The following is a 56,867-nucleotide window of genomic DNA, read 5'->3' as shown; positions in this document are numbered from 1 at the left end:
GAACTTGTCTATCTGCGGGCTGCCTTATGCAATCAGTGGTGATGTCGCTGATTGGCACGACTTAGCGCATCGCAAACTAGCAGAGCTAACTGCGACTGGCATTCATTTTTTTATGAACACGACCGTCGATAAAATCAATCCCCGCCAGCATGAAATTCTGCTGCATGCTCGCAAGGGCGAAACACAAACCTGTCATTATGACTTTCTGCTGGTTGCAACTGGCGCAAAACCTCGTTTATCCGGTATGGCTGGGATTAACCAGGCCGATAGCCGCGTTCACGTCATGCACACGATGGCTGATTATTTTGCGATTGAAAAATCCTTATCTTCACCTGATCAACACAAAGCCGCTATTATTGGCGCAGGTTATATTGGCATCGAAATGGCTGAAGCCCTGCGCAAACGACAGCTGGAAGTAACGCTTTTTCAGCGTTCTTCAGAAATTTTAGCTACGGTCAATGCCAATTTAGGGCATATCGTCCAAGAGAAGCTCACGGAAAATCAAGTTCGTGTCATCACGAATACGGCGATCAAAAAGATCCAGTCAACAGCCGCTGGTGTTTCCCTGACAGGACAAAAAGCTACTGAAATAACGCATTACGATGATTTTGATCTGGTCCTGATTGTGACTGGTGTCCAGCCTAATTCGCAGCTGTTGGCGGATGCAGGCGCACAACTCAATCCCAACAATCATGCCGTTGCCGTAGACGAATTTATGCACACGACCTTGCCGGATATCTGGGCCGCGGGTGATCTAGTCCAGACTTACCACCAGCTGCTTGGCATGACGTATCTGCCGCTAGGGACCACTGCCCACAAGCAAGGGCGCGTGGCCGGCAGCGTGATTGCGGGTTATCCGAGATCATTCAAGGGCATCGTCGGAACGCAAGTCTTAAAAGCTTTTGATTTAATCGTTGCACGAACAGGCTTATTGGATAGGGAAGCGGTTGAAGCCGGTTTTTCGCCGCTAAGTGTCACGAGTAATGTCGATGATCATAAAGCTTATTTCCCAGGTGCACACAAAATCAAGATCCGCATCACGGGCGACCATCAGACGGGGCAGCTTTTAGGCGCACAATTAATTGGTCATTTCGGTAGCGAAGTGGCTAAACGCAACGATGTTTTTGCAACAGCCATCGCAAACAAGCTGACCGTTTCTCAGATTAGCGATTTGGATTTATCTTATTCACCGCCAGTCGGATCACCTTGGGACGCCATTCAAATTGCTGCACAAAATTGGGAAAAGGCTTCCTTAAAACAGGCTTAGCATAGTTGTTTGACTTTCGTGAAAAAGACCGATATCGTAATATCGTTGGTGGAAAATTTGCCAGTGCGGCAGATTGAAAGAGGCATAAAACTTCATGGAAGTATTTGATTACGAGAACGTGCAGCTGATTCCGAATAAATGTTTGATCAACTCGCGTTCAGAAGCTGACACGAGCGTTGAATTCGGCGGACATCGCTTTAAATTACCTGTTGTACCGGCTAATATGGCCTCGGTGATTGATGATGACCTGGCGATTTGGTTGGCGGAAAACGGCTATTTTTACATCATGCACCGTTTTGAACCGGAAAAAAGATTTCATTTTGTGTCTGAGATGAAGGAAAAGGGTTTGATTAGTTCTGTCAGTGTTGGCGTGAAAGAGGAAGAATACCGTTTCATTGATGAACTAGCTGACGCCGGACTGACGCCGGACTATATCACGATCGATATTGCCCACGGCTACGCCAATACGGTCATTGACATGATTCATTATATTAAACGGCATTTGCCCAAGGCCTTTGTGATTGCTGGTAACATCGCGACTCCTGATGCTGTCCGTGAGCTTGAAGACGCGGGTGCTGACGCGACAAAAGTCGGCATTGGCCCTGGACGAGCCTGCATCACGAAGCTGAAGACTGGTTTTGGTACAGCTGGCTGGCAGTTAGCAGCTGTCCGTTTGTGTGCAAAGGCAGCCAGAAAACCGATTATTGCTGACGGCGGGATTCGTCACAACGGCGACATCGCTAAATCCGTCCGTTTCGGTGCCAGCATGGTGATGATCGGTTCATTGTTTGCTGGGCATAAACAATCTCCTGGCAGCGATCTTGTGATTGACCATCGCCGTTACAAGCAGTATTACGGGTCGGCTTCAGCTAAACAAAAAGGCGTTTACAAGAACGTTGAAGGCAAGGACTTATTGGTTCCTTACCGTGGCGACATCGCAAACACCTTAAATGAAATGAAACAAGATCTTCAATCATCAATCTCTTATGCCGGCGGAAGTGATCTGCAGGCTTTGAGAACCGTCAATTATGTGATTGTGCAGAACACGATCATGAACGGCGATTACTAAATAATTTTTAACTTTCCTGCTGTTTAACACTTTCAGCAGGATTTTTTATTTTATCGGGCTGAATGATCAGGTTCAAAAGTACAGCACAGAGGCTGGCAACGACAACGCCGTTGCTGAAGATCAAACGGATTGTCTGTGGCAGGCCCTGGAAAATATTCGGCTCAACGCTGACACCGAGGCCGGCACCAATAGAAATGGCCGCCACGAGGATGTTTTTGTTGTTGGAAAAATCAACTTTTTCCAGCATCCGGATACCTTGAATGGCGATCATACCGAACATAATCACGGTTGCACCGCCAATGACAGGCGTGGGGATGATTGTTGCCAAAGCACCAATTTTAGGCAACAGACCCAACAGCATCAGGAAACCGGATGCATAATAAATGGGCTGCCGGCTTTTGATCCCGGATAGCTGGACGAGACTGACGTTTTGCGAAAAAGTCGTATAGGGGAAGGTGTTGAAAATACCACCAAGAATACCGGCCAAGGCTTCAGCACGATAGCCTTTTTTAAGATCTGTTTCACCAATTGATCTTTTCGTGATATCTCCGAGGGCGAAAAAGACACCTGTCGATTCTACGAGTGAGACGAGAGAAATCGCGATCATCGTGAGAATAGAAGAAAGTTCAAAACGCGGTGTACCAAAATAAAATGGCTGCGGGAAGTGGAACCAGCTGGCGTCGGCGACAGTTTGAAAAGAAACCATGCCCATAAAGGAAGCCAGGATAGTACCTAGAAGTAGGCCAATCAAAACGGCGATACGGCTGATGAAACCCTTGGCGTAGACACTGCAAACCAAGACAACTACAATCGTGAAGAGACCAACGATCAGATTATTGCTAGCACCAAAAGATTTTGCTGCTGCACTGCCGCCGCCAAGATTGACGAAACCGATCGGGATCAAAGTGAGGCCGATCACGGTAATGACAGTACCAGTGACCAAAGGCGGGAAAAACCTGCGGATTTTAGCAAAGACACCAGCGATCAAAAAGACAAAAATAGCTGAAGCGATGATGGCGCCATACATGGTGCCGATCGTAAAGTTTTGGCCAATCATCTGCAAAGGCGCAACTGCTTGGATGGCACAGCCTAGAACAACCGGTAGTCCAATGCCGAAGACGGGGTTCGTAAATAATTGTAGAAAAGTGGCTAATCCGCACATGAAAATATCAATTGATATCAAATAAGTCATCTGCGCAGGACTGAATTTTAGCGCGCCGCCGATCAGCAGGGGAACCAGCACGGCTCCGGAATACATAGCCAGCAAATGCTGGATGCCCAAAAGGGCTGAATGAGAATTGCTGACGAGATTATTTTGTGTTTCCTGATTAATCGACATGAGAAGCTGCTCCTTCATTGTTAAAAACGACTTGACCATCTTGGAAATGATCAATACTTGCTAGTGAAACAAGCGGAATATTTTTCGACAGGATCAAATCATGACCGGCTTGAAAACGTTTTTCGATCACAATCCCGACGCCGACTGCGGTCGCGCCGGCTTGGCTGGTGATATCAAGCAATCCTTGTACAGCTTGGCCGTTTGCCAGAAAATCATCAATGATTAACACACGATCGTCCGCATTGATGAACTTTTTGGAAATGGCAATCTTGTTTTCCGTCTGCTTTGTAAATGAATAAACACTAGCAGTGTAAAAATTGCCGCTTAAGGTGCGGCTTTTGTGCTTGCGGGCGAATACCATCGGTACTTGCAGCTGAAGGCTGGTCATGAGTGCTGGTGCAATACCGGACGCTTCGATTGTCAGCACTTTTGTGATACCTGCCTGACTGAATTTGTCAGCGAAGGCCTGTCCGATTTGAGACATCAAAAAAGGGTCGACTTGGTGGTTCAAAAAACTATCGACCTTTAAAATGTCCGATCCGAGGACAACACCTTCGGATTTGATTTTTTCTTCTAAAATTTTGATGACTAATCTCCCATCCAATTGAGATAGTAGAAAAAGCTCCTCGGAGATCACGGAAATCAGCATAAGTACATGATTGCTTATAGTCCTGAGTTTGCGGCTCCGGGTAGAAACGGTCGTCCCTATTACGACCATATATAAGCTTTTTCAACATTCTGAATTTGTTACGTGTATCCTATCACAGGGAAAAAAGCCGTGCAAGAAAAAGGGCAGGAATTTGCTTAATTGGAGAAGATCCTGTGATATTTGCTGGGTGCTAGTCATCAGCCGATGAGGACATTTCACCCTATTACATATTGCAAAACAACAAATACATATTGAAAAACGATAAATTTTAGGATAAAATGACTCCTATGATGATTTAAAAAAAGGAACTCGAATATATGAAAATTAAAAGTTTGATTCTTAAGTTAGCCTTATTGGGGATTGCGGCGATTGTTGTCATGGCTGGAACGTTAGTCTCAATTCAGGTTTTTACAGCTGAAGGTTTGCATTGGAATTTTGCCATCGTCACGCTGCTGGCTGCCATTTATTTAGCCGTGATTTTTGCTTTCAGAGTTCTTTATCTGTTGTTTCGAGTTGTCAGTCTCATTGGCAAAAATCAGGCTTTCTCATCAGCAACACTGCCGCTGGTCACAAAGATTAAGCACACTATTTTAGCTATCGCGATTGTCTTTTCGGGGATCATGCCTTTTGTCTATCAAGTCACACAGATGGCTGATGCACCGGGCCTCATGATTATGGGATTTTCACTGATTTCTTTGCCTTATGCGGTTTTTGTCTTTTCACAAATTGTTGAAGATCTTTTTAGGAGCGCGATCAGTTTAAAGGCTGAGCACGATTTGACTATATGACTAGAGGAGAAGAGCCATCAATTATTGTTAATTTAGATATTATGCTGGCCAAACGGAAAATGTCCGTCACAGAATTATCGGAAAAAGTCGGCATCACGATGTCTAACATTTCGATTTTAAAAAATGGCAAGGCCAAGGCGATCCGTTTTGAGACACTTGTGGCCATTTGCCGCGTGTTGGATTGCCAGCCAGGAGATCTTCTGAGCTACGGAAAAAAAAGAGAACTAAAACGTTAATTTCCTTGCAACAGAAGGAAATTAACGTTTTTTTGTCAAACTCTTTTAACCTTAATTGTTTGATTTGTTTTTTGAGCGGCTATTCTGTCTTGAACTTTCTCAAGAATAGCGGCTGAGGCTGATTTAATATTTTTGCTCATCACTAACTCCTCAGATTTAGATCTAGTCATTTTTAACTTACAAGCTCATGATAAAACGGAATCCTGACTGTGACAGTGCTTATGCATAATTGGTAAATACCAATAACCGATCAAACGAAATTTTGATAACAAAGCCGACATATTTTTGAGAATTGTGAAAAAAATGTTGTACAATATCCACTAACATTTTATAAGCGGAGCGTACAAATGGCGGATTATTTTTTTGTACCGGTTGGTGAACAATCGCTTAATTTAATTTTTCCCAATTTGATCGATGTGAAAAAGAATCAATTGATTCAGCACATCGCGAGATATTTGCTGCGGCCTGATACTGACCTGCCTGGCATTGTCGATGTCATTCCCGCTTATCACACTTTGACGGTTAATTTTGATCCGGCTTTGCTGCAAGCTGACGAGCTGCAGGATTATTTGGATCGATTAATTCAGTCAAAAAAATTAGAAGCAAGTGCGCCAGTGAAACACGTTTTGCTTTTGCCAGTCTGTTATGACGAAGAATTCGGCCCGGATTTAACTAGTGTCGCTGATTACGGTCATATGACTGTGCCTGAATTAATCGACCTGCATAGCAGCCTTGATTATTTTGTCTATATGCTGGGCTTTCTGCCTGGATTTGCCTATATGGGCACGGTGCCAGATCGGATTGCCATGCCGCGTTTGGACCAGCCACGGGCAGTCATTGCAGCTGGCAGTGTCGGCATTGCTGGTCAGCAGACCGGCATGTATCCTTTGCAGTCTCCTGGTGGCTGGCGTTTGTTGGGACGGACACCAGTCAGGCTTTATGATCCTAAACGTCCTGCGCCGCTTTATGAAGCGGGTGACTATATTCGCTTCCAGGCAATTTCACGAGCGGATTATAACAAGATTCAGCAGTTGGATCAAGCCGGGAAATTCCAGCTGGCGCAAAGAAAGGAGGCGGGCTCATGATCGGCGCGACAGTTATCGATAAGGGCCTTTCAGCGTCCATTCAGGATTTAGGTCGTTTCCGCCACCAGATCGAAGGATTTCCGACATCGGGTGCGATTGATCAAGCGGCTTTTTGCTTGGCTAACGACTTGGTGAACAATCCAGTTAATGCTGCGGCGATTGAATTTTGTCTTTTAGGCCCCAGCTTGAAATTTCATTTTCGGACTTTCATCGCGATCACAGGCGCTGTCTGCCCAGTCTTTGTTAATGCTCAGCGGGCCGAAGAAAATCAGGTTCTTGAGATTTTTGAAAACGATGTCTTGACTTTCGGCCCAGTCAAAAGGGGTCGATATGGTTACATTGCCTTTGCAGCTGGCGGCCTGTTAACAGTGCCTGTCTTAGATAGCCGTTCGACAACTTTACGAGCCGGTATTGGCGGATTAGACGGACGTTTGCTGCAAAAGGGGGATCAGCTGCCTTTGAATGAATGCTACCAAATGCCCAGTCTGCAGTCACGGCAATATGCAGTTGATGAGAAAAAGGTGGTAACGGGAATCAGAGTCGTCAAAGGGCCGCAGTGGTCCTTGTTTGATCCAGCAGCTCAGGAAAACTTGGTCAAGCAGACTTTTACCGTTTCCACACAAGCTGACCGTATGGGCTATCGGCTGACTGAAAAATTATTGCCGGCCGCACAAGTCAGCCTGCTTTCTGAAGGAACAGTTTTTGGCAATATTCAAATTACGCGAAACGGCCAGCCAATTGTGCTGCTGGCAGATCGTCAAACGACGGGCGGATATCCTGTGATTGCCACGATTATTGCTGCCGATTTTTCAGCTTTTGTGCAGATGCCGCTTGGTCAAAAATTTGCATTCACGCTCGTTGATCTACCAAAAGCGCAGCAGGAGTTATTGGTACGGAGGCAGCGATTTAAACGTTTGCTGGCATCATGGCAGCAGGCACGATATCAGTTTCCGATCGGCCCAGCCCGAAAAGCTGCAGTGAAAATTCAGGCTTTATTAGCATCGGAAAATGAGGGGGATTAGCAGTGAAAATTGCGCATTTGAAAAAAATCATTCAAGTATTCAATCAGTTCGGCCTCAACAGCCTGGAAATCAATGACTATCAGGGACAGATTCGTTTGACCAAAGAATTGGACACACATACTCAGACGCCGGTTGTGTCGGAAACGACCAATAAGTCGGTAACTCCGGATGATACCTTCACGATCAAGGCACCTTTCGTTGGCACATTCTATACTGCACCCGGTCCCGATCAAACAGCTTTTGTGAAAGTCGGCGATCAAGTGACTAAGGGACAGACTGTCGCGATCATTGAAGCGATGAAAATGATGAATGAGGTAAAAGCGTTGCAAGACGGGAGAATTAACGATATTTTAGTCGTTGATGGCAGTACTGTCGAGTACGATCAGCCTCTGTTTTCTTTGACAAAAACAGGTGCTGTCTCTTGAAAAAGGTACTGATTGCTAATCGAGGTGAAATCGCTGTCAGAATTATTCGCGCCTGCCGCCTACTGAATATCGCGACTGTCGCTGTCTATTCGACGGCTGATCGTAGTGCTTTGCATGTGCAGCTGGCTGATCAAGCAGTCTGCATCGGGCCGGCTGATGTTCAGCACAGTTATTTGAATCAGGCAAGCATTATCGCGGCCGCTGAAATGACTGGGGCTGACGCGATCCACCCTGGTTATGGTTTTCTCTCGGAAAATGCTGAATTTGCTCAAGCCTGCCAGGATGCCGGCATTAAATTTATCGGACCAGGTGCCAAAGTGATTGCGACCATGGGCGAGAAATCAGCTGCAAGAAAAATGATGATTGCGGCTGGTGTGCCTGTTGTCCCAGGCAGCGGCAATGAATTTACCACGTTAGCGCAGGGGACGGCTGCAGCTGAGCAGATCGGCTATCCGATTATGTTAAAAGCCAGCGCCGGTGGCGGCGGTAAAGGTATGCGCGTCGTTGACAGTCCTGAAGTGTTCGGCCGTTTGTTTTCCTTAACGCAAAGCGAAGCTGAACATGCCTTCGGCGATAATCATATGTATTTGGAAAAATATCTGGCCCATCCACGGCACATTGAAATTCAGATTGCGGCCGATCAATTCGGGAATGCGATTGCCGTTGGCGAGCGGGACTGTACGATTCAGCAGCATCACCAAAAAGTGTTAGAAGAAGCGCCGGCCATCACTCTTGATGAAGCCAGTCGACAAAAAATGTTTCAGATTTCGGTCACGGCAGCCAAGGCGATTCATTACGAAGGCGTTGGCACCCTGGAATTTCTCTTTGATGGTCCCGACCATTTCTACTTCATGGAAATGAATACGCGAATTCAGGTCGAACATCCAATTACAGAATTGACCAGCGGTCTTGATCTCGTGGATCTGCAGCTAAAAATTGCTGATGGGAAGCCGCTGGCTATCACACAGGCGGATGTTTCTCGACATGGTTTTGCATTAGAATGCCGCGTGACTGCCCGGACGGCTGGCAAGATAAAACTGCTGCATTTACCAGGCGGCCATGGCATTCGTGTCGATGACGCTTTGTACCAGGGTTATACGGTACCGGCTAATTATGATGCCATGATTGCTAAGATTATCACCTTCGGACCGGATCGCCAGAGCGTGATTCGGGAGATGCAGATGGCCATTGATGAGACAGTGATCGATGGTATTCAGACGAATTTAGATTTTTTAATGCAGCTTTTATCTGAAAAAGCCTTTCAAACTAATCAAACTGATATCAATTGGCTTGATCAGCTGACAGAAACAAGATAGTAGATCATTTAAAGGAGGAAATGAATGCAATCAATCGACCTTAATAGTGATTTAGGCGAAAGTTTTGGCCGTTATTCTTTGGGAAACGACGATCAAATCATCAAACTAGTTTCTTCTGTCAATGTTGCCTGCGGTTTTCATGCTGGTGATCCAGATGTGATGGCCCAAACCGTTGCAAAAGCGCAAGCGTCCGGGACCGCAATTGGAGCTCATCCTTCTTATCCGGACCCTCAGGGATTTGGCCGTCGTTTTATGGCAATGACACCCGATGAAGTCAAACATCTTGTGATTTATCAGATTGGTGCTTTAAAGGCTTTTACAAAAAATGGCCATCTACACCATATCAAACCGCACGGTGCTTTATATAATTGCGCTGCCAAAGATCACGAGCTGGCTTTAGCAATTTGCCAAGGCATCCAAGCGGTTGATCCTAGGCTGCCGATTTATGGTTTGGCTGGCAGCCAATTGATTAAAGCAGCACAAGAAATCGGCCTGCCTTATGCCCAAGAAGCATTCGCCGACCGCAATTATGAAGCGGATGGCAGTCTTGTAGCGAGAAGCCACGAAAATGCCGTGATTACAGATCCAGACTTGATTGCAAAACGTGTTTTAAAACTGATTCAAACACAGTCGCTTCAAACGATTGACGGCAGTATCTTAAATTTAAAGGCCGACTCAATCTGTGTGCACGGCGACAATAAAGCCGCTCTGGAAATCGTGGAGAAAATCCGGAGCGTTTTATCTGAAGCAAATATTCAAATTAAATCTTTTTAAATTTTTTTGTGAAAGAAGAGCATAAATGGCAGATAAAGAGGAAACAGGGACGGTCAAAGTGAGTGCTGACCAGCCCCAAACTATGAAACATTCAGCAAGATCAATCGCGATGGGCGCCGCTTTCTTAATGGCGATGGCGGCTGTCGGACCAGGATTTTTGACGCAAACGGCCACTTTTACGGGTCAGATGGGTGCTAATTTCGGATTCGCGATTTTGGTCTGTATTATCGTCGATATTATTGTTCAGATGAATATCTGGCGCATTATCGTCGTCAGCGGCAAGCGTGCCCAAGTGATCGCAAACGAAGTCCTGCCCGGACTGGGTTACCTTTTATCATTTCTCGTTGCACTGGGCGGTCTGTTTTTTAATATTGGCAATATCGGTGGTGCTGGACTAGGACTAAATGTTTTATTCGGTATTTCACCGGAAAACGGCGCCGTGATTGCGGCTGCTGTGGCGATCGGTATTTTCGTTGTTAAAAACGCACTGACCGTTATGGATCGCACGGTGCAATTATTGGCTGTCGTTAAAATTGGCATCTTGATATATATCATTTCTGTTATGGCAGTCCCGTATCAATCAGCAATTCAGCACACTTTTGTTCCGACACAGTTGAGTTTTTACGCGATTGTCACAATCGTCGGCGGCACAGTCGGCGGTTATATTTCATTTGCTGGCGGCCATCGTCTGCTTGAAGGCGGGCTCAAGGGCAAGGAAAACATTAAATACGTCAATGAAGGCGCCTTGACTGGTATCGGCATTGCCTCGGTGATCCGTGTTATGCTCTTTTTGGCAGGCTTGTCTGTTGTTGTTTTAGGCGACAAACTGGATCCGACCAATCCAGCTGCTTCAATTTTCAGATACGCGGCCGGTAATTTTGGTTATCGTTTCTTCGGACTACTGCTTCTGGCAGCTGGCATGACCTCGACATTGGGTTCAACTTTTACGTCCACCTCATTTCTGGATTATGCCGTCAGCAGCAAAGGGCAAAGCAAGTACAATCAATATCGCAAATGGATCATCATTGGCTTTATTGTCGTTTCTACGGCGATCTTCTACTTTATCGGCAGCCCGGCACAAGTGCTCGTGGTTGTCGGTACATTAAATGGCTTTATTCTGCCAATTGCTTTGGCGATTTTGCTGTTGGCCTCGACCAAGGAAAAAATTATCGGTGATTATCACCATCCTCGGCTTTTAATTTATACCGGTTGGCTGGTCGTCATTTTTATGGCTTATGCCAGCATCAATACCTTAATCGGATTGTTCTAATTAACTAGTCGAAAAGTGTTCTCAACAGGAACGCTTTTTTTAATGGCATTTTTCAAAAATTGTCATCGCTGTGCGGCTTTTTCGTTACAGTTATAAGTATGGAAGATACAGTTTTAATGGACTGTATCATGGATTTTATGGCAAACGAAAAAAGTAAGACAGAACACGCTATCACAATTAAAGAAGTTGCGCGACTGGCCGGTGTTTCCAGTGCGACAATCTCACGCTATCTGAACGGCAAAATGAACCGTATGTCCAAAGAGACGGCTGATAAAATCGAAAAGATTATTCAGGACACGGGTTTTGTTGCCAATGCCACGGCTCGTCAGCTGAGTACGCATATTAGTCAGCTGGTCGCTGTGGTGGCAGCTGATATTGACGATTATTTTTCGACGGAATTTTTCAAAGGGGCCAGTTCAGTTTTGGAACAGAATGGTCTAACTGCGATTTTGTTTGACTCCAATTCTGATAAGCAAAGGGAACTGACCAATTTAAAAATCATTAATCATCAAGTGTTTGACGGCTTGATTATTCAACCTTTAATCAATAATTACCCCGAGTTAAGAGGCCTGATTCGCAAAGAATTGCGGACAATTATTTTGGATCGTGATTTGCACACGAATGATTGGATCACTGTTGAGACAAACAACAAAGCTGTTTCCCAAAAGACTGCTGCTTATTTTCTGCGTCAGCGGTTTATAAAGTGTGTTGTAATTTCTGAAGCAGTTGCTGGCACATCGACGCGTGAAGACCGTTTGGCCGGAATCCGTAGTATTTACCCTGAGTCCCAGCTGATTGAGATTGATAATTCTCGACCTTTCATGAAAGAAAACGAAAAAAAAGTTCTGGACATAGTTAAAGCTGATCGAGTTGCCAAACACAAAACTCTATTCTTCTTTTTAAAGGAACGTCTCTTATTGGCTTTTTTTCCGACTTTTCTACATCACAATTTGCTTTCAGCACCGGACGTTGCGATTACGGCTTTTTCTGATACCACGATTGTTGAAGGATTATTGCCAGCGTCCAAAATGATTAAACAAAATCCATTTTTGATGGGAGCAACCGCCGCTGAAATTTTATCGAATCAGTTGAAAAACAACGCAACGGAATTTAACACAAAAAAAAATATTGTGATCTCGGCCAAATTGAGGTAAGCGGTTTCCTTTTTGATTTTAAAGTGATACTATTTTTGTTGGAGAAAATAGGTAAGCGGTATCTCTAATTATTATTTAGATTCTAAACCGATTAAATTAAGCTCTCTTAGTAGTTCTATTTTCTTTATGGGGTGAAAAAATGGCGGAAAGAACTTTTATTGATCCAGATAAGTTTGCGTTGAGTTTTAGCAAAACAGTTGCTGAAGGAAATGTTCCAGTCAGCGAATTTGTTGATAAAGCTAAAGAACAACTGCTGGCTTACTTAACAGCATATTATCTGGTTCAAGATTTTGATAAGAATGAATCACAGAATTTTGTAAGCAAAGAAGATAAAAAATTCTCCGATTTGAGTTTTGATGAATTATTGACGAGAATAGCTCAATTGAATAAATACTAAGGAGAGAAAATGACAACATTTTTAAATACGTTGATTTTTGTGAAGCGGATTCAAGCCGGGCAGAGCCAGCTGGACTTGTTGGATGACGTGAAAGCACTGGGCGCTGATGGTGTCGAAGTGCGGTATGAGTATTTCAAGGATATCAATCGAGAGGCAGCAGCCATTAAAGAAAAGGCTGCAGCACTAGGCCTGCAGGTGAGTTTAAGCATTCCTGATGAATTGTTTGAAGAAGATGGTTCTGTGAATCCTAAATTGCCGGCTTATTATGCTGAAAGTCTTAGCCTAGGTGCAAAACGTGCCAAATTCAATACGGGTAATTTTGCGGCTTTTTCCGGAGATTTAAAAGCAGCTTTTGCGAATATTCCGACTGCATTAAAAGTTGATGTTGAAAACGATCAAACAGCTGTTTCCGGACATATTGACAAATTTCTGCCTTTTTTGATTGCTGCTAAAGATGCCGGTTTGTCGATTGGTTATGTCTATGATTTGGGAAACTGGGCATATACGCAAGGGGATGCCATTGAAAACGCGAAAAAATTAGCTGCTTTCACTGATTACATTCACTTTAAAAATGTCAAAGAAACAAATGGCCAATTAATTACGACCGAAGATTTAAATGATGGCCAGTTTGATTGGCAAGCCATCATGGCACTGCTGCCTAAAGATGCTGATCAGGCTTTGGAGTTCCCAATGCCTGATAATCAGCGGATCGCAAAAGAATTAGCTATCTTGCGGGGTGCACAGCAGTCATGAATACGTTAATTGTCAGTTTATTATTAGTCACTTTTGTCGGTTTTATTATCTATATTTTCAAAGGCGGTAACCTGATGCTGGGATTTTTCATCATGGCGCTTTTATGGACTGTGATTGGTGGAATATCCTATCAGAAAGCGATAGTGAACGTTTTTGCAACACCGGTAGCTAATTATGGTTCGACAATTGTCTACATTATTTTCGGTTCCTGGTTCGGGCAGGTACTCGTTGAATCTGGTATAGCACCAGCCATATCTCACGCAACTGGTCGTTTTGGCAAAAAGAGACCGCTTATAACAGCTATTCTAGTTGTTCTGGTGACGGCTTTGATTTTTTCTAGTGCTTATGGCGTTGGTTCCGTGATTGCGATTGGTGTTATCTTATTACCTGTCTTGTTGTCTGTAGGTGTTCCACGTCCAATTGCATTAACAGCTTTTGCATTGGCAATCGGTGCACCAATGTATATTAATGTTGTGCTTTTTAACCAGATGAAAGCCTTCTTCCCTAAGGCCATCTATGGCGGAAAGTATTTAATTTTTGGCATTTGTGCTACCTTGGTCCAGCTGTTAGCGGTGATTATCTTTTTGGCTATTCATGCACATAAATTTGATCCAAACAAGGCGTCGGCAAATTTGCAGGAAGTGGGTGCGACAGATCAACAAGTAGAAATACCCAAAATACCACTTATTGCTTGGATTATTCCTGTTGTTCCAGTAGCAATGAATATCATCTTTAAATGGGATGCGATTCCTTCTTTGGTGGTCGCTTCGATTTTAGCCATGCTTTTGACAGGAAAAATGCGCGGCTATAAAAAGATGATGTCTTTTATCAATGACACGATTCAAAAAGGTATTGGTAATATTGCCGGCCTGATTATGTTTCTGCTAATTTTGACGATGTTTTCCGGTGCTGCTAGTTTGAATGCTGAAAGATTCCAACCTATTTTCAAGGTAATTCTGCCGCATAGTACTCTTGCTATTTGTATTTTGATCGGGATTATTGCTCCCCTGTCTTTGTTTAGAGGACCACTACAAGTGTGGGGCGCTGGTGCAGCAACAGCAGCCGTCTTGTCAGGTATGCATTTATTCCCAGACAGCTTTTTGCTTCCGCTACTTTATACGGCGACTTTGTTTGCTGTCTCGACTGATATCACACAGTCTTGGAACGTCTGGGGCTTGGGCTACATGAAAGTCCAATCAAAAGAGCTGTTGAAATACGGTATTCCGGTCATGTGGATTGTGTCTATTATTAACGAATTTCTAGTCTATCAATTTCTTGGGAGATAAATAAAAATGAGTGAATTTATTACAATTGGTGAGCCATTAACTACTTTTGCTTCTATCGATGCAGATGTTGACCTAGCTCATGCAGAAAATTTTAAAAAAATCGTTGGTGGTGCGGAATTAAATGTTGCGATCGGCGTTTCTCGTCTGGGCCATTCAACTGAATATATTTCAAGAGTTGGGAAAGAACCATTAGGAGAGTTTGTGAAAAATCAGATTGACACAAATAATGTCGGTTCTGACTATATCAGTTTTGATGATCAGTACTGGACAGGCATCCAACTAAAACAAAAAGTTACCAAAGGAGACCCTGCAACCTATAATTTCCGTCGTAATTCGGCTGCAACTCACTTATCTCCCGATATTATTGACCAAGTTGATTTATCTGATGTTAAAATCGCGCATATGTCAGGTATTTTTCCAGCTATTTCAAAAACGGCGCAAAATTCCTTTCGCCGCTTGTTCAAACGGCTAAATGAACAGCATATTTTCACAACTTTTGATCCGAATTTGCGTCCCTCTCTTTGGCCAGACGAGGAGACAATGGTTAAAACAATTAATGAGTTAGCTACTTTTGCCGATGTTGTTTTACCTGGTGATAATGAAGGAGAAGTTTTGATTGGTACTCGAGACCCGGAGACAATCGCGGATTTTTACCTCCAAGCAGAGAAAACCCAAACCGTCATTGTTAAAGTCGGTCCTCAAGGGGCTTACGTTAAAAACAAAGGAAAAGAAGGATACTTTATCAACGGTTTTAAAGCGGCACAAGTTGTCGACACCGTAGGAGCAGGTGATGGTTTTGCTCTAGGCTATATCACTGCTTTGCTAGAAGGCAAATCGCAAAAATCAGCTGTTATGCGTGGCAATGCCGTTGGATGCCTGCAGGTTCAGACGCCTGGCGACAATGATGGCTATCCAACGAAAAAAGAATTAGCTGATTTTTACGCGACACAAGGAGTAGAAGAGACAGATGAAATTACAAGCAGCCATTGATAGAAAATCATTAGCCGAGACGATTACCTTGGCTAAAATCCTTGACCCCGTCGTTGATATCATCGAAATCGGCACATCAGCGATTAAGGATTTTGGTTTTGTAGCTTTAAAAGATTTGAAGTCCCAGTTGCATCACGCACAACTACTTCTTGACATTAAGACCAATGATGAAGGCGATTACGAATTCAAGGCCGGTTTTGACGCAAAGGCCGATATTTTGACGGTCATGGGCGCGATGGATCATGCTACTTTATCTAAGACCTACCAGGTTGCCCAAGACCGAAAAAAAGACATGTTTATTGATTTGATGGCCATGAGCGAGCAGCAAATTGCCCAGATTACTGATTTTCATCAGGCAATTTTCGGCCTGCACCATTCTCATGATTCGAGTCAGAACTTTGCTCCGACGGACTCGGTAGCAGCTTTTCATGAGCAGTTCCCGTCTATCAAACGCGTGGCTGTCGCGGGCGGCATTAACTTAACATCGGCTAAAGCCCTGGCAGCTCAAGGATTAACAGAAATCGTGATTGTCGGCGGCGCTATTGCCGGTTCTGACGATCCATTAGCATCAGCAAAAGAATTTATGGAGGTAATTAAATGACCTTAATTGATCAAGTATTAGATGAAATTAAAACAGTCATGGAAGATGTTGATGAGCAGCAATTAGATGCGGCTGAAAAACTGATTGTGCCCAGCAAGCGAATTTTCGTGCTCGGTGCCGGACGTTCAGGCCTGATGGCTAAAGGCTTCGCTATGCGTTTGATGCATATCGGCTACACGGTCTTTGTGATTGGCGAGACGATTACGCCATCAATTGCGCCGGACGATGTCTTGGTCAGTGTCTCGGGTTCAGGTACGACTAGCAGTATTGTCGAGTTGACGGAAAAAGCGCATAAAAACGGTGTTGCTGTGATTGGCGTGACGAGTAATGCAGCTTCACCGTTGGCAGAAAATTCCGATCAGCTTTTGGTTGTGCCGGGCGCCACCAAGACTGGCGATGGTGTGAAGTCGATCCAGTTATTAAGTACGCTGTTCGATCAGACAACGCACATTACTTTAGATATTCTGACTTTAAAATTGAGCCGTCGTGACCATATCAGTAACGACTCGGCTAAAAATACTCATAGCAATATGGAGTGAATTATTAGAAAGGCCCAAGAGATATGATGCAAAAGATTGAAACACTTAGAAAATTAATGGACAATGGCATCGTTGCTGTTGTCAGAGGAAATTCAGTAGAACAAGCTCAAAAAACCGCTGATGCAGTTGTTAAGGGGGGTATAAAAGCAATTGAGCTGACTTTTACTGTTCCTCACGCCGATAAATTAATTGACAAAGTCTCAGAAAAATATGTTAATGATGCATCGGTTATTATTGGTGCTGGAACAGTTCTTGACTCAATTTCGGCGCGAATTGCAATTCTAGCAGGTGCCCAGTTTATTGTTTCACCTTCTTTTGATAAACAAGTGCTGGAAATTTGTAATCTCTATGCAGTCCCTTATTTGGCGGGTGCCCAATCATTATCGGAAATTCAAAGAGCCTTAGCTGGCGGTGTCGATATTATTAAGCTTTTTCCTGGTGACATAGCGACTCCGAAAATGGTAACAGCTGTCAAAAAAGGTCCCCTTCCTCAAGCTAATTTAATGCCGACTGGTGGAGTGAATATTGACAATATGGCAGAGTGGTTCGAGGCGGGAGTTGTTGCCGTTGGAACTGGGGGCTCTTTAACGAAACCTGCAGAAGAAGGAAACTATGAAGCAGTTACTCAAAATGCCCAAAATTTTTCGGATCGCCTTAATGAAATAAAACATGATTGAAGTTTTGGCAAATATAACAATGAGAACATTTTTATCCATTCACCTAATGAATATATCTTGTTAATCAACTCCTCTCTCATTATTGTTTCATGAGCCTATACCTTAACATTACAAATCTAGAGACAAAAAGGTCTATCAGCTAGGCTTTTTTTGTTTGTTCTATAAACATGTCTCAGAAAAAAAGGACATGTTTATCTATTTGATGGTTATGAATGACCAACAGATTGTTAGGGTCACGGATTTTTATCAAGCGATTTTCAATCTGCATCATTCGCGTGACTCGAGTCAGAGCTTTGCTCCGACAGACTCGTTGACAGTATTTCTCAGCAGACAGCTGCCTATTCGTCAGCAGCAGTTTGACGATTGTATCGTGATTTCTGAAGCAATCGTCGGCACTTCGACACGTGAGGACCGTCTGGCAGGTATCCGAGCCATTTTTCCAAATGCCTCGCTGATAGAAATTGATAATTCACGGCCCTTTATCAAAGAAAACGAAAAGAAAGCACTGGCCATGATCGCAAAAAATCGTGCCGCCAAACGCAAAACACTATTCTTTTTCTTAAAGGAACGTCTCTTGCTAGCTTTTTTCCAACTTTTATGCATCACGATCTGCTCTCTGCCCCAGATATCGCGATCACGGCCTTTTCTGATACGGCGATTGTCAAACGACTTCTGCCTGACTCAAAACTGATCAAACAAGATCCGTTTCTCATGGGCGCGACGGCTGCTGAAATATTAGCCGATCGGATTAAAAATCAGCGGACACCAAATATTTCCTCCAACCGAATCGTGATTCCAGCCAAATTGCAATAATTTTCTGGCATCCTATTTGGCGTATGGCTTCAATTCAATTGACATCGACTTGTCAAACAACTATCAAAATTACGAAAAAGAAGCTCTCTCTGTCAATAATGGTGGGATATCCTCTCACTGATGAGTGTCCCTTGCTTTTTCGTTCGCATTTCTGAGAAAACACTGAGAAATCTAAGCGCAAAGTAATCAGAATGAAACAAAAATGTTACCAACGTGTACACAAACGTTAAGTAAGATGATATTAATGCCTGACAATCGTAGCAAACGTAAATACATATATGGCGTGGATCTAATGCGGCTGCTGTTTATCGTCGGTGTCCTGACCATCCATACTTCGACACAATTCACTTTTAAATTCTCCAGCGGCTCTGCGCCGTTTCTGTTTCTCAGCGCTTTGCACATGCCCATGCATTTTACTCGCATGGGTTTTATGTTCGTCTCAGGCTTGGTCTTATTTCTTAATTCCTATCGCCGCCCGATGCAGCTTTTAAATTTTTGGAAACGACGCTATTTTTGGGTGCTGATTCCTTATTTTTTTTGGAACATTTTTTACCATTTTCTTGCCCACTATCCTGAAAAAATCCTGACTTCAAATTGGTGGTTGCAATATTGGCATCTTCTCATTCATGGTAGCGGTTATTATATGTACTTTTTGCTGATTATGCTGCAGTTGTATATGCTTTACCCCTTGTTAAGGCTGCTCTTGAAAAAGACTGAGGGTAAGCATCTGCAAGTCTTTTTTTATGCCTTTGCCATTGAAATTCTGATTACCGTTTTTACAAAATTTGTCATGCCTCATTTATCGACGAGCAACTGGCCGTATCTGCTGCAAAGTTATGGCATGTTCGTCCTCACGTATGAAGGCTATTTTATTGCTGGTGCTTTGGCGGGTATTCACTATGAAGCCGTCGAAAAGTGGATTGTGGCAAACATTAAAAAGATTTTTATTGCAGCCCTGATCGGCATTCCGGTCATCTTTGCTTATTATTTTTACAACGTGAATCTGCTGCATCTCAGCTACAGCAAGGCTTATGAAGTTCACCAGCCCTTGATTGTCGTGTACGCTTTTATCATTATTGCCAACATCTTTTATGTCGGTCATTTGTACGATCAATTGGTCATCAGCAACAAGCATCCCAAGTTTGTTGCCTTTATTTCCAAGGCACAGAAAATAGCTTTTGGTTTGTATCTGAGCCAGACCGTCGCCTTGACGATTCTGGATTTGATACTGGAACAGGTCACGACCAATTCAGCTTGGCTTTGGCTGATTTGGCCAGTGGCAACACTAGCAGTCATTGCTTTTAGCGGTCTTCTATGCTGGACGATCTATAACACGCCGGTAGCTCATTATGTTATCGGGAGACCATTAAATCAGAGGAATAAATGGAAAAGTACCAGTCACAATTAGTTGAAACAACATTTAAATGGATTGAAGAAAATCCAGAAAAGAAAAAAATCTACGATGCCGATATGAAAATTTGGCTGACTGATGCCCAGTTGCTGAAATCCGTTGAACAGGCACTGGCTACGATGCAGGATGCCGGTCTGGAGACTGGCGATCTGCTCTTATTAGCTTTGCCGAATTCTGCGGCCTATGTGATTGTTTATCTCGCGGCGATGAAGCTTGGCTTGGATATTTATTCGATGAATCCAACCATGCCTAAAAATCGCGCGATCGAGCAATTTAGAAAACGCAATTATAAAGCAGCAGTGCTGACGCCTGATTATGCAGGTTATTTTGCTGAAACGGCTCAAGGCATTTCCGAGAGGCTGCTGACAAAGTTCGGCCCGGACGACACGGAAATTAAATTGACTTTGTGGCAGCACATCGATCCCATCGATAAATTCGATATGATTCCGTCTCATTCAGGCATTCTCATGTACACGTCTGGTACGACCAGCGAGCCTAAGGGTGTCTTGTTGAGTCAGGAACAGATGGCCATAGCCGGTGAAAACATTATTCAAAGCCATTTGCTGACGGCTCAAGACCGGATTTATATCACGCTGCCATTTCATCATATTAATGCGCAGCATATTGGCTTGATTTCGACCTTGATTTCCGGCGGCTCGCTGATTGTTCAAAAACATTTTTCGGCTCATCGTTTCTGGCCGATTGCTGAAGAACAGGCCGCGACTTGGGTAACTGCTGCGCCAGCGATTATTTCAATCCTACTGAATACCGCGATTGATCCGGTACATTTAACGAAGATGCGTTTCATCCGTTCTGCTTCGGCACCATTACCGATTGCAGCCATGGAAAGATTCGAACGGCGTTTTGGCGTCTCGATTTTAAATTCCTATGGTATGACGGAAGCGCCGAGCCAGATTTCCATTGATCCGCTGCCGCCACTGAGGAGTCCGGAAGGGTCATCCGGGAAGCCTTTTAACATTAAAGTACGGATTGCCAATGCTGAATTGACAAAAGATTACTCGACCGGTAAGGACGGTTATATCTGGATTCAGGGGCCGGGGACAATTTCCGCTTACCTGCACGGCCGGGACAAAGATTCCTTTTTAAAGGGCTGGTTTAAGACGGGCGATATGGGCCATTTTGATGCTGACGGTTTCTTATATCTTGTGGGCCGAAGCAAAGAAATGATCAATAAATCCGGTGATAAGATCAGTCCTTATGAAGTGGAGAACGTGATTGACCGCCTTGATTTTATCGGAAGTTCGGCTGTTGTCGGCTATCCGGACGACATTTATGGCGAAACAGTTGCTGCCGTGATCGTTTTGAAGACGCTGGCTGAAGATCGCGACCAGTTGGCCAATTATGCGGATCAAATTCGCAAAATCGTTGCTGAAAACGAAGAAAAGTTCAAAATTCCGAAATATGTTTTCTTTATGACTGAACTGCCGCATGGCGCGACGGGCAAAATTCAACGCACGGCTCTGAAAAAGAAATTGAGCCAAGAAACTGGATTGGAAAAATACTAATGAAAAGGCATCGTGTAAAAAAAATAGTTTACGGTTTGCTGGCAATCTTATGGCTTGTTGTCGCTATAGAAGGTTTTTTCATCATTCAGTCTGAGAATCTGCGGGGCGGCAATCAGCAAAGCGGTAGTGCTGGTGATCGGAAACTGAAGGTGATCAATTTTGGTTACCAGCGTGGGGATGAAGCGGATCTGGTCAGGATTAATGGCCAGTTTGCAAGCGATGCAAGGAAATTAGGTTATCGTATCCGTTGGACTAATTTTCAGGATGGACCGACGATGCTGTCAGCTTTGACTAGCCACCACATTCGTTTTGCCCGTACCGGAAATACGCCGCCAGTCGTCTCGCAGGCAGGTGGTTCGGACATCGTCTATGTAGCGGCGACCGTTTCCAAATATCGTGCCTCGATGATTCTGGTCCCGAAAGATTCGACCATCAGCAATCTCAGTGATTTGCGCGGTAAACGGATTGCCTACGGCTTTGGTACAGCTTCGACTTATTTATTGTTAAAAGCACTGCAGAGTGCTGATTTAACACTGAGTGATGTCAATGCCGTGAACCTGAATCAATCTGCAGCTGGTACTGCTTTCAAGACCGGGCGGGTCGATGCTTGGGTCACTTGGGATCCCTTTTCTGCCGCCGCTCAGGTTGAAGATGATGCCCAAGTTCTAGCTAATGCTAAGGGCCTCTCAGGCGACCATAATTTCTTCACCTCGACTCGTTCTTGGGCAAACAAGCATAAAGATCTGCTGCGTTTATTGAATCGCGATGCTCAGACTACGATGACTTGGGCAAACAATAATCACGCACTGCTGATTCGGCAGTTTACAAAGGATCTTGGCTTAAGCCAGCGTGTTGCTCGCCTACAGGTCGGCCGTCGGACTTATGGCATGTCTAATTTGACAGATCCGGCTATTGTTAATGAACAGCAAGATATCGCTGATCTGCTTTATAAAAATAAGATGATCGATCGCCGTGTTCGGGTGAAAAATGCCTTTATCGATCTGGGGAGTGACTGATGAAAAAAACATTTTTGAAAATAATTCCCTACAGCTTACCGGTCTTGATTATTGTTCTTTGGCAAGTTTCATCCATGGTCGGTATTTTGCGAGATAATGTTCTTCCCAGTCCGCTGCAGGTGATTCAGCAGGCAATCACTTTGTGGAATAACGGCCGTCTGCCGCGTAATATCGCCGTGTCGCTGTATCGTGCGACTGCCGGCCTGCTGTTAGGCGGATCGATCGGATTTATCTTCGGCCTGGCAAACGGTTTGTCAAAAGTTTCCCGCTCAGTGTTTGATTCTTCGATTCAGATGATTCGAAACATTCCCCATCTAGCTTTAGTACCACTTTTCATTTTGTGGTTCGGCATCGGCGAACCGGCCAAAATCCTGTTGGTATCGTTGGGTGTCATGTTTCCCATTTATATCAACACTTATTCCGGCATCAAAGATGTCGATCCGGAATTAATCGAGATGGGCCGCGTTTACCAGTTTTCCAAATGGCAGATGTTCAAAGATATTATCGTGCCGGCTGCTTTGCCAAACATTCTCGTCGGCCTGCGATTTGCTTTAGGCGTTATGTGGACGACTTTGATCGTGTCCGAACAGATTAATGCGCGTTCCGGACTCGGCTACATGGCCATGGACGCCCAGCAGTTTGCCAATACTCGGACGATTATTCTTGTCGTGATCATTTATGCACTGCTCGGCAAGCTGTCTGATTCGATCGCTAAATTCCTCGAAGACGAACTGCTCTCATGGCGTGAAAGGAGAGTGGCTGCCTGATGACGAATTTAATCGAAATCAAAGACTTGACCAAGACTTACAGCAGCAAGACGGTTGTCGAGAAGGTCAATCTGGCTTTTCCGACTGGATCATTTACAGCGATTGTCGGTGAATCCGGCGGTGGGAAAACGACTTTGCTGCGCATGATTTCCGGTTTGGAATCGGCGACAAGTGGTCAAGTCACAGAGCATGGCAACGTGTTGGAAACCGTGTCCAAGACGACCCGGATTATGTTTCAAAACGGCCGTCTGCTGCCTTGGAAGAACGTCCTGAATAATATTCTGCTGGGTTCACAAAATAGTACCAAAGAACGTGCTCTGGATTTGTTGGATGCCGTAGGATTAAAAGATAAGGCTGATGTTTTTCCAGTCAGCCTATCTGGTGGTGAACGGCAGCGTGTTGCCTTAGCCAGAGCCTTAATCTCTCAACCAGAACTGCTGCTATTGGATGAACCACTTGGTGCTTTGGACGCGCTAACCAGGCTGAATATGCAGAAACTGATTGAAAGTATCTGGAAAAAGTATGGCTTTACCGCAATTTTAGTCACACATGATGTCGAAGAAGCTGTCCGTCTGGCAGATCGCGTGGTCATTGTGCACGATCATCAAGTCAGTCAGCCAATTGATCTAACCGATTTACCACGTCCGCGGAAACTAAATGACAGTGCCTTACAGAAAAATGTTGAATTGATCTTAGATCAGATTATGCAGCAATAAGCTGATTCATCATGTCAAAGTATTAAAAAAGACAAGCTATTATTGCTTGTCTTTTTTGCGATCCGTCCACAAGGCGACAGGAGATAGACACAGAATAATCAAGGCACTTAATAGATAAGTTTGACTAAAAGCCTGACTGATTTTGTCGTTTTTTGTCTGTTTGACTTGATTCAAAACTGATTTCAAGGCTTCTTTTTGTGCTAACAACTTAATTCCGGTCAGCAGTTTTGCCTGACCTTGGACAATTTTTAGATTGCCTTGCGTCAGCCCTTGAGAAAGGACAGCTGCCTGTGCCAGGACTGGATTCCCCGATCCAGTTGCCGCTAAACTTTTCGTTAATTGCAGACTGCCCTGTTCGATAAGCTTATGCGCGTGGTTGATTTGTGATTCAGCTTGATAAAGGCGATGCAAATCAGAGTTTTTTGCAGGTTCAGGCAGCTGTTCCTGGGACTTAGCAGCAGCTGTCAGAGCAAGCCGTAATTGTTTCTGTGCTTTGCTGCCGGCTAGTTTTGCTGAATTGGAGCTGGCAAACATTTTTTTCAATTCCTTGTGAGCTGTTGTCTTAACTCGCGGAGAAAGCTGTTGCTGGTTCACAATGTGATCGGCACGACGATGGACTTGCGTTTTAGCGCCATTGATATTAGTATCTAAAGCCGTCACAAGAATGGCGGCTCCAAGACAAGTACCAATTTGGCGTGCAGCATTCACGATGCCGGATCCAATGCCGTTTTTATTTTCGGGCAGATGTTTGACGGAAGCCACTAAAGAGACAGAAGAAAAGCCAAAGCCGACGCCGTTGATAATTAAAAACACAACCATGACTGCTCTGGGTGTCGTTGTCTTAATAAATGATAAACACAGAAGACTAGCAGCTGTGATCAGCAATCCCAAGAAAGTGACTGGCACAGCGCCGACCCGATTGAATAATTTGGTTCCTAGCGGCATTGCCACTGTGATGGTTAAAGAGACGGGGATGATAATTAAGGCCGCGCTAAGTGCTGAATAGTTTAAAACATTTTGTAGAAAATAATTCAAGATCAGAAGCGGGCTGACTAAGGCAAAACCGGTTAAAAAATAAACAAAGCTGGAAGCACTGAGCGTTTTTTCGCGAAACAAATCCAATTCCAAAAGGGGATTGGTGACTTTCTTTTCAATCAGCACAAATAAGATAATTGCCGCGAGACCGCCGAATAAGGATCCTAAAATCAGACTTGAATGCCAGCCATATTCGCGGCCTTCTAACAGTCCGAAGGTGATCCCTGCTAATCCTAAAGTGATAAAGATGGTGCCAAGGATATCGATTTTCCCAGCCAGACTTTCATCGTAGGATTCTTTGATCCAAATCATCACGATTACAAAGGAAATCAGCGTCAGCGGCACGTTAATGCCAAAAATCCAGCGCCAGGAAGCATTTTGAAGAATAATGCCGCCAATTGGCGGTCCACCAGCTGCAGCTAAGGCTGTGATGGCCCCGACAACGCTGGCAACTTTTGACATGTTTTCTTGACCAAAGACTACGACCATCATGGGTAGGACGATTGGTGTAATGATGGCGCCGCCAATTCCTTGAAAAAAACGGAAAATAATCAGTTCCGTTAAGGAATTAGCCATCATACAAGCAGCAGAAAATCCACCAAACAAAAGGAGACCCAGCAGCATAATTTTTTTACGCCCATAACGATCGGCTATTTTCGAAGTCGTGATCATAAAGACTGCCAAGGCTAAGGTATAAATCGTCGTGACCCAGCTTGTATTAGCTAGGCTGGCATTAAAATGCGTCATAATTTTTGGTAGGGCAATGTTAACAATTGTACTATCCAAGGTACCCATGAACATGGCAATCGTCAAGCCAATAAAACTAAGACTCTTAACAAATTTTGACATTGAAATAGTTCTCTCTTTCCGGTAACGAATGAGTATATAAGAAACATTTGTTACCATTTAACGCTTTTTTTAGTATAATCAAAGCAGGCAAGCCAAGCAACGAATTTTCGTCAAGTGAGTCAGATTGCCTGGATATGTTACCGATGCGATAGGAGACAACTTGTGTCATGAACGGCAAACAAAGAATTGTAGAACAATCAAAAAAGTGGTTGAGTGAAGCCTTCATCGCTTTGATGGAAAAAGAAAATTACCGTGACATTTCCATCACAGAGATTGCCGAAAAAGCACAACTTTCTCGTAAGACTTTTTATCATTCTTTTAAAGATAAAGAAGATTTAATTGATTATTACTGTCATTGTCTTTTTGAGGGTTATTTTCAACAATTAGTCCAACAAAAGCCGCAGTCTGGTGAGATGATGCTGGATAGAACTTTTGATATTTTTCTGCATTTTTGGTGGGAACAGAGAAAAGCACTTCGATTATTAATTAGACAAGGATTATTTGATCATATGATTGTTATCTGGCAAAGCCAAGCTACACCTCATTATCGCGAGTTTGCAGCTCCTTGGCATGTTGAAGGCAGCCAGATGCAAATGGCTTATGCGATGGCCTTTCAATTAGGTGGATTGACGAATGTATTGCGCCTTTGGCTTGAACAAGAAAAACCTGAGCCACCTGAAGAAATTAAAAAAGCCATGCTTGCAGCTGCGCGCCAGTTAGCTGATAGCCTCGACCGAGAGGATAAAGCTGAATATTTCTAACAAAACGCTAGTAGCCAAATATCTGAAAATGTTAGTACAAAACCTAATTTAATGAAAGCAGGGGCAGCGAAGATGAAAAAACACTGATTTTAATATTGGATATCTGTATTCGAGTGGATTTCTTGCTTTATTGCGACACACTTTCTAGCCGACAGCCAACTAATATTCATGTGCTTTCCTTTTAGCCAAACAAGCGGCTAGAAGTTATGTTTATACAAAAAAACGCCTCCAAAAGGGAGACGTTTTTAATTTTTGCTGTTTGTTAGTTGAGCTGCTTATGGTTATCGTGTCTCACACGAACGCGCACTGGCTGGTAGCTGTAGATGATGCTGATGGGAATAACATAGATTGTATTTTTGATAATCTCAATCAGCAATTCAATCCCGCTGACAATCTTTCGATCGGCAACTTGCAAAGCAGACTGGTCAAAAGCTGAGTTCTTTTCGTGATGAAACTTGTTTAATAAACGCATCGTGTTGATTAATTTCATGTGATTCTCCTCTCGTCAGTTGATCGCTGATGCAGATATTGTATGTGCCTAAAGTAAAATGGAGATTAAATATGATCTGAAATTGAGCGATTTTACTCTAGTTTTGATTTGACAAAAACAGTCACGCTGCCTTGGTCATATCGGTGCCGCGTACTCGAAAACTCAAAGGGGATGCCTGTGTTGAGAAAAACGGTCTGTGTTACCTCTAAAACGGGATCCATGGGACCGCATTTCAGGTATTTTTCATCGTTTGAGTTTGCTTTATCTGCACTGATCTTCCTGAAGGCCGAGCCGATTTTTAACTTGAGATCATTCTGGATATAGCCATAAATAGATGCGTGCAGCACTTTATCATCAAGTCCCGGAATTACCTTGACAGGCATTTTACTGTATTCCAAAGCATAGGGTTCTTTATCAACAACTCGTTGACGAATAATATCATAGATTAATTCTTTGTCATTAAGACGCAGTGCAATCTGTTCAGAATCATTAGGATAACGAATTTCGAATTTAATTACTTGACTTTCAATTTGATGCTGGTCTCCTAAAAGTGTACTTGTACCAACATACTGATCAACGCCGAAGTCAGATTGAACAATGAGATCAGCATTTTTTGAAACAAAAGTACCCGATCCTTGGCGACTATATATCAAACCTTCGGCGCGCAATATATTTAATGATTTTTGTACTGTCATTCTGCTTGTTGAAAATCGGTTGGCCAAGTCTAATTGATCGGGGAAAGGTTGATCTTGGCTGAATTTGTGTTGACTAATATCCGATCTTAATTGATTTGCGATTTCAATGTATTTTGCCATGCACTTAACCTTTCTACGATTAATTCTGCTCCATTATGACAAATAATTGATCACAATCCAAAGAATTTATCTAATTTCAAAAATAAATGTATTTACAACATAAATAAAAGAGTTTACATATTTTCCACATGGTCATATAATTAATTTGTAATCATTGTAAGCGCTTCCAAAGAATGAATGAATGATTACAAAGAAGGAGGCAATATGGGGGAACTCAAGCAAGGCTTTTTCTGGGGCAATTCCACCTCTAGTATGCAGACGGAAGGCGCCTGGAACGAAGATGGCAAGGGCAGATCCGTTTATGACATTAAAAAGGCCGGTCCTAACCAATCTGATTGGAAGGTCGCGATTGACGAGTACCATCGTTATTCAGAAGATATTTCTCTGATGCAGGATTTGGGGATGAATTTTTATCGTTTTCAAATCTCTTGGAGCCGTGTTCAGCCCGATGGCGAAGGAGATTTCAACCAAGCTGGCATCGATTTTTATGATCGGCTGATTGACGAGCTTTTAGCTAAAGGCGTTCAACCAATGGTGTGTCTTTATCATTTTGACATGCCCTTAGCTCTTGCTGAGAAGTACAACGGTTTTGTTAGTAAAAAAGTCGTTGAAGCCTATACACGTTTTGCAAAAAAGATGGTTGATCATTTTGGTGATCGCGTGAAATATTGGCTTAGTTTCAATGAACAAAATTGTTTCAGCTTAAAATTCGCATTTACTAGCAGTGGCTATCTTCATGGCGAAGAAACGTTAAGGGAACTGTATCAGATTCAGCATAATACTATGCTGGCTCATGCTCGTTTGGCGAATTACATTCACTCGCAAAAACCGGATCTAAAAATTGGCGGCATGCTGGCTTTTCAAGAAGTGTATCCTGCATCGTCTTTGCCAGCGGATGTGGAAGCTGCGCGTAAATTTATGACTTTCGGTGATTTCAATCTGCTTAACGTGTTTGTTAAAGGCCAATATTTACCTGAAGTCACGTCCTTTATGGTTCAGAAACACCTCGATGACATTTTAGAACCGAGCGAGCTTGCTGAAATTGCTCAGACACGCAGCGATTTTATCAGCTTCAGTTATTACACAAGCACGACCATTTCTGCGGCAAAAATTCCGATCGCAACCGTACCGAATTTTTATGGTGATTTTGGTGCCGAACTCAATCCGGCTCTTCGCACAAATGAGTGGGGATGGCAGATCGATCCGGAAGGTTTTTACGGTATTTTGATGGACCTTTATAATCGTACCAATCTACCCATCTTTCCAATAGAAAATGGCATTGGTATGCGTGAGGTGTGGGATGGCGAGCATCAAATTGACGATGATTATCGCATCGACTATCATCGTTTGCACATTCAGGCATTGAAACGTGCTGTTAAAGATGGTGCTGATGTGATCGGCTATCTCGGTTGGGGCCTGATTGATATTCCGAGTTCAAAAGGGGATGTCGAAAAAAGATATGGCCTCGTGTACGTGAATCGCAGTAATCATGATCTCCGTGATTTGAAGCGGGTACCAAAGAAGAGCTATGCCTGGTTTCAACGAGTAACGCGTTCCAATGGCGAAGATCTCTAAAAAGGAGGTAATTTCAATGAACGAATCTGAGAACAAAGCTCAAGGAAAACGATTTTTGGATAAGTTTTCTGAAGTTTCGGCTAAAATCGGTAACGAGGTTCACCTGCGTTCCTTGCGTGACGCTTTCGCGACAATTATGCCTTTGTTCATTTTAGCTGGATTAGCAGTATTGATTAATAATGTTATTTTTCCTTTTGTTGCAAAAGGACAGGCATTGGCCAATTTGCAGTTTTGGGGAAATATGGTTACTAACGGGACACTTAATATTGCTGGACTCGTATTGGCACCTGTGATTGGTTTTACTCTGGCACGAAATAAAGGCTTCACAAACGGATTGCTGGCTGCAGTCATAGCGCTCTCGAGCCTCATTATCGTCATGCCATTTACTCTTTCAGTCCTACCGAATGGTGCAAAAAAGGCCGTTGATTTGACTGGTGTGCTGAGTTTTTCAAATCTAGGCACGACTGGCATGTTCGCCGGTATTATTATTGGTTTGGTCGCGACTGAAATTTTTATTCGATTGTCAAAGATTAAGCATCTGAAGATTAATATTGGCGGTAATGTGCCGCCATCGGTATCAGCTTCTTTTAGCGACATGATTCCAGTCATTCTGACTCTCAGCCTCATGGCTTTGCTCTCAGCCTTGTTACTGGTTCTTGGGAAGACGAATCTCATTGCACTGATTACGAATATTATTCAGGAACCTCTCCGGAGCTTTAATACTAGCTTACCGGGGATGCTATTCATTTATAGCTGCGGCAATTTCCTGTTCACTTTGGGAATTCATCAAACAGTTATCAATGGTACCTTGCTGGATCCGGTTCTGTTGATCAACATGAATAAAAACATGGCCGCTTATGCTGCCCATCAACAGATTCCTTACATTTTGACAAACACTTTCCGTGATACATTTGGCATGATTGGCGGAACAGGATCAACTCTATGTTTGTTGATTGCGATCTTTATCTTTTCTCGCAACCGTGTCAGCAAAAACGTTGCAAGTTTGGCATCTGCACCTGGTATTTTCAACATCAATGAACCCGTCATTTTCGGTTATCCCATTGTCTTCAATATTCCGATGATGATTCCTTTTGTTCTCCAACCTGTTATCGGCATTTTGATTGCTTATTTCTTTACAACAATCGGTTGGATGAGTCGAGTAGTTGTCTTAATTCCTTGGACAACACCACCATTGCTGAGTGCCTATTTGGCCACTGCTGGTGATTGGCGAGCGGTCTTGGTGCAATTGCTGATCATTATCCTAGGTGTTCTTTTCTACATTCCTTTCATGAAAATCAGTGAAAGAGTCATGGCTAAAGAAGCTGCTTTGGAAACACAAAAGTAAGTTTCTGAAGAAATTAATTAAGGCAATCATACGATTGTCTTTTTTTATGCAAAAAGCTACACTGAGCTTATTTGTGTGACAACATTTCTGGGATAAATGGTCATCAAGCGGGGGAGTATGTTCAAAAATAAGCTGGTATTGTTAGCAAGTTTATTCATAAATATGGGCATTGTGCTGATTATGCCGATCACGACTTTGTTCATCCATCGGACACTTGGCAAAAGTCTGCTGATCGCCGGATTTGTATTGATGGCATTCTCGCTGGCTCAGATGGCCGGCAATTTGCTCGGCGGTTTTCTCTTTGATCGCTGGCAGCCCAAACAATCGATGTATCTGGGCGGGGCGATCACGGTTGTGTCACTGGCCTTGATCACGATCTTTCCGATCTGGCTGACATATTCCTTATTGGTTGCCACTTATGGTTTTGGCCTGGGCATTTTAAACGCGAACGTTAACGGCTATCTGGCTTTTTTGAAAAAAGACGATCCGCAGATTTTTAACAACAATTATTGGCTGGCTAGTCTGGGATCAGGTCTGGCGAGTTTTCTTTCTGGTATTTTGTTTGGCATCAACGTCCGCCTGGTCTTTGGATTTTCGACAATTCTTTTCATTTTGACTTTAATTCTCGTCAGGTTGAGCATTCATCCAGTAGAGAAGAACACGAAACTAAATAATTCCAAAGCCCAAAAAACTCATTCTTTTCCGCACCTTTGGCCGGTTGTTTTAGTCTGCTTGAGCTTTGTGATTGCTTGGATGGGCTATGAACAGTGGGACACGAACATTTCCACTTTTATGATTTCACAAGGCATTTCAGTGCAGGCATATAGTGTGCTCTTCACGATTAACGCGATCGTGCTGCTGATTATTCAGCCGATAACGAAAATCGTTTTCAGAGATACTTTCCGCGCAGATAAATGGCGGATTATTTCCGGGATTGTCATGTTTTCCTTCTCGTACTTAGTCATCATTGATGCCAGCAATTATTGGCAATTTGTTGTGGGAATTGTCATTTTGACTTTTGGCGAAATCTTAGCTTTTCCGGCGATTCCGTCCATGCTGAACCGCTTTGCGACTGACGAAAATCGCGGTCGTATTCAATCTTTCGGCAGTCTGGCCGGATCATTAGGGCGTGCAATCGGCCCTGCAATTGGCGGCTTTTTGGTAACGAGTTTTAGCTATCCGAGCTTGTTTGTCACGGTTTTTCTGCTGCATATTCTTATCGCCATTGTCCTGCTGTCTTTAAAAAGACACAAAAAGGCTCCGGTTTAAGAGCCTTGGTCCTGATTTTCAGTTTCTGTTCGAATCAGATCAATTCGACTGCTTTCACTAATAAACAGCGGGACGGTTTCTTCAACGAATTCACTAAATTCTAGTCCATACCAAGCTGGCTGAGAGGCTGTGATCCGTTGCAAGAAAAGCCGGCCGGAAATTAAAAACTTATCGAGACGTTTGATATTCGGCAAAAAATTTAAGTCCTGTACACGCTGATTTAATAACACGAATCTGAAATCACCGACTTGCCGGTCAGGAATCGTCGAATAACGGGGAACCTGGCGGTCAATCACATCGGCCTCGATCAAGTCGTTGACAATCCGTCTTAGGTAACGTGTGATGTGCTGAGATTTTTTAAAACCCAAATACAGCTGAACGTCAACAATGTTTCTTGTACCCAGCATGTCGACTGTATAGCTGGCACCGTAAGGATAGTCAGTCTGATTGACTGTGAAGAACCAATAGACTTTAGCCCTTTTAGGCCGTTCATCAAAGATCGAGTACAAAACATGCCGTTTAATCTGGTAATTGTCTTTGACCCGGTTCATGTAAATCAGATTTGTTGCGTACAGAGGCAGCGAATTGTCATCACTAAGTTGCTGGAGCTTGGGCGTTGCTTCTTTTAAAGACAGGTATTGGCTGTCAGCGGTATAAGAACGTCTGATTTCGTTGCCAAAATGCCAGAAGATCATGACCATGAGAATGACAAGTGTGATTAGCAGAGTCAGATAGCCGCCGTGGACAAATTTGATCAGACTTGAAATCAAGAAGACGCCCTCCAAGAATCCAAAAAAGATCACGAAGACACTGGCTAACAGGCGATGTTTATTCATCATGAGAAACTGGTGAAGCAGCAGCGTTGTCATCAGCATCGTCACGGTGATGGCCAAACCGTAAGCGGCTTCCATATGATCCGAGGTCTGAAAAAGCCAGACGATTATCAGTGTCGTGAGGCACAGCAGCCAGTTTACGCTGGCAATATAGGATTGGCTTTTGATTTTGCCAGGATAGGTGATTTTAAGTCTCGGCAACAGTTTGAGGCCGATGGCTTCGCTGACTAGCGTAAAGGAACCCGTGATCAGTGCTTGTGAGGCAATAATCGCAGCAATTGTCGCAATAATGATTGCTGCGGCATGCCAATCAGCCGGCAGCATACTATAAAAAGGATTAGCTTCGCCGATACTGTTTTTATTCTGAGAAATAACCCAAGCACCTTGGCCAAAGTAACTGAGCATGAGGCTAAGATAGACCAGAGGCCAAGTACGATAAATGTTGGCTTTTCCGACGTGGCCCATATCAGAATACAAGGCCTCGGCACCAGTGGTCGCTAAAAAGATGCTACCGAGAATGAAAAATCCCATTTTATTATCAGGGCTGAATAAGACTTGGATACCATAAATTGGTGAGAGAGCTTTGAGTATTTCCCAGTGGCCGAACAGATTGATCAGCCCGAAAATGCCAATAAAAGAGAACCAAATCAGCATCAGAGGGCCAAAAAGTTTGCCGATTGACGAAGCACCTAAACGTTGGAAGAGAAAAACAAACAATAAAATGATTGTCACGGTCAAAATGACCGGCCACTGAGATTGGCCGAAACGAACGATACCAATCTGCTCGCCTTTTAATCCTTCAATTGCAGAAGTGACCGTGACGGCTGGCGTCAAAGTGCCATCGGCTAATAGGGCAGCTCCACCAATTAAGGCCGGCAGGATCAGCCATTTTGCTCTATTTCTGACAAGCGCGTACAAGGAAAAGATGCCGCCTTCATGGTGGTTATCCGCTTGCATGGCCAGCAGCACATATTTGATTGTCGTGATCAGCATTAGTGTCCAGAAAATGAGTGACAAACAACCGATGATGTAGGTACTGTCGGCGTTTTTCAAGCCACCTGCATTTGACACAATTGCATTCATTACATACAGAGGCGAGGTACCAATGTCGCCGTAGACGATGCCTAAGGCGATCAAACCACCAATCGTTTTTTTGCTGAAATGATTTTTATTTTTCATCCGTTAATCCTTAAATGAGATATCCAGAATATGGATCATATTAACACTAATTGCGATTAGACTAAAAAACAGCCGAAGCCGTTTTACTGTTTGATTAAGGCATCTTGATCGACATTTCCGAGTAATTTATTAGCAAAACGCATCAATTCTTGCCATTCTTGTGACGATAACTGGCTGCGGTCTAATAATACTTTTGGTGAATCCTGTGCTCTTCGCGCTTTTTTCTGCCGGCTTCAGTCAGACTCGCATAGACAATCCGTTCATCGTCTTGTTCGCGCGTCCGCGTTAGTAATTCGGCTTTTTCCATACGCTTCAGTAAAGGGGTAATTGTGCCGCTATCTAGTTCCAAATATTGACCAAGCCGTTTAACCGTTAAATCATCATGTTCGTATAAAATCACGAGTGCCAGATATTGCGGATAGGTTAGGTCCATCTCTGCCAAACTCGGGTGGTACAAACGCTGGATAGCTCTGGAAGTGGCATGAAGAATGGAACACAAGTGATCATCTAAAGGAAGTAAGTCGTCGTTTTTCCAGAATATTCTGGTTCTCCGGAAGCACAATATCCAACTGCAATCGAACAGAATTTCGCAACGCTGCAGAAATTATCTGATTGGCAGGACCAAGAGAATTTGGACTTGAGCCGTCTGACTGTAGCTGGCGATTCAGTCGGTGGCAATATGTCGACAGTCATGACAATTTTGGCCAAACAGCGTGGTGGCCAGAAAATTAATCAGCAGCTGCTTTATTATCCTGTGACCGATGCTGCGATGGACACAGTCTCTTATGACGAATTTGGTGATAACTACTATCTGACCAAAGAGGGGATGCTCTGGTTCCGGAATCAATATACGACTGACGAAAAAGCTCGTGCCGAAATTACAGCTTCGCCGCTGCGTGCCAGTTTAGAAGATTTGGCAGATTTACCGGCAGCCATGATTCTGACTGACGAAGCAGATGTCTTGCGTGATGAAGGCGAAGCTTATGCGCGCAGGCTGCGTGATGCTGGTGTTGAAGTAACGCAAGTTCGTTTTCAAGGTATGATTCATGATTTCGTGATGCTGAATACTTTGGATCAGACTTGGGCTGCTCGTGCGGCCATGGACTTGTCAACTGATTGGATAAACAAAAAGAATCAAAGGTAACTTCTTTATGCTTTTTATTAAAAAACTCCTTATTTGATTAAGGAGTTTTTTAATGATCTCTTCTGGCCCGCAAGGATGACAGGATGGAAACGGAATCAACCACTTCTTGCAAAGCGGCTCCAAATAAGGCGGGGATGACGCCGGTGCTGGCGACAAGCATCAAGAAAACACAGATGCCGATGCCGATCAGTACAGATTGCCGAGCGATTCTCATCGTGTCTTGCGAGATATCGACGGCTTCAGCAACACGCGACAAGTCGTCCTTTAAAATAACGGCATCAGCACTTTCGCTGGCGGCAGTTGATCCGTGAGCACCCATGGCGATACCGACATCCGCAGCGGCCAAAGCAGGGGCATCATTGACGCCATCACCGACCATGATAATTGGTTTGTATTGTTTGGGAATATTATTGATCAGGCTGATCTTATCTTCAGGCAGGCACTGGGCATGGATCTCATCAAGTGCCAGTCCGGCTGCAATCTTATCGGCGACAGGCTGCTGATCACCAGTCAGCATGATTAGTTTGGACAATCCCAATTCTTTTAGCCGAGCCAGTGTCGCTTTGGCTTCAGGTCTGACTGTGTCTTTAAAGGTAATTGAGCCAGCGTATTTACCATCAATTGAGACATAGACGGCCGTCTGATCCGGTAGATCTGTGGCTGGATTTTGGGCAAACGCGGCTTTACCGACAGCGATTTGCTGGCTGGCAACTTCAGCTTTAATCCCTTGTCCTGTGACTTCGGCTAAGTTTGTGACAGGCAGCAAGTGGATTTTTTTATTTTTAGCATCGGTCAATAATGAACGGGCCAGGATATGCGACGAATCCTGCTCGGCACTGGCTGCTAGAATCAGCAGGCGGTCTGGTGAAAGTGTCGAATCCGAAGACTTGATTTGGTCAACGAGCAAACTGCCGGCCGTAATCGTACCTGTCTTATCAAGGGCGGCACTTTTGGCTTTCGCTAATTTTTCAATTGTCGTCCCGTTTTTAACAACGATGCCTTTACGGCTGGAACGGCTCATACCAGCGACTAATGCGACTGGGGCGGCTAAAATCAAAGGGCAGGGTGAAGCCACGACCAGCACTTCAGCAAATCGGACCGGGTCCTTAGCGAGAAACCAGGCAATGCCGCCAATCAAGTAAGCAATCAGGGTGAAGGGTACCGCATAATGGTCAGCAAGCCTAACAAAATGTGCCGGCTTGGCTTCAGATTCCTTGACTAAGCGGACCAGCCTTTGATATTGGCTGTCTGCAGCAATTTTCGTGACGCGAAACTGCAAAGCGCCATCACCATTAACGGATCCGGACATCAGCATATCATCAGCATCTTTTGCAACGGCTCGAGATTCGCCAGTTAAAGATGATTCGTCAACAGTCGATTCGCCGGAAATCACCATGCCATCAACTGGCACTGTCTCACCAGGTTTGACAAGAACGATGTCGCCGATTTGAACAGCTTCGACTTGCAGATCGATTGTTTGCTGATCGCTTATTTTATGTGCCGTATGCGGCGAGTTGTCCAACAAAGACCGGAGTTCACGAGATGCCTGGCGGCTGGCATAATCTTCCAAACTGTCACCGCCGGTCAGCATAATCAAGACGATCAGGCTGGCCCAATATTCACCAACGGCCAAGGTCGCCACGATGGCTGTAATGGCCAGGATGTCGACACCGTATTTACCACTGCGGATGGTTTTAATCATACCGATCAGCATGGAAATCGTGGTCAGGCCACCGGCCAGCAAGATCAGCCAGAAGGCGACATCATCGGCTCCAAAAACAAATTGGCTGATTAGGGCAATCACGCCGATAATCAGCGCCAACATAAATTTTCTAAAATTAGTCACTTAACTCCCCTTAAGTTTCAAGACATATTAGCATATTGACCTGAGGCAAAAAATGAGAAAAATACAGATTATTTGTGAAAAATGGGTTCGATGCCCCGAACAGGAGTCGAACTCACAAAAAAACAAGTCTCATGACTTGTTTTTCTTATGGATAAATCCGTCTTTTTTAAATGCGCGATAAGTGTTGATGGCACCGAAAAAAATCAGAAAGGCCGATGCAATGATCCCAGTCATGTATTTGCCCAACGTGCTCAGGACATCCGGCTGCTGTGAAAAAATCAGTAAATTCACCGTAAAGACCAGGAAGAGGGTTATAAAAATGTCAAGAATATCAAAGGCTAGATGTAGCCGCCGCCGGCGTTTTTCTTTTGTCACTTTGTCAGTCATTGCATTTCCTCCCTGATGCCACCAGTATAGTGCGATCCACATCAAAAATCAGCGTCGCATCTAATTCTGCCGCCGATTACTTATAATGAAGCAAAGGGGAAACACAGCCATGTCAAAAAGTAGGTTAGAAGCTTTCGGCAACGGCGTTTTTGCCATTATTATCACGATCATGGTCTTAGAATTGCGTGTGCCTGCTTCCGGCCAATGGCAGGAGCTGTTTCAAACGCAATTTCTCGACACAATCAGCTCCTATTTTTTTAGTTTTCTATTTATCGCCAGCTTTTGGGTCAGCCACCACACGATATTATCGCGCCGATTCAGATTGTCGATAAGACCTTGCTTTGGGTCAATGTCTTGATGCTTTTTCCGATCAGCCTGCTGCCTTTTGTCACCGCTTGGCACAGCAATTTCCCGACCATGGCCGCGCCGAATTTCAGCTATGTCTTCATCTACGTCTTATCGGTCTTGGGACTTTATATACTGGGCAAGACGGCCGTCAACCGTGTGAAACAGTCCGAACAGCAGCAGTGCCGGCAGACGAATCATGTCAGATTCTGGCTCGTTATTTTCGGAGTCGCAGCCTGTTTTTTGACGCTGCTGATACCGGAAATTGCCAGTTTTTCAGTACTGGGCGTGCTGCTGTTTTGGATCCTGCTTCCTTATATATACCGTCTTGTATACCGTCTTGTGGGGAAAGGGCACAACTAAAAAAGCACCGTGCTCACTTTATTAGTGGTCGATGCTGAACAACAATTTGTAACGGTAAATGATATCCGCTAATTCCTCACGGGAAACGTGATCTGCCACATCGTTATCTGTCACGTGACGTGCCTGCAGGTCTAAGGCAATCGTCTGATCCAATAAAATTTTGCCATGGACAGCTGAACTGCTGGTTAAGTGATAATACATTGGAAAATCTCGCTGAGTAGAACTGATTGGCGCCACGATTGTCATATTGCTTGTCTGACAGACGAGGTCATTACTCAAAGCAATGGCAGGGCGCCGATTCATTTGTTCGTGCCCGCGGCTAGGATTGAAGTTCACGAAGAAAATATCACCTTGAGTCACCATGGTAATTCATTACCTTGAGATTCTCCCCAATCCAGTTCCTGATCACGTTGATGGTCGTCTTGCCAATTAGCAAACAATTCATGAATATCACTCGCTTTTTCTTCTGTTGGAGTCAGCACGATGGCATTGTTTTCAATCGTTACGGTCAAAGCTTGATTATCTTTCAGACCCAGTTGTGCGATTACTTGACTAGGAATTCTAGCCGCTTTAGAGTGGCCCCACTGGGAAATTTTGCTTTGTTCTTTAAGTGTTTTCATCTTCTTAGCCCCCTGCATATCTATTAACTAAAGTATACACTATGTAGATACAATTGAGTTTGTTGAATCTCGGTCAAACGATGTTTGAAGTTTTAGTTTTTACAGTTTCTGCTGCAAGCTCATCTTGCCATCCATGATTTCATAGACTTTGTCCGCGAAAGGCATCAAACGCGTATCATGTGTGACGACTACGATGGCTTTGTCGCGCTGTTCAGCCAGTTCCTTAAAGAGCTGCCCGATTTTAACGACACGGTCTGAATCCAAAGCGGCACTGGGCTCGTCGGCCAGGATGACTTCTGGATTTGTGTAAACAGCTCTGGCAATCGCCACGCGCTGTCTTTGCCCGCCGGATAGCTGACCGGGATATTTGTTGACCAAATCTTCGATACCTAATTGGGCAAACAGTTCCTTTAGCTCTTCTGCATTCAGATTACCTTCCGGCTTGATCCGATCGACAAAAGCTAATTGTTCGCTGACTTTTAAATAAGGGACCAGGGCATAGGACTGCAGGACAAAACCAATATGAGCCAGCCTCAATTGATCGCTTTGTTTGCGGCTCAGCTGATTAATCGATTGGCCTTCGATTGAGACATCGCCCGATGAAGCTGTCCGCAGACCGCCGGCGATGGTTAGAAAGGTACTCTTGCCGGAACCTGAAGGACCGATAATCAACACCAATTGTCCTTTGTTGGCAGAAAAATTTATATCTTGTAAGACGTGAACAAGACTGCTGCCGGAACCGAAATAATGATTAACGTTTTTTAATTCAATTGCTGACATATTAACCTCCAATAACGCTGACTGGATCGATTTTCGCAATTTTTCTTGCTGGCAGCGCTGCACCGATAATTCCCATGACCACCAAGCCCAGGGTAATCAGCGACAACATGACGGGATTAAAGGAGAGCGGGACACCGAAAGGAATCAGGCTGGCTGTAATGGCTGTCAATAAGGCGCCACCAATGATACCCGCGACCATTAAGATCAGCGATTGGTTGATAATCGTGCTGACAAGTTTAGCCCCGGGGATGCCTTGTGCTCTAAGGACGGCATATGTTGGCAGAGCCTGAATCGTGAGAATATATAGGAAGACGGCAATCACGACCAATGAGATGACCATCAAAAATCCGATCATAAAGGCAAAAGTCGTGTTCTGCGCGGAATAGCCAGGTAACTTAGAGATGAAATAAGGGCTGCTGTATTGTTTTAAACCTTTAACTGCCGGCGCAAAGTCAGCTGTTTTGGAAATAATCGCACTTCCAGCTACTTGGCTGCCAGGGAAAGGACGCAGCTTTTTCCAAATTGCCATTTGTCCATAGACAATCGGCGCGATATTAAGCTTGGCATTTTTCGTAAAACCGACGATTGTATACTGGCTGGACGCGGAATTGAATTTGATTTTGTCTCCGATCTTGTAGCCCTCGGATTTAAATTGCTGATCGACGACAACTTCGTGCTGCTTGCGAAAAGGGCGGCCACTGCTGGCCACGAGATTTTTGGCAATATATTGGTTTTTGTCGAGCCCGATAAACTGTGCCGATTCTTTTTCGCGATTGCTGCTTTTGACAACGACCGCTGCTTGTCCGACAATTGCTTGGCTTTTCGTCAGGTTGGTTGCAGCGAGCTGTTTCTTTGTGATCGTGGATTGCGACAAATTCACATTAGCGTTGCGATTCAAGAGGACACTTTTTGTGTGCCAGGATTCGATTGCCTGCGTGTTCTCGCTCGCTAAGCCGTTTGCCAGTCCCGACAGAATAAAAATCAGGTAGCTAATTAGGACGATCATGGCCGTGATCAGCGTGTAGCGCAGTTTTTCGTGACGAATTTCCTTTAGAGCCAGATACATAATCATACCTCCTGTACACTTTGTGATTTCTGCCTTACCGCCTCATTTTACTCTTTAGTGGATTTTTGTTAGTGATTTTGCGTGATAATAAAAAGTATTGATGAGAGGGGGCGATCGTGATGATTAATCAAGTAAAACGAATTTATGAATTTGCTATTTTTTTCAACAATAAACAATCACGAGGTAATTTTTATATTGGTCAAACTAAGAAAAGCATCACGGGTCGAACTCACTCAAATTTATATGATGGGTTACGACGCATGGAGTGAGTGCCAGTCAGTCGCAGCTTATCTACAAGAATGTCGTTCTTCGACTAAATATCAGCAGGGTACTTGGTGGGTTCTTGAAGAACAAGGCCAGCTGCTGAGTTCGTTAATTATTTATGAACTGTCTGATCACGTGTTAGGAATTGGGTCGGTCTCAACGGATCCAGTTCACCGGCACCAAGGCTATGCGACGACCATGCTCAGGCAATTTATGGCCGCCCATCCGGCATTTAATTTCTTTTTGTTCAGTGACATCGATCCATCTTTCTATAGACGATTGGGCTTTCAGGCTGTCAGCCAGGAAAACCAGTCTTATTCGGATACAACGCTGATGTATTATCCTGAAAATTTTCATCCAGCAAAGAATCAGCTGCCAACTTATTTTTAGAATTGAAAACGATTAGTAAAACGCGCCCGATTAAATTCGGGGGTGTTTTTTATTTCTAGAATATCTGCTGAATGCTTACCATTAAGCACGTGAGGGTGAACCAGTTTATTCATTGGGAAAACAAATGAGAAAATTGAAAGGATCTTTGTTATTCATATTGATTGGTTCTTCGTTCCTCGCAAGGTACCTCGAGACTCATCCATTGACTGGTATAAAATTGCAGCGAATTTCTGGGATGACGTTAATTACCAAACTTGTGGTGTGATAGTTAGTAGTGGCTCGACTCACTAGTCTCATCGAGATCGTTATTATATCACGACTATAAAAGCGTTTACATTAACCTGTATAATAGAGGTGAGCTGCTCGCAAGTGACTAAATGCGGTGGCTTCAACTCTGCAGTATTGATAACGAGAACGATTTACTTGAGAAAAAGGAACATCTTCATATATTACGTAACTCATCAAATTCACCGATTGGAGCACTATTATGAGATCAAAACATAAAGGACCAGCTTTTATGGACAATATGTTCAAAAAGTTTTTAAAAGTCACGGTTGCATGTAGCCTGATTACAACAGGTGTTCTTGTTGCAGGAACAGTATTAGTTGCCAAGAAAATTGACCAATCTGGAGACAAAATGCAAAATAAAAAGGACTCTATCAAGGATAGAGTCGTAGGCGCGGCAAATGTCCTAATGGGAAAAGCCAGTAGCAACATGCTTCAAGAAGATAAAGGCAAGCTTCAACAAGCTGCAGGGAAAGCCAAGGATACCTTTTCTGATGTGAAAGATGAATTAGGCGACAAGGTCAACGACATTAAAAATAAATTTAATTGAGACGACGTCTTAGTTGCCTCAGTAAAAAAAAGACCGACACGAGATCATTGGTCTTTTTTTGTTAGTTGATTTTTTGGCTTTCTTTGAGAATCGAATGGCAGCTCTCTTCGTCTTAGCACACGTTTAATATATTTTAACTTTTTGGAAGAGAGCAAAATCAGCAGTGTGTGGGTCATCGCTTGGCAGGTATCCATTGGAGACGATATGGCCGCAAACTGGCAGTTTAACGAAGTGCCAGCTGATTTATAGTTAATTTAGGCCTTGAAAATAAAGCTCTATTTCTTTTTTTAGATTCGACTGGAGTGGCTTGATCCGCCAATGGTCGCTATTTAGTTCGCTGCCAACGCTGGCCACAAAATTTTCGAAGTTTTCTTGATGAGCCGCTGTTTCAAAATAATCCTGATGGGCTTTCTTCTCGGATTGCCAAGTGCTATCTGCATGTGATCGACGGCTGAATAATGGTTTAGCCAAGTGATAGAAAGAACCCCGGAGTATGGCCGTTAGCCAACTCGCTTCATCATGCGATTGGGCTAATCCATTCGGCCCTATAGCAATTTTGTTGAAAGTTTCGATAACCGAGGGAATCATTGATTCCTTGAGTGCCATCGAACAACCAGGCCGATAAGTAGCCAGATTATAAACGTTGGGAATTAGCTGAAACAAGCCCTCATAACCAGCTTGTTTCTCCTGAAGGGTGTACGTGGTCAACAGTGTTTGATCTTTTGGCTGAAAATCATAGTCCGAAACAATTAATTCAGCCTGCTGTTCATGAGAAAAAGCTTTCAGGAATGTGCTGACCTTATCGGAATACCAGATATCATCTTGGTCAGAAAAGAAAACGAGGTCGGTTTCGATCTTGGTAAGCATGTCCATGAAGTTTTTCCGCCAACCCTTTTGATCATCGTTGATCTGAAAATCCCATGTTTGGTGCAAAGCGTGATTATCAATAAATTGCTCAATCATCTTGGAAGTCCCATCAGTGGAACCATCGTCTCTGATAATTACTTTAGTCACAGGACTTGTTTGTTCAAGGATGGAGGCTAATTGGTCATAGATAAAAGCTGACCCGTTATAAGTCCCCATAATAACAGTAGAAGTCAGTTCCATCGTTTCTCCTAGTCTATCGTCAGAAAAAAGCACTTATCGTGCTTTAGTTTTTTAATACCTATTTATTTGTATTCATCCTGACCATCAGCCAGGAAACAATGGCCACAACAACAACGGCGCCGATGATGGATTGAAAGATCGCAATGCCGGCCAGATGCCAGCCCCAGTCTCCGAGGATAGATTCACCAAGCCAGGATCCGACTAAACCGGCTGCGATATTAGCAATCCAGCCCATTGAGCCGCCTTTGTTCGTGATCGCGCCAGCGATGGCACCGATGATGCCGCCAATGATTAACACCCAAATTATATGCATCTTTTTCTCCTTTAATTTTGACGATTATTTAAACCCTATCAACACTATTCAACTCTTGGTTTTGAAGCATCTTTAGCTCGATTTTGAGTCTTTCTAACTGTTTCTTGAACTTTATCTGAGACTTTATCGCTTTGTTCGGAGACTGCCTTGCCGGTATTTTCGGCAACTTCGCTTGCTTTATCTTGTAAACTGACTGAGTCTTTTTCATATTGCTCTCGAGTCTTAATATCAGTGACATTCACATTGACCTCTACAACTTCAAGATTGGTCATTTGGTTGACTTGTTTAGAAATCACTTTCTTAATTTCTTGATAAATTTCAGCGATATTTTTGCCGTATTCGGCTACAATTGATAAATCAACAGCGACTTGTTTTTTGCCAACTTCAACATCAACACCAGTTGTTTTATTGTTTGTATTGACTAGCTTCTCGGCGATGTTGGAGAAAAAGCCACCATCAACCGTGAGCAAGCCGTCGATTTGTCCAATAGATAGCCCAACTATCTTTTGAATCACTTTATCCTCATAGGATAAAGTCCCCCGAATCTGCGGTGCGTTTGTTTTATCAGTCTGCTCTGGTCCAGTTTCTTTGTGTTTATTAATAGTATCCATAAGAAGTGCCATCCTTTGTAGCTTTTATTTTAAATTGCTTTAATTAAAGATCGTAATCTACTTCAAAATGCCAATGTTGTGGAGATAAAAACCAAGCATACCACCAAGCGTCGTCAGTAGAAGAATCAAGATAGTCTGCCAAAAACCTAAGGTTAAAAATAAGATCGCAATCACAAAGCCAACGAAGCCAATAATGATCGGCCACTTATATTTGCTAAAAATTATTTCCATCTTCTTTTCTCCTATTCCACACGATGGTGTTCGTGCTTGGCTAGATAAACATTTTTGAATTGCAGAGTTATTCGTAGTTTTTCTTTTGGCGCATTCAACAACGTTGACAGTTTATTTTTCAAATTCTCCTGAAAGCGCTGGTTGACATCGGGGAGAACATCCTGAGGATTAAAAGATCCTTCTAAGTGAACCTTAATCCTTCTGGCGGTTACTCGTACTTTTACTTTTGGTTCTTCAAGAAAGCCACTTTCTTGGGCGATTCGCTTCGCAAAGTTCTCAATGGCTTTTTCTTGGATTTGCAAGGTTCCTCGATCTTCCTTAAAAACCAATTGATGTTTTTGAGAAGGCCAAAAAGTAATCACAATCAAACACAACAGAATAATCACAATTAAACCGCAGGCTAACCAGAAAAGCATAACAGGCATATATTCGCCGATGACCGGGTACTGGGTCAGTGGGGTCAATCTGAAAGGAAAAGATCCAATTGCCTGAAATCTAACCACGATCTCCCAAAGCGGGATCAGCAACAAGGCACCCAGCATCATCAATAAATATTTGATAGTTTTTAACATTTGACCTCCTTTTCTGAAACTCATTGTTCATGGAAAGTGGAAATGAAAGCGCTTATAAACAGCTACAACTCAATTATAACAGCTTTAAGTAAAGGATAATGTTGAGCTAATTTTGGAGATAATTTAAGCCGTTATTGTCTAACGGCACCTATTTCTCTGAGACTTGATCCGGCTAAATTCAGACTGTTTATTAGCGATGCAGTATATTGCTAAGCAGATAAGACCGTATGTGCCATCAAGGAACACAGATTATTGGTTATGGTCGTCGATTAATCACAAAAAAGTCAGCAATGGCGAATCGATAGCAAAATCAGCTCATTAAACTAGCAATAAAATTGATCATCGTGGCAATTAAAACCGTACTAAATAAAAAGGAAATTAAAGCATGACTCAGAGCCAACTTTCGAAAATCTGTGGTCAAAAAAGTTGTGTCAGAGACCTGATAAGTCATACCAATTGTGTAAGATAGGTAGGCAAAATCCCAGATATCTGGCGCTTCCTTGCTATTAAAATCAATTCCGCCATCGCTAAAATGTGCATTCCTTCGATAGTACATTTCTGAATAATGGACGGCATAAAGCACGTGAATTAGATTCCAAGAACAGAAGATACTAAAGAGACAGAAAATAATTTTGATTGGGTTCCCTTTACTGCTTGTAAAAAGAAGGACGCCAATCACAAGACTAATGAGACTAGCTAAGAGAATCAAAACATCTAAAACTGGATAGCGGACACCGACACCTAAAGCGATTTGGCGGGTATGTTGGCCGCTGCTCGGCAAAAAAGCCCACCAGATTAACACAATTAAGGATAGCGATGCTGTATCCCAACCGGCCAATAGAGCTATCTGCCAATTAAAGAAGAACAAGGATACGCCAAACAGCACCAGACCCAAAACTGCTGAAAATAGAAAACGATTCCTTTTTCTCACTGCTGTCTGTATTTTCACAAGTGCCCCTTAGAAATTAACTTAATTTTATACTAAAGTAATTTCCGTGTTTGATCACTAAGAAGGTCTGCTAAGAAAATTGGCCTATTAACAGATAATTCGACGGAAATGTTGGTGTGTTAGAAAACCAAGCGGTGCCAAAACTAGGAACCAACGATTTGGCTAGCACAACAAAAGATATCGTCCATAAAGTGTCGGTCCAGTCGAAAACAAAAACATATTAAAAAAGCCGCTTAACCGCGGCCTTTATTAAACACTAATCGAACTCTTCATACTCGTTTGGATCCTGATTATCAACTCGGCCATCAGGACGATTTAGTTGATTTATCTGAGCAACTTCATCATCACTTAAAGCAAAATCGAAAATGTCCAAGTTATCCCGCTGGTGGAAAACACTGCTGGATTTAGGAATCGGCAGGATGTCTCTTTGATGATGCCAGCGCAGAATGATTTGTCCGGCATTCTTGTGGTATTTCTTAGCTAAATCTAAAATCAACGGTTCGGATAACTCTTTACTGCCTCGGCCCAAGGGACTCCAAGCTTCGGTTAAGATATGACGGTCTTGGTTAACAGCCAGCATCTTTGGTTGCGGCCAGTAAGGATGGATTTCAATCTGATTAACGGCTGGCACTACTGCTGTCTCTGAAATAATCTTATCCAGGTGCTCAGCTGTAAAGTTGGAAACACCAATCGAACGAACCAATCCTTGTTTGCGTGCTTCAATCAAAGCTTGCCACGCTTCAAGGTAAAGGCCACGTTTGGGGTTTGGCCAATGAATCAGATATAAATCCAAATAATCAATTCCCATACGGAAAATTGATTCCTGAATCATCTTTAAAGCATCCTCGTAATGGTGATATTTGCCGGGCAATTTGGAAGTGACAAAAAATTTTGAACGCGGGATACCGGAACGACGAATTGCTTCGCCAACCGCACCTTCGCTATCGTAATTAGTTGAGGTATCAATTAGGCGATAGCCATCTTGAATAGCTGTTAAAATTTGGTCAACCCCTCGGTTGCCCCGGATTTCATAGGTGCCAAATCCAATTGATGGCAATAGGTGACCGTCATTGAGTACTAAATTAGGGATTTTACGAGTTTCTATCATTGTTTTGCCTCCACTCTCATTCTATAATTCTTTCTCTAAGTCAAAATTAAATGGATTCAAGGGGAAATCGCTCCATCTTGCAGCCAATCAATGTAAGTGTGTTTGTCTTGTCCATAACTGCTGTCATTCATCTCCTAATCCTGGTGCACAAATAAGACTAGTTCTTGATCAAAGGGGCTATATCTCGATCGGGAATCGAACCCACAAAAAAACAAGCCCATCGGCTTGTTTTCTACTATACATTAGTTGCCTTGTGTGATGGAATTATAGGCTTTTCTGACAACATTGAAATTGCTATTTTTCGAATGCTCAAAGCCGGCGATACCATAAAGGTTTTCGACGAGCTTTTTGCCTTTTTTTGTCTTCACGATTTGCATGAAGGCTTTAGAAATTTTCTTGTCCAGTGAAGCGGACAGCGTCTTTCGAACCGTGATCGTATCATTAGGAATCTTCATGGTTTGTGCCAAAATCCGCGTGTCTTTGAAAATGTTAGGCACATCGCTCTTGACGAGATTGCGGGCATCCTGATAAACGAATGCGGCCTCTGCCTGCTTGTTTGCCAATGCCAGCACCCCTTGATCATGGCCTTTGACAGTCACAAGATGGGCTTTTTTTACAACATCGATGCCTCTAGCATTCAGGTAGTAAATGGGGAAGATGTAACCCGAAGCACTGGTCGAATCCTGGACCGCGATATTTTTACCTTCAAGGTCTTTTAAACTCTTGATATTGGAATCTTTGCGGACAAGAATCAGTGACCGGTACCAGCTGACCATTTTCTTTTGGTTGGAGCCGTCGTGATTGATACCGTTTCGAACGACTTGGAGCAGAACTTTGGACCCATACTGCTTGTGAGCCTGGACGTAGCTTGCGGGCGGTAGGAAACCAACATCGATTTTACCGGAGCCCAGGGCTTCGACGATCGAATTATAATCCGTGGAAACGGTGACCTGGACTTTTTTGCCTAGGCGCTTGGATAACATTTTTCCCAATGGGATGGCGCGCGCCTGCATTGTCGAGGCATTCTCAGAAGGGACGAATCCGACACGTATTGTTTTGGGATTACGGCTTTGTGCAGCTGAAGCAGGGGATGCAGGCAGGCTGGAAATGAGACCAGCTGCCAGCAGCAGACTGCCGATAAAGGTGATAATTTTTCTCATAACTTCTCACTCTCTCAATCTTGATAATTTAAGTAAATAATACCTTTAATTGGTTAAAATAAAGGTATCGTTTACTTTTATTTTAACCTCTTGATACGATATCACGGTGGGGAGGGGAAAGCAAGCTCGATTTACCCAAGAATTTGCTTTGGTATTAATAAATAAATATCAAATAATTGCTGTTTAATAGCGTAAGTATCAACGCTCCAATAAACTATAATCAAAATAGTATTTTATTTTGGGGAGAGTATGGCAAATTATAAAACGAAAGCTGAATTGGACTTTGAAAAAGAGGTTGTGAATCAGCTGACAGTTGGGCATAATCAGTGGGTCGAGCGAAAAGATCTGTATGAAGCAACCCCTGAACAACTCTGGGCAAATCTTCGCGAAAAAATAAATAACAACAATTACGCTGTTTTGCAGGGTCAGCCATTAACCGACCAGGAATTCGGTCGTGTCCAACGAGCAATTGAAGTTCAGACACCATATGAAGCCGCCCAATTGCTTGCTGCTGAAAATGGTATCGGTAAAATCGTGATAGAGCGTGATGATGCCCAGCTTGATAAAGTAACGCTTGAGCTTTTTTGGAAAGCTGATGTTGCCGGCGGCAAGTCTAGTTATGAAATTGTGCGTCAGGCTGTACGTCCAAAGGGCACAAATATAAATGGCGATGATCAGGATCGTCGTTTCGATGTCACTTTATTAATTAACGGCCTGCCTTTAATCCAGCTTGAGTTCAAGAAATCAACTGTCGAACTTGGTCAAGCGTTCACTCAAATTAAAAAATATGCAGCGGAAAGCAAGTACACAGGTATCTATTCTTTACTGCAAATGTTTGTCATTATGAGTCCTGATAGCTCTGCCTATTTTGCTAACTGTGAGCCAGGACATTTCAATGATTCTTTCATTTTTCATTGGCGTACACGAGACAACAAACCTGTCGAAGATGGCCTGAAATTCACTCAACAAGTTTTGAATATCCCCATGGCACACAAGTTGGTCAGCGAATACACAGTCATGGATGAAGAAAGAAAAAGCCTGATTTTGTTGCGTCCCTATCAAATTTTCGTTTTGCCCGGACAAAAGATTTATAACGCCACGGCTAATGATCGTTTGGAACGATATTGTTCTCGAGCGGGGATCCCAGTCATCAGCGTTCATGGTCTTAGACACACTCACGCTTCATTGCTGCTATATGCTGGTGTCTCAATTGGTTCTGTAGCTAGGAGACTGGGACATTCGAATATGAATACGACTCAAAGAACTTATTTACACGTGATTCAGGAATTAGAGAACCAAGATACTGACAAAATCATGAGATACCTGACAACTTTAATGTAAAAAATGTAAGAAACGCATGGCAACATGCGTTTCTGCTTAATTGGGTGCATGACGCTGGTTGACAGTTATCAGGTCATCAAGTGTTTTTAAAAACGTACCAATCTTGATTTGTTCGTCTTTTTCAGGGATAGGTACCTGGATATCCATCATCTTAGTTTTAGAAATATTGAATCGAGAAACTCCTTGGGCAAGTAACTTAATATCTTTTCTTACTATCTCTGTTCTTAGCATGAAGGCTAGATAGTTGAGATCAAAATGGTAGGTAGGTCTATAACCAAAGGTGAAACTGTTTAAGTATATATTAGGCAATTTAAAGGTCCAAACGCTCGACATGCCGACCTCCTCTGGTGTTTCTGAGGAGGTTGTAAAGAAAACATCGCCATATTGAACCAAATGTTGTTTTGAGTCTAACTCCACTCGTTCCAAACCTTTTTCGGATGCGATGGGATTTAAATACACATTCATATACGTCACAAATCTAGCATCTCCGTAACCAAAATCTTCCTTAGTTTTTCCAGAGAGACCTGTGAATGTTTTTCCCAGATCACCCAACTTACGCTTTTCCCAAGTAAGGCGTTTTTTAAAAAATATAAGAATATAGTTATCTTTAAAAAATAACGAACTTTATGGTGAAAATGAATAGAATATAAAGGTTGATTACGAACTAATTACTACTGATTTTTCATTTCGAATGCAATATTGGAAAGATGGTAGACAAAAAAATAGCTCTCTTGTCTTAAACAATCTCTGGTTTTATCATGCAGCAATTTCAGAAAGTGAAATTATCACTATCTATACGACAAAATAATTCCTGGCATCTTTGGCTTCAGATATGTGTCAGATTAATGAGGCAGAATTCCCGCCCTTATTTGTTTGATGATAGGTAGGCCTGGGGACTGTAAGGTAGGTAAAATAGGTGTAGTGCCAGATCGTCATTCAAAATTAAAGGTTATGATAGAGACGCTTGCGTTTGTTTTATTGGTAGCGGGTTTTTCTTTTGCTGTGCTCAGGCCCGTGTATGAACGTTTATCTCAAATAAAATTTAATAGGCATTTAAAAATAAAGTCCGGCCAGGTTTATCATGACCAGGCGTCAACTGGCCTTTGGGCCTTTACTTTAAAAAATGAATCTAAGACCGCCATACTGGTTGGATACCAAAAGAACAGTACAGAAAAGAACACGGCGGTTATTACTTTACCAAGTCGCGTGTCTTATCACGGCGTAACCTACACTGTGACTTCTCTTGGTGATGGCAAAAAATCTGCATTGCCGCGACACAGCGCAACTACGCTTGTTCTTCCTAAGACCTTGAAATCCATTAATGCCTGGGCACTATCAAAAAGCGACTTCTCTAATGTGGTTATTCCTGATCGTGTCGTTTCCATTGGCAACTGGGCTTTTAGTCATGACCAGCAATTAGAATCAATTGTCGTACCGCACTCGGTAAAATATTTGGGGTCAAACGCTTTTGCCTGGGATCCGTCACTTAAAAGTGCCCGGCTAGACGATCTTGCAGTCAAGCTGGGAAATACTTTTATGGGTGATACTTCACTAACAGATGTGGATCTGGGCAACCGGATTATTACGATTGGACAGTTTGTCTTTTACTCTTGTACCGCTCTAAGGCGCGTTTACATTCCTGACTCAGTCACTGTTCTAGATAATTCAGCTTTTGCATATGATCAAAACTTCGCTTGGGTTTCTCTGCCGCGTCAATTATTAGTCAGGCCACAAACATTTTCTAGGAATGTCACGATTGTGAGACGATAAAATAGGTTGTGCGGGTCTTTAAAGGCTGTACAACACTCAGCCAATCTTTTTGATTGCGATGGCAATAGGTCCTGAATCGTTCTGTGCTAAACCGATCATCTTATATCTTTAGTCCTCTTTGGTATAGAGAATAACCATTTGCCGGTCTTTAGCTTTAAGAGCCCACTTCGTATGCAGCACCTCCCTAGTTTGTACGATTGGAACGACATAGGATCGTAGAGTTGTTCTTGGTCATTTTTAGGTGTGTACTTGCGCTTCAGATGTGTGTCAGATCAATGAGGTAGAGTCCGATCTGTGGTCTGTGCCATGCGAAGGCAAAGTTTCGGACGCGCAAGATCAATTAGAAGTGACAAATAATGTTCTATATTACGGTTTGCAAATGAAATTGAGTAAATATTCAAATTTCCTGTCGGAGAATCTCGTTTTTAAACTAAAATTTAAATGAGTAAAAGGATTTAAAGGGGAGATTATGAAGAGCTTGTTTTTGTTGTGCGTAATAATTGCGTCAATTAGTTTGGTCTTATTTGTTGTTTCGGGAATTTTATTAATCTTAAAGAAATTTAGAACGGTTTCAAAAATCGTTCTTTTTCTATCGCCGATTTTACTTATTTTCTCAGTGATTGGCGGATGGGCTTCTAATAATCAATATCAAGCCACTCTGAGGCAAGCGCGAATTGCCCGGGAAAAGCAGGAGCGGAAAGTTGCTATTAAAAAATCAAGTACCTATAAGGCAGATGTGCTGGCAGACGGATATCTTGCTGGTTCGGAAATTGAAAAATCTGGATCTTATATTTATGGTAAGTGGCAAAGCTATTTTAACGATGATAATGCGGACTACAGTTCAGATGGCATCACCAAAGTTGTTAGCGCGGCTGTGAGTGATCAATCTAGTAACTTGTCTAAAGCGCAGGCTAAGATTTCTGCTATAGAAGATGATGTTTCTAAAATTAGGCTGATTTATGACAAATATCCGAATATCACGCGGATTGCAAGTAATTATTCAAGCAGCAAAAAAATGCTGAATTTGTTAAATAAGTTTTACGATAATTGTTCGAACCCTGTTGGCACCTACAATGGTTGGACCGACAAATATAATAGTCTCGATAGTGATTTGGGCAATTTGCTAAAAAGCGATTACTGATTTTTTAGACTTGAATACTCGGATGCTTCTTTGACACCACGTGCCACAACATTTAGGCTTATGCTGTTTGTATAACTTGGCCGCATCCACACCGCCGACTAAATAAAGAAAGCTGGGCATGCCTATCAAATTCAAGAAGCTAAGAATTCTTATTGCTGGTGTTTTACTGATTTTTTTGGGGTGGACGATTATCCACTTTTTCATTCTGACATGGCCGTCGACTACTGCCAGCTGGCCGAGTACTGAAAAATTAGCTGGTTACAAGCCGCCTTCAGCAAGGGTTAAAGCGTTTGCGAGGGCTTACCCGGCCGATTATTGGGACAAGGATACGCACACACGATATGTCTTTGATGAGTCGCAATACATATCCGGGTTTTTTGTCGACGATATTAACTTCATTAATCACTACTATATGGCTCGCGACCAGCATCGCCCGGGTATTTTTGTGGTGGTTGTGCCGACAACTCATGGCGCGAATATTGCTCAACAAGCCGAGCAGGCCTTTAAAAAACACAAGCTTGATAAACGGCCTCACGATACGGCTTTACTGATTTACGTGGCAATCAAAGACCGCAAAGTATCGGTGGTGACGGGCAGTGGTTTACGCAGCCAGATAGGGGATAACGCTATTTCCTGGATTGTGAACGATCAAGTCAAGGCCATGATGCAAAAAGGAGATTATAGCGAGGGCATTGATAAGATGGTACGCCGCGCTGCGGGTCTGATCAATCTTTACATGGATCCGAGCGTCAAAGCCAAAACGAAAGCCAGTCAGCATGCCTATGCCCAGACTTATTTGCAGAAATTCAACCAATTTGCGCTCATTTTTTTGACTGTTGGAGTGGTTCTGGTTATTGCGTTATTCGTCTTCTTGTTACCGAGAGCGCGCCGAAATAAGCAGATGCGTCTGGCACTTGTTTCCCTGCAGCCTGTCATTCAGCCCACTCTAGGGGAGATGACACCTGAGCTGAAAGATAATTTAGTCCTGCTCACTCAGGCTCTGCAGACTGTCGATGCCGATTTATCGACACGCCTTAAAATCGCAGTGAACATGCTGCGTTATGGGCATCCTGATTCCTTAGGGCTGATACAGGTTTTCGAGGATTTTTCTCGCGCGGTTAAGCTCTATGCGGGTTATGGCGGTAGCAAAAACTATCAGGGTTCCGAGATGACTTGGGCGAATCTGGCTTTGCCAACTTTTGATCCTGTGGCCTTTGCTGCGGATTTGGCAGCGTTGGATGTATTGAAAAAATCGGATAGCCAGCAGTAATTTTTATCGAGCTTTCAGCCACCAATGCAGGAACTGCGAGATGGCAATGATGACAACTACGCCGATCAGGCCGGCCCAAAAGGATTTGGCTCCGAAGAAGAGCCACAGAGAAATTGCGATTAATTCAGCTGCAAAAATCAGATATTTGGTCATGTTTTCGCTCCTTGCTTCCTTAATTATTCCTTATTTTGGCTAAGGTTGACAACTTATTACTGAATACTCCTATAATGATCTCAATCAAATCTGAAAGGAGTTTTTATGTGCACATCAATTACGTATCAGACAGAGGACAATGTCCGCATGCTGGCTCGGACGATGGATTTTTCATTTCAGCTGGGTGCCAAACCCATCTACATCCCGCGCAATTACCATTTTGCAACGTTGGCAGGACAGTCGGGATTCACAAGCCGTCTCGCTTTTTTGGGTGCTGGTGCCAATGTCGGCGGCTATATTTTCGCCGACGGTCTCAATGAAGCAGGCTTTTCGATGGCCGCTTTGTATTTTTCGGAAAACGCCCAATATGCCGATCAGCCAGATCCTGACAAGGCCAATCTTGAATCAGCTGATTTGGTGGCTTGGGGTCTCGGCCAGGCGTCTTCTGTGGCAGACTTTATCGATCGTTTTCAAAAAGTCGTGATCGTCAATCAGGAAAATCGTTTCTTGAAAATTGTCGTCCCGCTGCATTGGGTGCTGGCTGATAAATCCGGCGTCTCAAAAGTTCTGGAAATCACAGCGACTGGTGTGCATTATTACGATAATCAGGTCGGTGTCATGACCAATTCGCCGGCTTACGGTTGGCATATGGAAAACCTGCGCCGCTATAATCATTTGCAGCCGCAGGATCATGTTGACAGACAGTATGGCAGCTTTAAAGCGATTGCCGATGGCCCGGGATACGGTGCGATGGGCTTGCCTGGCGATTATAGTTCTGTTTCTCGTTTTATCAGAGCCGTCTTTTTGAGAAATTATATAGGAAAGACAACTGGCTGCGAAGCTGGCGCGAAGGCCGTTTTCCATCTTTTGAATGCTTTTGATATTCCCAAGGGCGTCAAAATTCAGGCTAATGGCGAGTCGGATTACACGCAGTACAAGACTGTCATGGATTTGACGGATTCAGCCTACTATTTCCAGCTTTATGAGCAGTTCGGGCCGGCAAAATATGTCTTGGATGCCCATCTTTTGGCGAGCGATCAAGTCGTAGAATTGGATAAAGCGACTGCATGATAATCATTTGCGAGACCGAGAAACCGGTCTTTTTTTGTCTCATGTATAATAAAAATAGATTATGTAAACGCGCTATACAACAGTCAGGAGAAGATTATGCAAGCATTTTCGTCACACCGAAAAGAATTACTTAACGACCTTAAGACGTCGCGTCACGAGGGGCTGAGCAGTCAAGAAGCTGAGAATCGCCTCTTGGCGAACGGTTTTAATAGTATCGAAAGCGACGCGCCGGATCCAATTTGGAAAATTTTTTTACATGCTTTAAGCGAACCAATCATGATTATTTTGTGGTTTGCGATCGCGCTAACCATTTCCAATTCTCTTTTTGAATTTTTTGTCGCTGAAAATGCCAAACACGGCCTTGAGGCTATTTATGAAGCACTAGTTATTTTGATCGTCATTTTTATTAATGCTGGCCTCACTTCTTGGCAAAGCTATACGGCACAAAAATCCTTAAATGCGCTTCAAAAAATGTCTCATCGGCAGATAAAAGTGCTTCGTGATGGCGATTGGCAGAAAATTGATGCAAAACAGCTGGTAACCGGCGATATTGTCGAAGTCCGGATGGGTGATTTTGTTGAGGCAGATCTGCGATGGTTGTCGACTAGCGAATTACAGGTTGATGAGTCCCATCTGACCGGCGAATCGCAGGCAGTTTTAAAAGATAATAAACTTTTACCGGCCAATACTGAATTAGGCGATCGCAGCAACATGGGCTATTCGGCTTCAGTGGTCGTTAACGGCAGTGGTATCGGCGTAGTCACAGCTACGGGTATGGACACTGAATTGGGGAAAATTGCCGGCCTGATCCAAAATACGGCCGTCAAACAGACACCGATAGAAATCACAATTAATCAGCTGACCAGGCGTCTGATGATCTTGGCAGCAGCTGTGGTTATTCTAGCTTTGGCCTATAACCTTATCAAAGAATTTGTCTCCACAGGGCAATTGACAATTGCAGATCTGTTTGAAAATGTCTCCGGTGCAATCGCTTTGGCCGTCGGCGCGATTCCTGATGCGCTGCCGGTTGTCTTATCGATTGTACTGACCGTTGGCGCTCGGCAGCTCGCTGCCAATAACGGTTTGATCAAATCTTTGAACAGTGTCGAGACACTTGGCGCAACGACTTTTATTGCTTCAGACAAGACCGGCACTTTGACTAAGAACGAGATGACTGTCACACGTTTTTATGCGAATGGCGTCAATTATGAAGTTGACGGCAATGGCTATGAACCAGTCGGCGAAATCTTGCCATCGTCAGAGATGGGGGAAAATTATGATTATCAGAAGTTCTTGTTAAGTGCTGTTTTGAATAACGAGGCTGCCATTCAAAAAAATTCAGTCGGCAATTATGTGCCCTTAGGCAATCCGACGGATGTTTCTCTAGTGGTATTAGCAAGAAAAGCCGGCTTGATTCGGGAAACTTTATTGAACCAGACCGATGGGATCGACTACGATATTTTACGGATTCTCCCTTTTGAAAGCCAGCGAAAGATGATGAGTACCGTATTGAAGTGCGGGCCATCTTCATATAAGCTGTTGACCAAAGGTGCCCCGGATGTGATTTTAAACAAGGCTGCAAGTATTCAGATTCATGGTCAATTTCAGTCGGTTGATTCTGCCCGGCCAATGTTTGACCAGCAGATTTTAGATTTCGCCCATGATGCTTTAAGAACAATTGCGGTCGCTGAACGTGATCTGACCGAAGAAGAGGCGCTGCACGCCAGTCAAGAAGAACTGGAAAACGACTTTAAGGTACTTGGCCTGGCGGGCATTATTGATCCGCCGCGTCCCGAGGTTCGGCAATCCATTAAAACACTGCACGAAGCATCAATTCAAGTGGTCATGATCACAGGGGATCATGCAGCGACGGCAAGGGAAATTGCCTACCGCTTGGGAATCGTTTCTGATCGAGATGTTCGCGTTGTGACCGGGAGCGAGATTGAAGGAATGTCTGACAAACAGCTTTTTGATCTTGTTAAACCGATACGTG

General features: G+C 43.4%; 61 protein-coding genes, 1 pseudogene and 1 riboswitch (2 of these 63 cut by a window edge). Of the genes and pseudogenes, 39 read left to right on the top strand and 23 right to left on the bottom strand.

Features of this window, described 5'->3' with window-relative positions:
- On the top strand, positions 1 to 1,267 hold the 3' portion of the coding sequence (locus NRF22_RS02635) for an FAD-dependent oxidoreductase (RefSeq protein WP_263779118.1). It extends 125 nt beyond the left edge of the window; the window shows 1,267 of its 1,392 coding nt (coding positions 126–1,392); its start codon lies off the left edge, out of view; its stop codon occupies positions 1,265 to 1,267.
- Between the two features lie 94 nt (positions 1,268 to 1,361).
- The gene (locus tag NRF22_RS02630; protein WP_263779117.1) at positions 1,362 to 2,336 is read left to right on the top strand and encodes a GMP reductase; all 975 of its coding nucleotides are present in this window, start codon (positions 1,362 to 1,364) and stop codon (positions 2,334 to 2,336) included.
- Between the two features lie 7 nt (positions 2,337 to 2,343).
- Here NRF22_RS02630 and NRF22_RS02625 read toward each other — a convergent pair whose 3' ends face one another.
- Positions 2,344 to 3,675, bottom strand: coding sequence for a nucleobase:cation symporter-2 family protein (locus tag NRF22_RS02625; RefSeq protein WP_263779116.1), 1,332 nt, complete (start codon positions 3,673 to 3,675; stop codon positions 2,344 to 2,346).
- A complete protein-coding gene (locus NRF22_RS02620) occupies positions 3,665 to 4,261 on the bottom strand; it encodes a xanthine phosphoribosyltransferase (RefSeq protein ID WP_028291749.1) in 597 nt (198 codons plus the stop codon). The genes NRF22_RS02625 and NRF22_RS02620 overlap by 11 nt, the downstream gene beginning before the upstream one ends.
- Before the next feature lie 60 nt (positions 4,262 to 4,321).
- Positions 4,322 to 4,419: riboswitch (purine riboswitch) on the bottom strand.
- A gap of 222 nt (positions 4,420 to 4,641) precedes the next feature.
- Between NRF22_RS02620 and NRF22_RS02615 the strand changes: the two genes are divergently transcribed.
- The 22 genes from NRF22_RS02615 to NRF22_RS02510 all read left to right on the top strand — a co-directional run bounded on the left by NRF22_RS02615 (position 4,642) and on the right by NRF22_RS02510 (position 23,886).
- The gene (locus tag NRF22_RS02615; protein WP_263779115.1) at positions 4,642 to 5,112 is read left to right on the top strand and encodes a DUF2975 domain-containing protein; all 471 of its coding nucleotides are present in this window, start codon (positions 4,642 to 4,644) and stop codon (positions 5,110 to 5,112) included.
- On the top strand, positions 5,109 to 5,348 hold the full coding sequence (locus NRF22_RS02610) for a helix-turn-helix domain-containing protein (protein ID WP_263779114.1): 240 nt from the start codon (positions 5,109 to 5,111) through the stop codon (positions 5,346 to 5,348). Before NRF22_RS02615 ends, NRF22_RS02610 begins: the two co-directional genes overlap by 4 nt.
- Before the next feature lie 347 nt (positions 5,349 to 5,695).
- Positions 5,696 to 6,433 (top strand): 5-oxoprolinase subunit PxpB, encoded by a 738-nt coding sequence (gene pxpB / locus NRF22_RS02605; protein ID WP_263779113.1) that lies wholly within the window; start codon positions 5,696 to 5,698, stop codon positions 6,431 to 6,433.
- Entirely contained in the window at positions 6,430 to 7,455 is a 1,026-nt protein-coding gene (locus tag NRF22_RS02600; RefSeq protein ID WP_263779112.1) for a biotin-dependent carboxyltransferase family protein, read from the top strand. Before pxpB ends, NRF22_RS02600 begins: the two co-directional genes overlap by 4 nt.
- Before the next feature lie 2 nt (positions 7,456 to 7,457).
- Entirely contained in the window at positions 7,458 to 7,880 is a 423-nt protein-coding gene (locus NRF22_RS02595) for an acetyl-CoA carboxylase biotin carboxyl carrier protein (RefSeq protein WP_263779111.1), read from the top strand.
- Positions 7,877 to 9,196, top strand: a complete 1,320-nt coding sequence (locus NRF22_RS02590; protein ID WP_263779110.1) for an acetyl/propionyl/methylcrotonyl-CoA carboxylase subunit alpha — start codon at positions 7,877 to 7,879, stop codon at positions 9,194 to 9,196. Before NRF22_RS02595 ends, NRF22_RS02590 begins: the two co-directional genes overlap by 4 nt.
- Before the next feature lie 24 nt (positions 9,197 to 9,220).
- Positions 9,221 to 9,970, top strand: coding sequence for a LamB/YcsF family protein (locus NRF22_RS02585; protein WP_263779109.1), 750 nt, complete (start codon positions 9,221 to 9,223; stop codon positions 9,968 to 9,970).
- 25 nt (positions 9,971 to 9,995) lie between these two features.
- On the top strand, positions 9,996 to 11,240 hold the full coding sequence (locus NRF22_RS02580) for an NRAMP family divalent metal transporter (RefSeq protein ID WP_412178709.1): 1,245 nt from the start codon (positions 9,996 to 9,998) through the stop codon (positions 11,238 to 11,240).
- 137 nt (positions 11,241 to 11,377) lie between these two features.
- A complete protein-coding gene (locus tag NRF22_RS02575; RefSeq protein ID WP_263779107.1) occupies positions 11,378 to 12,394 on the top strand; it encodes a LacI family DNA-binding transcriptional regulator in 1,017 nt (338 codons plus the stop codon).
- Between the two features lie 139 nt (positions 12,395 to 12,533).
- Entirely contained in the window at positions 12,534 to 12,791 is a 258-nt protein-coding gene (locus NRF22_RS02570) for a hypothetical protein (protein WP_263779106.1), read from the top strand.
- Positions 12,792 to 12,800: 9 nt separating this feature from the next.
- Entirely contained in the window at positions 12,801 to 13,544 is a 744-nt protein-coding gene (locus tag NRF22_RS02565) for a sugar phosphate isomerase/epimerase family protein (RefSeq protein WP_263779105.1), read from the top strand.
- Positions 13,541 to 14,830, top strand: a complete 1,290-nt coding sequence (locus NRF22_RS02560) for a gluconate:proton symporter (protein WP_263779104.1) — start codon at positions 13,541 to 13,543, stop codon at positions 14,828 to 14,830. Before NRF22_RS02565 ends, NRF22_RS02560 begins: the two co-directional genes overlap by 4 nt.
- Positions 14,831 to 14,836: 6 nt before the next feature.
- Complete coding sequence (locus NRF22_RS02555; RefSeq protein ID WP_263779103.1) at positions 14,837 to 15,820, top strand: sugar kinase; 984 nt, start codon at positions 14,837 to 14,839, stop codon at positions 15,818 to 15,820.
- On the top strand, positions 15,798 to 16,421 hold the full coding sequence (locus NRF22_RS02550) for an orotidine 5'-phosphate decarboxylase / HUMPS family protein (RefSeq protein ID WP_263779102.1): 624 nt from the start codon (positions 15,798 to 15,800) through the stop codon (positions 16,419 to 16,421). Before NRF22_RS02555 ends, NRF22_RS02550 begins: the two co-directional genes overlap by 23 nt.
- Positions 16,418 to 16,960: a 6-phospho-3-hexuloisomerase gene (hxlB, locus tag NRF22_RS02545; RefSeq protein ID WP_263779101.1), complete on the top strand. Its 543-nt coding sequence runs from the start codon at positions 16,418 to 16,420 to the stop codon at positions 16,958 to 16,960. The genes NRF22_RS02550 and hxlB overlap by 4 nt, the downstream gene beginning before the upstream one ends.
- A 26-nt stretch (positions 16,961 to 16,986) precedes the next feature.
- Entirely contained in the window at positions 16,987 to 17,637 is a 651-nt protein-coding gene (locus tag NRF22_RS02540; RefSeq protein WP_263779100.1) for a bifunctional 2-keto-4-hydroxyglutarate aldolase/2-keto-3-deoxy-6-phosphogluconate aldolase, read from the top strand.
- A gap of 154 nt (positions 17,638 to 17,791) precedes the next feature.
- Positions 17,792 to 18,328 (top strand): hypothetical protein, encoded by a 537-nt coding sequence (locus NRF22_RS02535; RefSeq protein ID WP_263779099.1) that lies wholly within the window; start codon positions 17,792 to 17,794, stop codon positions 18,326 to 18,328.
- 366 nt (positions 18,329 to 18,694) lie between these two features.
- Positions 18,695 to 19,858, top strand: coding sequence for an acyltransferase family protein (locus NRF22_RS02530; RefSeq protein ID WP_263779098.1), 1,164 nt, complete (start codon positions 18,695 to 18,697; stop codon positions 19,856 to 19,858).
- Positions 19,834 to 21,387, top strand: a complete 1,554-nt coding sequence (locus NRF22_RS02525) for an AMP-binding protein (protein ID WP_263779097.1) — start codon at positions 19,834 to 19,836, stop codon at positions 21,385 to 21,387. The genes NRF22_RS02530 and NRF22_RS02525 overlap by 25 nt, the downstream gene beginning before the upstream one ends.
- On the top strand, positions 21,387 to 22,403 hold the full coding sequence (locus NRF22_RS02520) for an aliphatic sulfonate ABC transporter substrate-binding protein (RefSeq protein WP_263779095.1): 1,017 nt from the start codon (positions 21,387 to 21,389) through the stop codon (positions 22,401 to 22,403). The genes NRF22_RS02525 and NRF22_RS02520 overlap by 1 nt, the downstream gene beginning before the upstream one ends.
- Positions 22,403 to 23,170 (top strand): ABC transporter permease subunit, encoded by a 768-nt coding sequence (locus NRF22_RS02515; protein WP_007746179.1) that lies wholly within the window; start codon positions 22,403 to 22,405, stop codon positions 23,168 to 23,170. The genes NRF22_RS02520 and NRF22_RS02515 overlap by 1 nt, the downstream gene beginning before the upstream one ends.
- The gene (locus tag NRF22_RS02510; RefSeq protein WP_263779094.1) at positions 23,170 to 23,886 is read left to right on the top strand and encodes an ATP-binding cassette domain-containing protein; all 717 of its coding nucleotides are present in this window, start codon (positions 23,170 to 23,172) and stop codon (positions 23,884 to 23,886) included. The genes NRF22_RS02515 and NRF22_RS02510 overlap by 1 nt, the downstream gene beginning before the upstream one ends.
- Positions 23,887 to 23,925: 39 nt before the next feature.
- Here the strand turns inward: NRF22_RS02510 and NRF22_RS02505 are convergent, their stop codons facing one another.
- Complete coding sequence (locus NRF22_RS02505) at positions 23,926 to 25,770, bottom strand: MFS transporter (RefSeq protein WP_263779093.1); 1,845 nt, start codon at positions 25,768 to 25,770, stop codon at positions 23,926 to 23,928.
- Between the two features lie 167 nt (positions 25,771 to 25,937).
- On the opposite strand from NRF22_RS02505, the gene NRF22_RS02500 reads away from it, so the two are divergent.
- Positions 25,938 to 26,531 (top strand): TetR/AcrR family transcriptional regulator, encoded by a 594-nt coding sequence (locus NRF22_RS02500; protein WP_263779092.1) that lies wholly within the window; start codon positions 25,938 to 25,940, stop codon positions 26,529 to 26,531.
- A gap of 262 nt (positions 26,532 to 26,793) precedes the next feature.
- On the opposite strand, the gene NRF22_RS02495 is transcribed toward NRF22_RS02500, so the two are convergent.
- Both NRF22_RS02495 and NRF22_RS02490 read right to left on the bottom strand, forming a co-directional pair.
- Entirely contained in the window at positions 26,794 to 27,021 is a 228-nt protein-coding gene (locus NRF22_RS02495; RefSeq protein ID WP_263779091.1) for a hypothetical protein, read from the bottom strand.
- Between the two features lie 92 nt (positions 27,022 to 27,113).
- Positions 27,114 to 27,836: a GntR family transcriptional regulator gene (locus NRF22_RS02490; protein ID WP_263779090.1), complete on the bottom strand. Its 723-nt coding sequence runs from the start codon at positions 27,834 to 27,836 to the stop codon at positions 27,114 to 27,116.
- A gap of 204 nt (positions 27,837 to 28,040) precedes the next feature.
- Here NRF22_RS02490 and NRF22_RS02485 point away from each other — a divergent pair, with 204 nt between their 5' ends.
- The 3 genes from NRF22_RS02485 (at position 28,041) to NRF22_RS02475 (ending at position 32,025) form a co-directional block, all read left to right on the top strand.
- Entirely contained in the window at positions 28,041 to 29,411 is a 1,371-nt protein-coding gene (locus NRF22_RS02485; protein ID WP_007746187.1) for a glycoside hydrolase family 1 protein, read from the top strand.
- A gap of 16 nt (positions 29,412 to 29,427) precedes the next feature.
- Positions 29,428 to 30,756: a PTS sugar transporter subunit IIC gene (locus tag NRF22_RS02480; protein WP_263779088.1), complete on the top strand. Its 1,329-nt coding sequence runs from the start codon at positions 29,428 to 29,430 to the stop codon at positions 30,754 to 30,756.
- 117 nt (positions 30,757 to 30,873) lie between these two features.
- Entirely contained in the window at positions 30,874 to 32,025 is a 1,152-nt protein-coding gene (locus NRF22_RS02475) for an MFS transporter (RefSeq protein WP_263779087.1), read from the top strand.
- Here the strand turns inward: NRF22_RS02475 and NRF22_RS02470 are convergent.
- Positions 32,022 to 34,037 carry a KUP/HAK/KT family potassium transporter gene (locus tag NRF22_RS02470; RefSeq protein ID WP_263779086.1) on the bottom strand — a complete coding sequence of 672 codons (2,016 nt, stop codon included), beginning with the start codon at positions 34,035 to 34,037 and terminating at the stop codon, positions 32,022 to 32,024. The genes NRF22_RS02475 and NRF22_RS02470 overlap by 4 nt on opposite strands.
- A 181-nt stretch (positions 34,038 to 34,218) precedes the next feature.
- Positions 34,219 to 34,536, bottom strand: coding sequence for a MarR family winged helix-turn-helix transcriptional regulator (locus tag NRF22_RS02465; protein WP_263779085.1), 318 nt, complete (start codon positions 34,534 to 34,536; stop codon positions 34,219 to 34,221).
- 21 nt (positions 34,537 to 34,557) lie between these two features.
- On the opposite strand from NRF22_RS02465, the pseudogene NRF22_RS02460 reads away from it, so the two are divergent.
- Positions 34,558 to 35,181: pseudogene (locus NRF22_RS02460) on the top strand (alpha/beta hydrolase); the annotation flags it as partial.
- 49 nt (positions 35,182 to 35,230) lie between these two features.
- On the opposite strand, the gene NRF22_RS02455 reads toward NRF22_RS02460, so the two are convergent.
- On the bottom strand, positions 35,231 to 37,027 hold the full coding sequence (locus tag NRF22_RS02455; RefSeq protein ID WP_263779084.1) for a heavy metal translocating P-type ATPase: 1,797 nt from the start codon (positions 37,025 to 37,027) through the stop codon (positions 35,231 to 35,233).
- Positions 37,028 to 37,156: 129 nt separating this feature from the next.
- Positions 37,157 to 37,414, bottom strand: coding sequence for a hypothetical protein (locus NRF22_RS02450; protein WP_263779083.1), 258 nt, complete (start codon positions 37,412 to 37,414; stop codon positions 37,157 to 37,159).
- An 85-nt stretch (positions 37,415 to 37,499) separates the two neighbouring features.
- Here NRF22_RS02450 and NRF22_RS08880 point away from each other — a divergent pair, with 85 nt between their 5' ends.
- The gene (locus tag NRF22_RS08880; RefSeq protein WP_412178708.1) at positions 37,500 to 37,772 is read left to right on the top strand and encodes a TMEM175 family protein; all 273 of its coding nucleotides are present in this window, start codon (positions 37,500 to 37,502) and stop codon (positions 37,770 to 37,772) included.
- Entirely contained in the window at positions 37,697 to 38,122 is a 426-nt protein-coding gene (locus NRF22_RS02445) for a hypothetical protein (protein WP_263779082.1), read from the top strand. The genes NRF22_RS08880 and NRF22_RS02445 overlap by 76 nt, the downstream gene beginning before the upstream one ends.
- Positions 38,123 to 38,143: 21 nt before the next feature.
- Here NRF22_RS02445 and NRF22_RS02440 read toward each other — a convergent pair whose 3' ends face one another.
- From NRF22_RS02440 to NRF22_RS02425, 4 genes are all read right to left on the bottom strand, one after another.
- Complete coding sequence (locus tag NRF22_RS02440) at positions 38,144 to 38,485, bottom strand: type II toxin-antitoxin system PemK/MazF family toxin (RefSeq protein ID WP_263779081.1); 342 nt, start codon at positions 38,483 to 38,485, stop codon at positions 38,144 to 38,146.
- A complete protein-coding gene (locus NRF22_RS02435; RefSeq protein WP_263779079.1) occupies positions 38,479 to 38,742 on the bottom strand; it encodes an AbrB/MazE/SpoVT family DNA-binding domain-containing protein in 264 nt (87 codons plus the stop codon). Before NRF22_RS02435 ends, NRF22_RS02440 begins: the two co-directional genes overlap by 7 nt.
- A gap of 99 nt (positions 38,743 to 38,841) precedes the next feature.
- Positions 38,842 to 39,522, bottom strand: coding sequence for an ABC transporter ATP-binding protein (locus NRF22_RS02430; RefSeq protein WP_263779078.1), 681 nt, complete (start codon positions 39,520 to 39,522; stop codon positions 38,842 to 38,844).
- A 1-nt stretch (position 39,523) separates the two neighbouring features.
- Positions 39,524 to 40,588, bottom strand: a complete 1,065-nt coding sequence (locus NRF22_RS02425) for an ABC transporter permease (RefSeq protein WP_263779275.1) — start codon at positions 40,586 to 40,588, stop codon at positions 39,524 to 39,526.
- 195 nt (positions 40,589 to 40,783) lie between these two features.
- On the opposite strand from NRF22_RS02425, the gene NRF22_RS02420 reads away from it, so the two are divergent.
- Positions 40,784 to 41,242: a GNAT family N-acetyltransferase gene (locus NRF22_RS02420; RefSeq protein WP_263779077.1), complete on the top strand. Its 459-nt coding sequence runs from the start codon at positions 40,784 to 40,786 to the stop codon at positions 41,240 to 41,242.
- A 487-nt stretch (positions 41,243 to 41,729) separates the two neighbouring features.
- Positions 41,730 to 42,077 carry a CsbD family protein gene (locus NRF22_RS02415; protein ID WP_263779076.1) on the top strand — a complete coding sequence of 116 codons (348 nt, stop codon included), beginning with the start codon at positions 41,730 to 41,732 and terminating at the stop codon, positions 42,075 to 42,077.
- 249 nt (positions 42,078 to 42,326) lie between these two features.
- On the opposite strand, the gene NRF22_RS02410 is transcribed toward NRF22_RS02415, so the two are convergent.
- The 8 genes from NRF22_RS02410 to NRF22_RS02375 all read right to left on the bottom strand — a co-directional run bounded on the left by NRF22_RS02410 (position 42,327) and on the right by NRF22_RS02375 (position 48,128).
- Positions 42,327 to 43,184 carry a glycosyltransferase gene (locus NRF22_RS02410; protein ID WP_263779075.1) on the bottom strand — a complete coding sequence of 286 codons (858 nt, stop codon included), beginning with the start codon at positions 43,182 to 43,184 and terminating at the stop codon, positions 42,327 to 42,329.
- 58 nt (positions 43,185 to 43,242) lie between these two features.
- Positions 43,243 to 43,497, bottom strand: a complete 255-nt coding sequence (locus NRF22_RS02405; RefSeq protein WP_263779074.1) for a GlsB/YeaQ/YmgE family stress response membrane protein — start codon at positions 43,495 to 43,497, stop codon at positions 43,243 to 43,245.
- A gap of 44 nt (positions 43,498 to 43,541) precedes the next feature.
- Positions 43,542 to 44,108 (bottom strand): Asp23/Gls24 family envelope stress response protein, encoded by a 567-nt coding sequence (locus NRF22_RS02400; RefSeq protein WP_263779073.1) that lies wholly within the window; start codon positions 44,106 to 44,108, stop codon positions 43,542 to 43,544.
- A 57-nt stretch (positions 44,109 to 44,165) separates the two neighbouring features.
- Positions 44,166 to 44,339 (bottom strand): DUF2273 domain-containing protein, encoded by a 174-nt coding sequence (locus NRF22_RS02395; RefSeq protein ID WP_032810206.1) that lies wholly within the window; start codon positions 44,337 to 44,339, stop codon positions 44,166 to 44,168.
- 11 nt (positions 44,340 to 44,350) lie between these two features.
- Positions 44,351 to 44,911: an alkaline shock response membrane anchor protein AmaP gene (gene amaP, locus NRF22_RS02390; protein ID WP_263779069.1), complete on the bottom strand. Its 561-nt coding sequence runs from the start codon at positions 44,909 to 44,911 to the stop codon at positions 44,351 to 44,353.
- A gap of 310 nt (positions 44,912 to 45,221) precedes the next feature.
- Positions 45,222 to 45,860, bottom strand: coding sequence for a DUF1345 domain-containing protein (locus NRF22_RS02385; protein WP_263779068.1), 639 nt, complete (start codon positions 45,858 to 45,860; stop codon positions 45,222 to 45,224).
- A 256-nt stretch (positions 45,861 to 46,116) separates the two neighbouring features.
- On the bottom strand, positions 46,117 to 46,968 hold the full coding sequence (locus NRF22_RS02380; protein WP_263779067.1) for an aldo/keto reductase: 852 nt from the start codon (positions 46,966 to 46,968) through the stop codon (positions 46,117 to 46,119).
- A 242-nt stretch (positions 46,969 to 47,210) separates the two neighbouring features.
- On the bottom strand, positions 47,211 to 48,128 hold the full coding sequence (locus tag NRF22_RS02375) for a phosphate/phosphite/phosphonate ABC transporter substrate-binding protein (RefSeq protein ID WP_263779065.1): 918 nt from the start codon (positions 48,126 to 48,128) through the stop codon (positions 47,211 to 47,213).
- Positions 48,129 to 48,377: 249 nt separating this feature from the next.
- On the opposite strand from NRF22_RS02375, the gene NRF22_RS02370 reads away from it, so the two are divergent.
- Positions 48,378 to 49,469 (top strand): type I restriction endonuclease, encoded by a 1,092-nt coding sequence (locus NRF22_RS02370; protein WP_263779064.1) that lies wholly within the window; start codon positions 48,378 to 48,380, stop codon positions 49,467 to 49,469.
- A 36-nt stretch (positions 49,470 to 49,505) separates the two neighbouring features.
- Here NRF22_RS02370 and NRF22_RS02365 read toward each other — a convergent pair whose 3' ends face one another.
- Complete coding sequence (locus tag NRF22_RS02365; RefSeq protein ID WP_263779274.1) at positions 49,506 to 50,060, bottom strand: restriction endonuclease subunit S; 555 nt, start codon at positions 50,058 to 50,060, stop codon at positions 49,506 to 49,508.
- 330 nt (positions 50,061 to 50,390) lie between these two features.
- On the opposite strand from NRF22_RS02365, the gene NRF22_RS02360 reads away from it, so the two are divergent.
- From NRF22_RS02360 to NRF22_RS02350, 3 genes are all read left to right on the top strand, one after another.
- Positions 50,391 to 51,239 (top strand): leucine-rich repeat domain-containing protein, encoded by an 849-nt coding sequence (locus NRF22_RS02360; RefSeq protein ID WP_263779063.1) that lies wholly within the window; start codon positions 50,391 to 50,393, stop codon positions 51,237 to 51,239.
- 469 nt (positions 51,240 to 51,708) lie between these two features.
- Entirely contained in the window at positions 51,709 to 52,380 is a 672-nt protein-coding gene (locus NRF22_RS02355) for a hypothetical protein (RefSeq protein WP_263779062.1), read from the top strand.
- A 118-nt stretch (positions 52,381 to 52,498) separates the two neighbouring features.
- The gene (locus tag NRF22_RS02350; protein WP_263779061.1) at positions 52,499 to 53,650 is read left to right on the top strand and encodes a TPM domain-containing protein; all 1,152 of its coding nucleotides are present in this window, start codon (positions 52,499 to 52,501) and stop codon (positions 53,648 to 53,650) included.
- A gap of 3 nt (positions 53,651 to 53,653) precedes the next feature.
- Here the strand turns inward: NRF22_RS02350 and NRF22_RS02345 are convergent, their stop codons facing one another.
- Positions 53,654 to 53,803 carry a hypothetical protein gene (locus tag NRF22_RS02345; protein WP_263779059.1) on the bottom strand — a complete coding sequence of 50 codons (150 nt, stop codon included), beginning with the start codon at positions 53,801 to 53,803 and terminating at the stop codon, positions 53,654 to 53,656.
- Between the two features lie 105 nt (positions 53,804 to 53,908).
- Between NRF22_RS02345 and NRF22_RS02340 the strand changes: the two genes are divergently transcribed.
- Together NRF22_RS02340 and NRF22_RS02335 are read left to right on the top strand one after the other, a co-directional pair.
- Positions 53,909 to 54,874: a choloylglycine hydrolase family protein gene (locus NRF22_RS02340; RefSeq protein WP_263779058.1), complete on the top strand. Its 966-nt coding sequence runs from the start codon at positions 53,909 to 53,911 to the stop codon at positions 54,872 to 54,874.
- 96 nt (positions 54,875 to 54,970) lie between these two features.
- A protein-coding gene (locus NRF22_RS02335; RefSeq protein WP_263779056.1) for a cation-translocating P-type ATPase crosses the window boundary here: on the top strand, positions 54,971 to 56,867 show its 5' portion. It continues 893 nt past the right edge of the window; only the first 1,897 of its 2,790 coding nucleotides appear in the window; its start codon is at positions 54,971 to 54,973; the stop codon falls past the right edge of the window.

Source organism: Oenococcus kitaharae (assembly GCF_025758695.1).
Classification (GTDB): Bacteria; Bacillota; Bacilli; order Lactobacillales; family Lactobacillaceae; genus Oenococcus; species Oenococcus kitaharae_A.
Note: the sequence above shows the minus strand (reverse complement) of the source record. Positions and strands in the feature narration are given on the sequence as shown.

Excerpts from the sequence above, each read along its gene's own strand:
- NRF22_RS02630 (WP_263779117.1), top strand. The coding sequence starts at position 1,362 with ATGGAAGTATTTGATTACGAGAACGTGCAGCTGATTCCGAATAAATGT.
- NRF22_RS02625 (WP_263779116.1), bottom strand. The coding sequence starts at position 3,675 with ATGTCGATTAATCAGGAAACACAAAATAATCTCGTCAGCAATTCTCAT.
- NRF22_RS02615 (WP_263779115.1), top strand. The coding sequence starts at position 4,642 with ATGAAAATTAAAAGTTTGATTCTTAAGTTAGCCTTATTGGGGATTGCG.
- NRF22_RS02610 (WP_263779114.1), top strand. The coding sequence starts at position 5,109 with ATGACTAGAGGAGAAGAGCCATCAATTATTGTTAATTTAGATATTATG.
- pxpB (WP_263779113.1), top strand. The coding sequence starts at position 5,696 with ATGGCGGATTATTTTTTTGTACCGGTTGGTGAACAATCGCTTAATTTA.
- NRF22_RS02600 (WP_263779112.1), top strand. The coding sequence starts at position 6,430 with ATGATCGGCGCGACAGTTATCGATAAGGGCCTTTCAGCGTCCATTCAG.
- NRF22_RS02585 (WP_263779109.1), top strand. The coding sequence starts at position 9,221 with ATGCAATCAATCGACCTTAATAGTGATTTAGGCGAAAGTTTTGGCCGT.
- NRF22_RS02580 (WP_412178709.1), top strand. The coding sequence starts at position 9,996 with ATGGCAGATAAAGAGGAAACAGGGACGGTCAAAGTGAGTGCTGACCAG.
- NRF22_RS02575 (WP_263779107.1), top strand. The coding sequence starts at position 11,378 with ATGGCAAACGAAAAAAGTAAGACAGAACACGCTATCACAATTAAAGAA.
- NRF22_RS02570 (WP_263779106.1), top strand. The coding sequence starts at position 12,534 with ATGGCGGAAAGAACTTTTATTGATCCAGATAAGTTTGCGTTGAGTTTT.
- NRF22_RS02565 (WP_263779105.1), top strand. The coding sequence starts at position 12,801 with ATGACAACATTTTTAAATACGTTGATTTTTGTGAAGCGGATTCAAGCC.
- NRF22_RS02560 (WP_263779104.1), top strand. The coding sequence starts at position 13,541 with ATGAATACGTTAATTGTCAGTTTATTATTAGTCACTTTTGTCGGTTTT.
- NRF22_RS02555 (WP_263779103.1), top strand. The coding sequence starts at position 14,837 with ATGAGTGAATTTATTACAATTGGTGAGCCATTAACTACTTTTGCTTCT.
- NRF22_RS02550 (WP_263779102.1), top strand. The coding sequence starts at position 15,798 with ATGAAATTACAAGCAGCCATTGATAGAAAATCATTAGCCGAGACGATT.
- hxlB (WP_263779101.1), top strand. The coding sequence starts at position 16,418 with ATGACCTTAATTGATCAAGTATTAGATGAAATTAAAACAGTCATGGAA.
- NRF22_RS02540 (WP_263779100.1), top strand. The coding sequence starts at position 16,987 with ATGCAAAAGATTGAAACACTTAGAAAATTAATGGACAATGGCATCGTT.
- NRF22_RS02530 (WP_263779098.1), top strand. The coding sequence starts at position 18,695 with ATGCCTGACAATCGTAGCAAACGTAAATACATATATGGCGTGGATCTA.
- NRF22_RS02525 (WP_263779097.1), top strand. The coding sequence starts at position 19,834 with ATGGAAAAGTACCAGTCACAATTAGTTGAAACAACATTTAAATGGATT.
- NRF22_RS02520 (WP_263779095.1), top strand. The coding sequence starts at position 21,387 with ATGAAAAGGCATCGTGTAAAAAAAATAGTTTACGGTTTGCTGGCAATC.
- NRF22_RS02515 (WP_007746179.1), top strand. The coding sequence starts at position 22,403 with ATGAAAAAAACATTTTTGAAAATAATTCCCTACAGCTTACCGGTCTTG.
- NRF22_RS02510 (WP_263779094.1), top strand. The coding sequence starts at position 23,170 with ATGACGAATTTAATCGAAATCAAAGACTTGACCAAGACTTACAGCAGC.
- NRF22_RS02505 (WP_263779093.1), bottom strand. The coding sequence starts at position 25,770 with ATGTCAAAATTTGTTAAGAGTCTTAGTTTTATTGGCTTGACGATTGCC.
- NRF22_RS02500 (WP_263779092.1), top strand. The coding sequence starts at position 25,938 with ATGAACGGCAAACAAAGAATTGTAGAACAATCAAAAAAGTGGTTGAGT.
- NRF22_RS02495 (WP_263779091.1), bottom strand. The coding sequence starts at position 27,021 with ATGAAATTAATCAACACGATGCGTTTATTAAACAAGTTTCATCACGAA.
- NRF22_RS02490 (WP_263779090.1), bottom strand. The coding sequence starts at position 27,836 with ATGGCAAAATACATTGAAATCGCAAATCAATTAAGATCGGATATTAGT.
- NRF22_RS02485 (WP_007746187.1), top strand. The coding sequence starts at position 28,041 with ATGGGGGAACTCAAGCAAGGCTTTTTCTGGGGCAATTCCACCTCTAGT.
- NRF22_RS02480 (WP_263779088.1), top strand. The coding sequence starts at position 29,428 with ATGAACGAATCTGAGAACAAAGCTCAAGGAAAACGATTTTTGGATAAG.
- NRF22_RS02475 (WP_263779087.1), top strand. The coding sequence starts at position 30,874 with ATGTTCAAAAATAAGCTGGTATTGTTAGCAAGTTTATTCATAAATATG.
- NRF22_RS02470 (WP_263779086.1), bottom strand. The coding sequence starts at position 34,037 with ATGAAAAATAAAAATCATTTCAGCAAAAAAACGATTGGTGGTTTGATC.
- NRF22_RS02450 (WP_263779083.1), bottom strand. The coding sequence starts at position 37,414 with ATGACTGACAAAGTGACAAAAGAAAAACGCCGGCGGCGGCTACATCTA.
- NRF22_RS08880 (WP_412178708.1), top strand. The coding sequence starts at position 37,500 with ATGAAGCAAAGGGGAAACACAGCCATGTCAAAAAGTAGGTTAGAAGCT.
- NRF22_RS02440 (WP_263779081.1), bottom strand. The coding sequence starts at position 38,485 with ATGGTGACTCAAGGTGATATTTTCTTCGTGAACTTCAATCCTAGCCGC.
- NRF22_RS02435 (WP_263779079.1), bottom strand. The coding sequence starts at position 38,742 with ATGAAAACACTTAAAGAACAAAGCAAAATTTCCCAGTGGGGCCACTCT.
- NRF22_RS02430 (WP_263779078.1), bottom strand. The coding sequence starts at position 39,522 with ATGTCAGCAATTGAATTAAAAAACGTTAATCATTATTTCGGTTCCGGC.
- NRF22_RS02425 (WP_263779275.1), bottom strand. The coding sequence starts at position 40,588 with ATGTATCTGGCTCTAAAGGAAATTCGTCACGAAAAACTGCGCTACACG.
- NRF22_RS02415 (WP_263779076.1), top strand. The coding sequence starts at position 41,730 with ATGAGATCAAAACATAAAGGACCAGCTTTTATGGACAATATGTTCAAA.
- NRF22_RS02410 (WP_263779075.1), bottom strand. The coding sequence starts at position 43,184 with ATGGAACTGACTTCTACTGTTATTATGGGGACTTATAACGGGTCAGCT.
- NRF22_RS02405 (WP_263779074.1), bottom strand. The coding sequence starts at position 43,497 with ATGCATATAATTTGGGTGTTAATCATTGGCGGCATCATCGGTGCCATC.
- NRF22_RS02400 (WP_263779073.1), bottom strand. The coding sequence starts at position 44,108 with ATGGATACTATTAATAAACACAAAGAAACTGGACCAGAGCAGACTGAT.
- NRF22_RS02395 (WP_032810206.1), bottom strand. The coding sequence starts at position 44,339 with ATGGAAATAATTTTTAGCAAATATAAGTGGCCGATCATTATTGGCTTC.
- amaP (WP_263779069.1), bottom strand. The coding sequence starts at position 44,911 with ATGTTAAAAACTATCAAATATTTATTGATGATGCTGGGTGCCTTGTTG.
- NRF22_RS02380 (WP_263779067.1), bottom strand. The coding sequence starts at position 46,968 with ATGATAGAAACTCGTAAAATCCCTAATTTAGTACTCAATGACGGTCAC.
- NRF22_RS02375 (WP_263779065.1), bottom strand. The coding sequence starts at position 48,128 with ATGAGAAAAATTATCACCTTTATCGGCAGTCTGCTGCTGGCAGCTGGT.
- NRF22_RS02370 (WP_263779064.1), top strand. The coding sequence starts at position 48,378 with ATGGCAAATTATAAAACGAAAGCTGAATTGGACTTTGAAAAAGAGGTT.
- NRF22_RS02355 (WP_263779062.1), top strand. The coding sequence starts at position 51,709 with ATGAAGAGCTTGTTTTTGTTGTGCGTAATAATTGCGTCAATTAGTTTG.
- NRF22_RS02350 (WP_263779061.1), top strand. The coding sequence starts at position 52,499 with ATGCCTATCAAATTCAAGAAGCTAAGAATTCTTATTGCTGGTGTTTTA.
- NRF22_RS02345 (WP_263779059.1), bottom strand. The coding sequence starts at position 53,803 with ATGACCAAATATCTGATTTTTGCAGCTGAATTAATCGCAATTTCTCTG.
- NRF22_RS02340 (WP_263779058.1), top strand. The coding sequence starts at position 53,909 with ATGTGCACATCAATTACGTATCAGACAGAGGACAATGTCCGCATGCTG.